We start from the raw sequence: 57,671 nt of genomic DNA, 5'->3' as shown, positions 1-57,671 counted from the left end.
CAGAACATCCCATTCCACCACCGATACAAAGAGTTGCTAATCCAGTTTTTGCATTACGTTTTTGCATTTCATGTAATAGAGTTACTAGAATACGGCATCCTGATGCTCCTACTGGGTGTCCAAGAGCAATAGCTCCTCCATTTACATTTAGTTTTGTTAAATCAAATCCTAAGTCTCTTCCTACTGCAATTGATTGAGCAGCAAAAGCTTCATTTGCTTCTATTAAATCAAAATCTTTTATTTCCATTCCTGTTCTTTCAAGAACTCTTCTTGTTGATTCTACTGGTCCAATTCCCATGATAGATGGTTCTACTCCTCCTAATGCTCCATCTACCCAAGTAGCCATTGGTTTTACTCCTAATTCTTTAGCTTTTTCTTCAGACATAACTATGATTGCAGCAGCTCCATCGTTGATACTTGAAGCATTTCCTGCTGTTACCATTCCATCTTTTTTGAATGCTGGTTTTAATTTTCCAATTCCTTCAGCAGTAGTTCCTGGTCTAGGTCCTTCATCTGTATCTACAATGATATCTCCTTTTTTACCTTTGATTACTACTGGAACAATTTCATCTTTGAATTTTCCTTCTTCTTGAGCTTTTACTGCTTTTTGTTGGCTATCAGCAGCAAATTTATCTAACTCTTCACGAGTTAATCCCCATTGATCACAAATATTTTCAGCTGTAATTCCCATGTGGTAGTTGTTAAATGCATCCCATAGAGCATCATTTACCATAGCGTCTACTAATTCTGCATTTCCTAAACGATATCCATAACGTCCTTTTCTTAATAAATATGGAGCTGAAGACATATTTTCAGTTCCTCCTGCTACTACGATATCAGCTTGTCCTGATTGAATCATTGCAGCAGCCATATTTACTGTATGTAATCCTGAACCACAAACTACGTTTAGAGTAACTGCTGGAGTTTTGATTGATAATCCTGCTTTTAATGAAGCTTGACGGGCAACGTTTTGTCCTAATCCTGCTTGTATTACACATCCAAATAGTACTTGGTCAACTTTTTCAGCTGGGATTCCTGCTCTATTTAAAGCTTCTTTAATAACTACTGCTCCTAACTCTGCTGCTGGAACGTTACTTAAAGCTCCTCCCATTGAACCTATTGCTGTACGACATGCACCTGCTAAAACTACTTTTTTTGCCATAACCTTATCCTCCATTCAATTTAATTTAAATTTAAGGTCCCCTAACAACCTTTATTAAATTCACTTATAATTAGATATTATCATATTGTGATTTTAATTGCAATATATTATTTTATTTTTTTATTTATGGACTGTTTTTCATAAAAAAATGGTAATTTTTTAAACTTAACATTTTTTCATACTCTATTTTTATATTTTTAAAATTTGTAAATATTGAATTATATCCGAATAATTACAAAATAAACAATACAAATTATTATCTTATTTTTTTATTTTGTAATATAACAAAAAGCTTTTTCTTTGAGTTTATTTTTTGCTCAAGAAAAAGCTTTTTATTAAATAAATTATTTTCTTTCTATTTTTGAAAGTATATGATTTCCATTCGGTTTAAATACAAATCCTTCAATATTTCTTTGTAAGCCTATGGTATAATTTTTATATGCAATAGGTAAAAGAGGAACTTCATCATAGATAATTTTTTGAACATCTTGGTAGTATTTTTCTCTTTCTTTCAAGTCTGAAATTTCTCTAGCTCTGTCTAATAAATTATCAACTTGAGAATTTTCATAAAAACTTCTATTTCCCACTGGACCTACAGACTTAGAGTGAAGTAAAGGATAGTATCCATAATCTGCATCCCCTGTACTCACATACCAAAGTCCTATCAAAATATCGTGCTCCCCCATACCTGTATATTGTAAAAATGTAGATACCTCAGCCACTATTATCTCTACATCTATTCCTATTTCTTTTAAATTAGCTTGTATTATCTGAGCCATTTGTTGTCTTGATGGTTCATCATATATCCAAAGTTTTAATGATAAATTTTTTACTCCTGCTTCTTTTAATAACTCTTTTGCTTTTTGAGGATTATACTCTCTCTTCTCTCCATCTCTATCATATCCAAAAACACTAGGAGTCAATATAGAATTGGGAATCTCTCCAAAACCTTCATATACAGTTTTTATTATAGAATTTTTATCAATAGCATATTCTATAGCTTGTCTTATTTTTTTATCTTTAATTTTTCTAGTATTGATAGTTAAAAAATCACTTCCTAGTGATATACTATTTATTACCTTTAAATTAGGATTTTTTTCTATTCCTTTTATATCATTTGCTGAAATATCGTAAGCTATATCTATCTCTTTTGTTTCAAGAGCAATTAATCTATTTGAACTTTCTGGAATAGTTTGAAATATTATCTCTTTAATCTTTGGAGTTTTTTCATAGTATTTATCAAAACTTTCTAAACTAATTCTTTCACTTAAACTCCAATCTTTTATTTTATATGCTCCTGTTCCAATCAAATCTATATCACTATCTGTTTTAATCTCTTTTACTATTGCAGTTGATGAATGTGCTAAATTATGAATCAAAATAGATGGAGAGTTTTTTTGAACAATTTTTAATCTATATTTATCTAATACCTCAATTTTTTCTATTGATTCCACTAAAATTCTAGAAACTGGGATATCTAAATTTCTTTCCAAACTTTTTTTCACATCTTCAGATGTTAATTCATTCCCATCGTGAAAAAAGATACCTTTTCTTAACTGAAGAATTATAGAATTATCTTCCTCTATCTCATAACTTTCCACTAACTCTAATATAATTTCTCCATTTTCTCCAAGAGAAAATAGGTTATTATAAATTTGCTTAGTAACTGCAAGAGTTGAACTATCAGTATTTTTCTGTGGATCAAAAGAACGTGGTTTATTAGCTAAAGCTACCTTTAAAACTTCATCTTTTTTTGTCTCTATATTCCTATCTCCACCACAAGCTGTAAAAATTAACAAAAGTATTCCTAATAGGTATTTCACTTTTTATTTCCTCCCCTAATCTTATATCTATTCTATTCAGAAAATATAAAAATATCAAAAATATCTAAATTTTTATAAGGACTTGGCAATTTCTTCTTTACTTTTTCCCATAAAATATTAAACTCTATTTTTTCCATCTCTCTTATTTGATTTATCATCTGTTTTCTATACAACATATTTACACCACTGCTACTCAAGCCACTGATTATATCTTTTTTTATCTCTTCAAAATTAGTTTCATCAATGGTTACTAATGAGTAATAATTTGCTAATAATCTTTTCTCTAAACAATACTCCATAGTAAAAAGCTTCCTTAAAGAGCTTGCCATAAAATCTAGACTTAGATCCATAGCAAAATTTCCCTTATTCTCTCCATAAGTTACTATAAATGGCAGAAAAACATCTTCAAAATGATGATCTTGAATAGATTTAGTAAAAATCTTAAAATTATTAAAAAAAGAGCTTTTTACACTGTTACGTTTTGAAAAATTTTCATCTACCAAATATGAAGCTCCTAAATGTTTAAATAATGAAAAAGTCAGATCTTGAGAGTGACCAAAGTTAAAAATGTATTCTTCATACACCTTATTATTCCTAACTCTCTCTATAAATCCTTGTGCCTTTTCTAAAAGTTCTCCCATATTAGTCAGTTGAAATATTTTATCGAAGAAATGTTGTTTAAGTATTAAACTTTTTCTTCTAGGTAAAGGTAATTTCATCATACATTTTTCTAAATTTGTTGTCTTTAATAACTGTTTAATAAAACTTTCATCTATATCAAAAAAGACAGTATCATATTTATCTACTAAAGTTGTTCTTGTATCTTTTATAGCTTTTATTTTTTTTAATTCTTTAGATAAAAATTCTAAATATGGTTGTTTAAATGGTAAAAATATATTTCTCTCTTCTACTGTTAAATCAGTTTGCTCTTTTAATATTTTTTCTAAATCAATATAGTCTAATACTGACACTATTCCATCTCTATTTATTCCAACTGCATTCCAAGTATAAGTATAAGGAATAGTTTGAGAATTTTTATCCACAGATAGAGCAACATATTGTGCTATTCCTCCACCTAAAGAGTGCCCTGTTAAACTTATATTTTTAGGCAAGATTTTATGCTTATTTACTAAATTATAATATACCTCTACTCCTTCATAAAATTGAAGTGGTATCTTTCCTAAACCAATAGCCAAATCTGTTTCTATAAAATCTTTGTATGCATCTTCCAGTGGAAATTTTTCACTTCCTCTATATGCTATTACAAACTCCCCATTTTTTTCAAATACAACAGAATAAAATCCTGATGCATTTTTTCCTAGTATATGAGCTGTTCTATTATCTATATGATATATTTTCCATTCTCCCAATACATCTCCAAAATAATCTAAAAATAACTTCCTATTTTGAGGCAATAAAACATCAAAGGTTCCTGTTATAATATGGGTATTTTTAGTAGCTTCAAATATCTCTTTAAGCGTCTTTTTACACTCGTTTTCACTAAAGTTACAATAGGATAAAACACTTAAAAGTATATATTCTCTCACTGTAATCATCTTTTCTATCCTCCATTACAACTCCACTAAAACTAATATCAAATAAGTTATTGCCCAACCTAAAAAAGCCCCTACCATAGTTTCAAAAAATGTATGTATCTTCCCTTCAATTCTAGAATGAATAACAAGTATTGTTAAAATAAGTGTTAAAAAAAATATTTTAGGGTTATCAGTTAAAGAGGTAATTAAAGTTAAGATAGAAGTTGCTAGAGCACTATGTCCACTTGGAAATCCACCTCTTAAAGCTGTCCCTTTTCCTGTTATAGCTTTTATACAAATAACCGTTATCAAAATTAAAATAAAAATTGAAAGTACTGTATGTTGATATGAAGTTTTTAAAACGGAAAAAATATCTCTCATATTTAAAATTATCTTCTTCTCAAAAACTATATATCCTACAAAAAGAGCGTTGAGAGCAGTTATCAAAACTGCTCCTGCTGCTATATCTTTAGCTCTTTTTGCCAAAGGATGATATTTTTCTGTAACCATATCCACACAACTTTCAATAGCTGTATTGAAAAGCTCAGCTACCCATATAAGAGATACACTTACAATTACAGCTAAAGCTTCATATTTTCCAATATCTAAAAATAGTGATAAAATAAATATTACTATTGTACAAAAACAATGAAATTTCATATGCTTCTCTGTACGAATAGTTTCAAATATTCCTTCAAAAGCTACATTAAATTTTTCTGTAACTCCAATATTTTTCCATTTATTTCTCTCTTTCACAACTATCACATCTCTCTAGTGTAACCAAAACTTCCTAATATCTCCTCTTCCTTAGCACGCATCTCTTTTTTATCTTCCTCTTCTATGTGATCATATCCTAATAGATGTAAAATTCCATGGGTTAATACATAAAATAGTTCTCTCTTGTCAGAGTGATTGTACTCTTTTGCTTGCTCTACTACTCTTTCTAAAGAGATTACTATATCTCCAAGTGTATCATATGGTCCTATATCAAAATCCTCCGTTTCATGATAAGCAAATGATATTACATCAGTAGGTTGATCCTTATCTCTATACTCTCTATTTATCACTTGTATCTCATCATTTCCTGTAAATAGTAAAGACATATATACAGGAGCTTCACTCTCATACTCTTTCTCTAATACTTTTTGTACATACTCCCTTATCTCTTCTTCATTAACTAAATCATCAAATCCTTCTATTTCTAATGACATCTCTAATACTAAATCCATTTTCCTTTATACAACAACTTTTTGCTGCATATCCTCCTTCTTATTTTTGTCCTGGGTATTTTATTCTTACATGATGAATACTTACCAAAGTTTTTACAAAAGTTTTTATTATAATCTCTATCTCTTTAAAAGTTAGGTCAGCTTCTGATAGTTGATTATCTTCTATTTTTCCATTAATTATCTTTCTTATCATATTTTCCATAGCCATTGGAGATTTTTCATCTAATGACCTTATAGCTGCCTCTATTGAATCTGCTAACATAATAATAGCTGATTCCTTTGTTTTAGGTTTTGGTCCACTATATCTAAACTCTTCTTTTTCAACATTTGGGTCTATTTTCTTAGCAGCATTATAGAAATAAGCTAAAAATGTTGTTCCTTGGTGCTCATACATAATATCTCTTATCTCTTTAGGTATCTGATACTCTTTTGCCATCTCAGCTCCATCTTTTGTATGAGATGTGATTATCAAGGTACTCATAAAAGGAGATATTTTATTATGAGGATTCTCTCCATTTTGCTGATTTTCTACATAAAATTTAGGACGTTTTGTTTTTCCAAGGTCATGATAGTATGAAGCTACCCTACAAAATACAGCATTAGCCCCTATAGAAGTAGCTGCATTTTCTGAAAGAGTTGCTACCATTACAGAGTGTTGGAAAGTTCCAGGTGCTTCTACTGAAATTTTCTTAAGCAAAGGATGAGATAAATCTCCTAGCTCTAATAATTTAAATATTGTTAATATATTAAATGTTTTTTCAAAGTATGGTAAAAATGCTATTGTCAACATTCCTGAAATAAGTCCAGATAGCAGTATTGCTCCTGAAGTTATTGCTGTTGTAAAACTTCCTATCTCAGAAAAATATGAAAATAGTAGATAAATTACAACTTTCAATACTGAAAGCTGTACTCCTGCAGCAATTATTCCAGAACGAGTAGTTATCTTAGAAACTATTTGAGCTGCAAAAGCAATAGCTATAAAATACATTGTAAAAAACTTCAAGTCATAATTCAGTATTGGCATCAAGAAAAATAACATAAATGAAAACAGTGATGTGGCATAATTTTTCCCTACTAATAGTATCAATAGGAAAAAAGCTGTATCAGCTGGTATCAAATACATCAAATCATTGTTGAAAACTCTAAAAGCAAGCAAAGTCCCAGCAACTATTAAAAGCGATGACCTATAATAATTTTTATTTAGAATTTTTTTCCTATAATTATTAAAGAACAATATATAGAAAAGTGATGAAACAATTCCTAAATATATTACATTTGCAAAAATTAAAGCAAAACTTTTCTTATAAGAAAAAACTCCACAAGCCTCTAAAATTTTTATTCTTCTCTCATTTAAAATCTCTCCTGTTTTTCCTATCAATGTACCAGCCTTTATCTCTATATACTGGTCTTTTATTTGAGAAACTTTTTCTTGAATATTTTTTTTAGTCTTTAACTCATCATAAACATAGTTTGGAGAGGTAAATATATCTGCTATTTCTTTTTCTAAAGTACTTAACTTATTATACTGTTTCTGACTTTTTTCTTTATAAAAAACACCATTTTTTTCCTTTATTATTCCCTCATTATAAGCCTCTACTAAAAACTCCCTCACTCTTCCTTGTAAATTTTTCAGTTGAGAAGTTTTTAAAGCTAATAACTCTTGAATAATTGTATTTGGAATTTTTTTATTGGTATTTCTCTCTATTGTATTGTATTCTAAATCCTCTATATGATTATTTTTACTTGCATAGATACTATTAAAAAATTCATCATAGTACTCTAAATAAACTTTTTCAGCATCAGCTGAATATATATACTCTTTCCCTGATTCCCTTATCATCTCTTCAATTATTTTTTCTTTTGCACTCTGATCTTTAAAAATAATTGTATTAGGAGCATATATATCACTTCGTACTATATCTCCTACCTTGTAGTTATTTTGATTGGAGATAAGAGATATCTTTGATGAAAAAGCTACTATGAACATTATTAAAATAATATATATCAACTTTTCTCTTAAAGAATAATCACTAGAATAGATATTTTCATCACTATATTTATTTCTCTTTATTTCAAACTGAAGTTTCAAACCAAAGAGATTTATAGTTTTCATTATTTTCCTCCTTTCACACTCTTAGAGATATCTTTTAATATCTCACTTTTACTTAAAATATTTATATTCTTAGTAGGTATGGAGTCCATAAAATATTTTCCATATTTTTTTGTAATAACTCTATTATCTAATATAGTTATTGTTCCTGAATCTGTCTTACTTCTAATAAGTCTTCCTATTCCCTGCTTAAATTTAATAACTGCCTCTGGAATTTGATATTCAGTAAAAGAGTTTTTTCCTTGAGCAGTTATATGCTCAATTATTGCCTCTGTAACTGGGTCACTAGGAACTTTGAAAGGTAGCTTTATTAAGATTACATTACTTAATTGATGCCCCTTAATATCTACTCCTTCCCAGAAAGAGTCTGTTCCAAATAATACAGGATTTTTTCCATTGATATACATATTTACAAGTTGACTACGAGGAGCCATTCCGTGAATAAATAACTCTATCCCATTAGCTTCTAACTCATCTCTTATCATATAGTATACATAATTTAATGTTTGATAAGATGTAAAAAGTACAAAGGCTTTTCCTCTTGATACTATCAGCTGAGTTTTTAAATATTCTGAAATCTCATCTATAAAATTTTTATCTGATGGATTTGGAATATCATTTGGTATATATACTTTCATCTGATTATCATAATCAAATGGAGAGTGTATTACCTTGTCTAAAGTATTTTTATCTAAACCAATTGACTCTTTAAAATATGTAAAATCATTTCCTATTGCTATTGTAGCTGAAGTAAAAATTATCTGATTTAAATTTAGATAAAGATTCTTTTGCAACTCTCCATCTATTTTTAAAGGTGTTGCTACTAGTTTTGAATTACTTTTTCTGCTATTTACCTCTATCCAATAGATAAACTCCTCATCTGAAAAATCGTGTATAAATCTAAAATTATTTATAAATCCATCTATCCTATCAATATATTTTGAAAAATCATTGATATACCCAGCCCTATCCTCTTCATCTTTTAACTCTTTTATTAGCTCTCTTACTTTTCTATTATAGGAATTATACTCGCTTAAAAATTTATCCTTAAAATCATTTAGAGTATTTAAAAATGGAGAGTTTTCTATCTCCTCTTTTCTAGCACGGAAAGTAAATGTTCCCATCTCTCCCTTAGAAAACACTTCAATAATATGGTTGAAATACTCTCTTCCTGCTATATAAAGAGATTTATGTTTAAGTTTTATCTCCTCTATCTCTCTTTCTAAAATTCCGTGATTATCTAATTCTTCACTCTTTATATGTTTTAAAACAGAATCTAAGGCTCCTGTATTTTTTTTCTTCCCCTCTGTTATAAAAATCTGGTTCATAGTTTTTGTAAAGCTATATTTAGAAGCTTCATAAGAAAAATAATCCCTAGCTACCTTTTCTATATTGTGAGCCTCATCAAAAACTACTAATCCATATTCTGGTAGAATAGAGTATTCTGTATTAAATCCTATCTCTTTTCTAATAGCCAAATCTGAGAAATACATATGATGATTTGTTATTAGAATATCAGCTTTCTTTTTCTCATCTCTTGATTTTAAAAAGAAACACTCATTTTTATATGGACACTTATTTCCAGAACACATATCTGTCTCACTTTGAAATAACTCCCATATAGTATTATCAGCTTCAAATGTAAGTTCAGCCTTATCTCCAGTTTCTGTTTGATTACCCCATTTTATAATCTCAGCAAACTGATTTTTTTGAGAAGTAGTAAGATCTTCTAAAAGAGATTTATCTCCCATAACTACATTATGATATTTTCTATTACAGAGATAGTTCCCTCTTCCTTTTACAAGAATATATTTAAAATCTCCCTGTATAACTCTTTTTGCTATTGGAATATCTTTATTTAAAAGTTGCTCCTGTAAATTTATAGTATTAGTAGAGATTACAACTCTTTTCTTATTTTTTATTGCCCACTCAATACTTGGAATAAGATAAGCTAATGTTTTTCCTGTTCCTGTCCCTGCTTCTACTATTACAGGAGTTTCACTATTCAATCCTTTTTCTATATGAGTTGCCATATGAAGTTGTTCATCTCTATATTCAAAACCTTTAAAAGCTTGTGATAATAATCCTGTCTTTTCAAAATATGGGGCTATATCTATTTTTATATTCTCATCTTTAAAAAGTTCCACTATTATCCATATATCAGTCAAATCATTATTGACTATATATGAAGCTCCATCCATTCTATTGGAATAGATAGAAGCGACTTCTACATCAGCATCAGAAGGGTATAATATCCCTGAAGGGTGGTTGTGAATTATTACCTCTCCCTTTCTCATAGCTTTTAAAATAGCTGGAACTGAATACTCATTTCCTCTAGCTAGAACCTGTACCTGTGTAACTACTCCGTTTTCATCTGGAATACCTCTAAAAAAAACTTCATTTCCTTGAGCTTTTTTTATCTCTTCACACATAATTTCTCTAGCTTCTAAAGAGATTTTCTCCTTTATATCCATAATTATCCTTTCATAAAAAATTACAATTTTCGATATTATATAATACCTCTTTTTTTAAAAAATAGCAAGCTTGAACTAAAGAGATATTTTAAAAAAATTTCTTTATTTTTTCTAACAAATATGCTATAATAATGTTGGTCCATTGTACAAGAAAAGGTGTCTCTTTTGTAGCTTAACTTAAACAAATTAAAAAGAACTTCTGTCAATTTTCTAATTGACATTTTGTTTAAATTATGTTATCATCTTATGGAAAAAATAAAAAATTTGTTTTTTAAAACTTAGGAGGTTTTTAATTTGGCACATTCAAGATCAGCTAAAAAGAGAGTATTAATAGCAGAAAGAAACAGAGAGAGAAATCAAGCAGTAAAATCTAGAGTTAAAACTATGGTTAAAAAAGTTTTAGCAGCTGTAGAGGTTAAAGAAGTAGAGGCAGCTAACGCAGCTTTATCAGTAGCTTACAAAGAGTTAGACAAAGCAGTTACTAAAGGAATCATCAAGAAAAATACAGCATCTAGAAAGAAAGCTAGATTAGCAGCTAAAGTAAACGCACTTTAATTTGTACTTCAAGGGTATCCGAAAGGATACCCTTTTTTCTTACAAAGACTTAAGGAGGAAAATTATGATAAAATTAATAGTATTAGATGTAGATGGAACTTTAACTGATGGTAGATTATATATGGATGATAAAGATAACTGTCTTAAAGCTTTTGATGTAAAAGATGGATTTGCAATAGCTCAGTGGATAAAATTAGGAGGATTAGTTGCTATTATTACTGGAAAAACTTCTGAAATAGTAAGAAGAAGAAAAGAGGAATTAGGTATCCAAGAGTTAGCTCAAGGAGTTAGTAACAAAGTTGTAGAGTTAAATAAACTTCTAGTTAAGTACTCTCTTTCACTAGATGAAGTAGCATACATTGGAGATGATATCAACGATTTAGGAGTAATGAGTAAAGTTGGATTTTCTGCCTGCCCAAAAGATGCAGTTTCTGAAGTCTTAGAAAGAGTTGATTACATAGCTAGCAAAAATGGAGGAAGAGGAGCAGTTAGAGAGATATTTGAAAAACTTATGAAAGAGAATGGTATGTGGAATAAAGTTTTAGAGAGATATCTAAATGAGAAATAGTTTTATTTTTATAAAAAGTTGACATAATTTAGTTACTTTTAGTTTTTATTGTAAAATAACAACTGTTATAATAATTAATTTTAGAGGGTTTGAAGCCCTCTTTTATTTCACTATTTTATAAGCTCATAGACCTATTTAAAATAGCCATAATAAAATATCAAAGAATATTCTAAAATCATTTTTAGAGATATTTTAGAGCCTCTATTCTATACTAGACTTTTTTAATAAAAAATGCTTGAAAAAATCTATTTTTTATGTAATAATACTATATGTAGTATATTTTAAGAAAGTAAATTAATATATATTGTATTAGGAGGAAAACTTATGATTAAAATTTATGGAAAAACTAATTGTGGAAGATGTCAAAGTTTAAAAAATATATTAGATGAAAAAAAAGTAGCTTATGAATATATAGAAGATTTAAAAACTCTTATGATGGTAGCAAGCAAAGCTAGAATAATGTCTGCCCCTGTAGTAGAAAAAGAGGATAAAATTTATACTATGGAACAATTTTTAGAGGTTCTATAATGAAGTGGGTAGTAAATAGAGCTGGAATAAAAGAAGAATTAGATATAAAAAAAATAAGAGAGAAATTAATCAAAGCTTGTGATAATTTAGAAGTGAATATGATAGAATTAGAAAGTCATATAGATGCTATCTATCAAGAGGGAATCACTACAAAAAAAATTCAAGAAACCCTTATAACACAGGCTGTTGCTATGGTAAGTTTTGAAGAGTCAGATTGGACATATGTAGCTGGAAGACTTCTTATGATGGAAACAGAGAGAGAAGTTTTTCATAAAAGAGGCTTCTCTTATGGAAAGTTTTTACAAACAGTGAGAGAACTAGTAGATAAAAAAATATATGACTCTAGACTTGGAGATTATAGTGATAAAGAGATTGAAGAGTTAGGAAAATATATTGCTCCTGATAGAGATATGATGTATGATTATGCTGGGGCTAATATGTTGGTTAATAGATATCTTATAAAATATCTTGGAAATACCTATGAATTACCTCAAGAGGTTTTTATGTGTATAGCTATGCTTTTAGCTATAAATGAGAAAAATAGAGTAGAGATAGCAAAAAAATTCTACGATGCCCTATCTCTTAAAAAAATCTCTTTAGCTACACCTATCCTTGCAAATTTAAGAATTCCTAAAGGAAATCTTTCATCTTGTTTTATTACAGCTATTGATGATAATATAGAGTCTATCTTCTATAACATAGATACAATAGCAAAGATTAGCAAAAATGGTGGAGGAGTCGGAGTAAATATCTCTCGTATCAGAGCTAAAAACTCTATGGTAAATGGATATTATAATGCCAGTGGAGGAGTTGTTCCTTGGATAAGAATAATAAATGATACAGCTGTAGCTGTAAACCAACAGGGAAGGCGTGCTGGAGCTGTTACAGTAGCACTTGATACTTGGCACTTAGACATTGAAAAGTTTTTAGAGTTACAGACAGAAAATGGAGACCAAAGAACAAAAGCTTATGATATCTATCCTCAAGTAGTGGTATCTGATATCTTTATGAAAAGAGTAGAAAAAGATGAGATGTGGACTTTAGTTGACCCATATGAGATTAGAATGAAGTATAATCTCGAGCTTTGTGAACTCTATGGTGTAGAGTTTGAAAAGATATATCTACAGATAGAAAATGATGAAACTCTTACTCTAAAGAAAAGAATCAGAGCTAGAGAGCTATTTAAAGAGATAATGAAAGTACAGATTGAAACAGGTATGCCATATATTTTCTTTAAAGATAGGGCTAATAGAATGAATCATAATAATCATATTGGGATGATAGGAAATGGAAATCTTTGTATGGAGAGTTTTTCTAACTTTGCTCCTAGTAAAAACTATACTGAAGAGGAAAATAATGGTAGTGGAGTTAGAAAAGTAGATTTAGGTATGGTACATACTTGTAACCTTGTATCTATGAATCTAGCTGAAATAGAAAGAGATGAGCTAGAGGATATCACTGGCATAGCTGTAAGAATACTAGATAATACCATAGATTTAACTGAAACTCCTATTCTTGAATCTGATAGACATAATTCTAATTATAGAACTATAGGAGTAGGAACTATGGGACTTGCTGATTTTATGGCTAAAGAGTTTATGATATATGAAGAGTCTTTAGATGAGATAGATAGACTATATGAAGAGATTGCTCTTTATACAGTTAAAGCTTCTGCCTTACTTGCTAAAGAAAGAGGAGCTTACCCATACTTTAAAAACTCTATGTGGGATAGAGGAGTATTTTTCCAAAAAGATAGAGTTTGGTATGAAGAAAACTCTCAATTTGCTGATAAGTGGAATGAGGTATTTAATTTAGTTAAAGAGTATGGGCTTCGTAATGGAGAGCTTTCTGCTGTTGCTCCTAATACTTCTACATCATTACTTATGGGAGCTACTGCCTCTGTAAATCCAACCTTCTCTAGATTTTTTATAGAAAAAAATCAAAAGGGAGCTGTCCCTAGAGTTGTAAAATATTTAAAAGATAGAGCTTGGTTCTATCCAGAGTTTAAAAATGTAGATGCTCAAACCTATGTAAAGATGATGAGTAGAATTGGTAAGTGGATTACTCAAGGAGTCTCTATGGAGCTTCTATTTGATTTGAATAAAAATATTCGTGCAAAGGATATATATGATACATTCCTTACAGCTTGGAAAGAGGGATGTAAATCTGTTTACTATATTAGAACTATTCAGAAAAATACAAATATAGCTAAGGATAAAGAGGAGTGTGAAAGTTGTAGTGGATAGAAAAAAACTTTTTAATCCATCAGGTATTGACTCACTTAATGAGAGAAAGATTATCAAAGGAAATAGTACAAATATTTTTAATCTTAACAATGTAAAATATGGTTGGGCTAACCACCTTTATAGAACTATGATGGGAAATTTCTGGATACCAGAAAAAATTGATTTAACTCAAGATAGAGTTGATTACAACAATCTTACTAATTATGAAAAGGAAGCTTATGATGGAATACTATCTTTTCTAATCTTCTTAGATAGTATCCAAACAAATAATATTCCTAATATCTCTGACTACATTACAGCTCCAGAGATAAATCTTATACTATCTATACAAACTTTCCAAGAGGCTATACACTCACAATCTTATCAATATATTATAGAGTCTATTCTCCCTAAGGAAACTAGAAACTATATTTATGATAAGTGGAGAGAGGATAAGATTTTATTTGAAAGAAACAGATATATAGCTGAAATTTATCAAAACTTTTTAGATAATCCAGATGACAAAAATTTTGCTAGAGTAATAGTAGCTGACTATCTATTAGAATCTATCTACTTTTACAATGGATTTAATTTTTTCTACCTTTTAGCTAGTAGAAATAGAATGATGGGAACTTCTGATATAATCAGACTTATCAATAGAGATGAGTTATCTCACGTTGTTATCTTTCAACAGATGATAAAAGAGGTACAAAATGAAAATCCTAATTTCTTTGATGAAAATATTATTTATGAGATGTTTGAAAAAGCTGTTGAACAGGAGATATCTTGGACTAATCATATAATCGGTGGAAATATTTTAGGAATTACTGAAAAAACTACTGAAAGTTACACTAAGTGGCTTGCTAATGAGAGATTAAAAAGTATAGGATTACAACCTCTATATGAAGGATATGAAAAAAATCCTTATAAACATTTAGAGAGATTTGCTGATACAGAAGGAGAGGGGAATGTAAAAGCTAACTTCTTTGAAGGAACTGTTACAAGTTATAATATGAGTTCTTCAGTTGAAGGTTGGGACGAATTCTAGTTATTACCTTCCTTGACTTTTTAAAAAATTTAATATATAATTAGGGCATTACTTTGGAATTTTTCCAATAATACCTAAAAATTAATAGCTACCTTTTATGGTAGCTTTTTTTCTAAATAGAAGGAGTTGACTCTATGTTTTTAATTGAAAAATTTATATCGCTTTCTCTACTTTCGCCTCTCCCTATAATTATTATCTTACTGTTTGTAGGAGTAGGAAATCTCTTTAAAAAAAGAAAAAAATCGGGATTAGTTTTAATTCTTATTAGTATATTTTTATATCTTGCATCTAGTGAAGTGTTTATTGATAAAAAACTTTATGACCTTGAAAATAGTTATTCTATTATTTCAGAAAAGAATCTTGAAAAAGGAGAAGTCTATGTTTTACTTGGTGGTGGAATAATCACTACTACTGGAGAGGGAAATATTCCTGGCATTATGCCAGCTGTAAGAATTATGAAGACTGCTGAATATTATAAAAAATACCCTAAAAAAATCTATATCTCTGGTGGAAGTCCACTACAAAATCAAGAGAGTGAAAGCTCTGTCTATGCTAGAGAGTTAATCTCATTAGGAGTCAATTCTGAAGATATTATTGTTGAAGAAAATAGCAAAAATACAAATGAAAATGCTCTTTTTATAAAACAAGAATTGGAAAAGAATGGGATAAAAAATATTATTCTAATTACTTCAGCTTTTCATATGAAAAGAAGTATGTTTATCTTTGAAAAAAATTTAGATGGGGTAGAAATTGTTCCTGCTCCTTGTAATTTTTTAGCTTCTAAAGAAAAAGAGAATTTTTTCTATTACATACCTAAATATTATAATCTTTTAAAATTTCAACTTTGGTTTTGGGAAACTATTGGAAATATTTATTATAAAATTAGATATTAAAATTGTTTAATAATAGAAAAAAGAGAAAATCTCTTTTCTCTTAATAAGATTAAAGTAATTTTCTCTTTTTAAATTCAAATATTAGTAGTTTTCTTTTCTAATTTCAAAGTAGCTTTGTGAGTAATTACATACTGGACAAACTTCTGGAGCCTTAGGTCCTACTACTAAGTGTCCACAAATACGGCATTCCCACATTACTTGTACTCCTTTATCAAATACTTTTTGCATCTCTACATTCTTTAATAGAGCACGATAACGCTCTTCGTGAGATTTTTCTATAGCAGCTACTTTACGGAATTTTTCTGCTAATTCAGGGAATCCCTCGTCTTCAGCATCTTTAGCAAATCTATCATACATATCTGTCCACTCATAATTTTCTCCCTCAGCAGCAGCTAATAAGTTTTCAGCTGTATTTCCAATATGTCCTAAAGCATCAAACCAAAGTCTTGCATGCTCTTGCTCATTTCTAGCTGTTGATAAGAAGATCTCTGCTAGTTGCTCATATCCTTCTCTTTTTGCTATTTCAGCAAAATAAGTATATTTATTTCTAGCTTGGCTCTCTCCAGCAAAAGCTTCCATTAGATTTTTTTCAGTTTTTGTTCCAGCATATTTATTTTCAGATTTTTTCTCCTCTTTTACTTCTTCAAATACAGAAGCTGGTTGCTTACAAATAGGACATTTAAAATCCTCAGTTAACTCTCCTTCATGGATATATCCACATACTGTACAACGATATTTTTTCATATTATTACCTCCTAAATCCTTTCTTCTATCTATATAATCTGTATGTAACATACTTTTTGCCAATTCACTTAATGGCTCTCCATAAAATTTTTCATAAAGTTCCATTAACTCTTTGTTTTCATCACTTCTTCTTCTTTTCAACTCTCTATCTCTTGAATATAATCCTTCTATTCTCTTTTCACGAAGAGCATCTCCCTTTTCTAAAGTTCCTTTAGGTTGACCTCCTCCACCTATACATCCACCTGGACAAGTCATCACTTCTATAAAATGATACTCTTCATTTTCTCTTTTTATTTTTTCTATAAAATCTTTTGCTGACTTAGTTCCATAGATTACAGCTACTTTTAATTCTAAATCTTTTACTTTTACAATGGCTGTTTTAACATCTTTCATTCCACGTACTAGTTCAAAATTTAATAGTACCTCTGGGGCATCTTCACCAGTTATATATTTATAAGCTGTTCTTAAAGCCGCCTCCATAACTCCACCAGTATTTCCAAATATTACTCCAGCTCCAGAAGCTTCTCCCATAAGAGAATCATACTTGCTATCTTCTAAGGAAGAAAAATCAATTCCCTCTTCTTTTGCCCATTTAGCTAATTCTCTTGTAGTGATAACATAATCCATATCTCTCATACCTGGTATATCCAAATATCTTCCAGCAGCATTCATCTCTTCTCTACGAATTTCAAATTTCTTTGCTGTACAAGGTGTTACAGCTACATTTACAATTTTTTTAGGATCTATATTTTTCATCTTAGCAAAATATGTCTTTATAGTTGGACCTTGCATCCCTATTGGGCTTTTTGCTGACGATAAATTTTCTCTCATATCTGGCAGATATGTTTCTAAATATTTTACCCAAGATGGACAACAGCTTGTAAATTGTGGAAGTGGAGCAGTTTTTTTACTAACTCTCTCTATCAATTCCGAAGCTTCCTCTAATATTGTCATATCAGCAGCAAAGTTTGTATCTAATATATAATCTCCACCTAGTTTTCTAAGTAAAGATATCATCTTTCCTTCTAAAAATTTTCCATCCTCTTCTCCAAATTCCTCTCCTAAAGCTACTCTTACAGATGGAGATGTAGAGAATATTACAATTTTATCTGAATCTAAAATAGCTTTCTTTATGTCTTGATATTCATGTTTCTCTGTTATACTAGATGTTGGACAAACATTAGCACATTGACCACAGTTTATACATACAGCAATATTATTTGTATCTACTAACTTATATGTATTATGTACTCCAATATATTTTTCACATACTTCTTTACATTGACCACACTTAATACATAGAGACTCATTTCTCATTATTGATGGATTATCCAATTCTATTGGAACCCTTATATTTTCAGACAAATGCTTCATATTTTCTCCTTTTCTTTCTAAAAATAACCTTTACTTAATTTATAACAACTTTGTAATTAATACAATTATATAACTTTTTTTATATTTTTGCAAGTTTTTTCTTTTTTTTTATTTAAATATAATTTTATAGATATTATTTTATATATAATTTTTTATTATAAAATTCTTTCATTTCACTCCATTTATAAAAAGGAGCAATATCAGTTTTTATTGGAAGTGATACAGGTTCTTCATTATGGAGAATTTTCACAATTATATCATTAGTTTCATTTTTATAAAATATCCATTGGATATTAGCTGCCATACATGAAATTTTGCTTCCATCCCAAGTTTGATAAACTTTTGACATATCATTTTGTTTTTCTGACATTCCCTCTATTTCCATAATACTAATAAATGGTATTATTGTTTCAGCATGAGCAAATCTTAAATTGGCAGAAATATTTTTATTCTCTATTGCCTTATCACTTGTTTCTATAAACTCTTTTAATAATGGTATTGCTATATCAGTAGCTATATTTTCTCCTGTCATCCCTGGACCTTTTTCATAAAAAGTTTTTATATTATCTAATTCTTCATACCATTTTAACTCTTCTTCTGTAAAATATTTCCCAATATCAAAATCTTTTCCAATATCAGCTTGAAGAACATATAAGTCATAGAGATTAGATACAGCATCATCCCCACTTTTTAAAATAACTTTTCCCTCTTCAGATTTTAACTGTATCTCTCCTCTATTTAATTTCTCTATAAATTCCTTAGCAAAAAATTGTTCTAATATCCTATTAGTATAGTCTTTAGTCTTAGAATATTTTTTATACTCTGTTTTCCAAGGTTCTTTTTTCTCATACTCTAAATATGCTGAAGAAATATCAAAAAATCTCAATTCAATATCTTCTTTCCCATTTGTTGATACTTTAAACTTAATATTTGGTGTATATTCTGAAAGTTCTTCTAAAAATGCATCTCTACTTTCCTGAGCTCTTTTTACATAAGTAGCAACTGCTTCTACTTCTTTTTCAAAAACCTCTTTATTATTTTCATACATTCTTTTAGCTATACCTTTCTGTTCCTCAACCCCTATTGAAGTAAGCAAACCATAATTCCCTTTTTCTATTTTTAATATTTCTTCTACTTTGCCTTTTAATTTTTTACCTTCAAAAGTTAATTTTTTCTCCTTTTCTGCTAAATCTAAAAGTTCATATATACTTTTATCATATTTTGATGAAGAAAGATGCCTTGATCCATGTCTACTTATATGGTTAATATAAAATGGAACATAACCTTCAGGTGTTTTAACTGTTATTTCTTTGTAAATATATGGTTGTTTTGTTCCTAAATATTTTAAGTCATTTGTTTCTGCTAATATTACTCCATTTACAAGTAAAAAAAATAGTATTTTATTTATTTTTTTCATAATCATACTCCTTTAAAATTATTTTTTTATTTTTTAATTAATATTACTATTTTATTTTTCAAAAGTCAATTTATATATAAAAAAAGAGCTTAACTTCTATCTTTTCTAGGTAAAAATTAAACTCTTCAATTAAAAAATTTTATTTCATATTCTCTTTATTAAACTTTTTAACAATAGCTAAAACTTCATCTGGAGTTTTTTGAGCCATTACTTCTTCAACTAAAGCCTCACATTTAGCTTTCTCTAAAGACATAATATTTTTCTTAATTCTAGGTACAGAGATAGCTGACATTGAGAAAGCATCTAATCCCATTCCAAATAGAATAGCTGTTGCATTTTCATCTCCAGCAAACTCTCCACACATAGAAATTGTAATTCCAGCTTCATGAGCTCCTTTTATAGCCATTCTTATAGCTTCTAATACGCAAGGGTTATAAGTATTGTATAGATGAGAAATATTTTCATTTCCTCTATCAACAGCTAGTGTATATTGAGTTAAGTCATTTGTTCCTATTGAGAAGAAATCTACTTCTTCAGCAAAACTTCTAGCTCTAAAAGCAACTGCTGGAGTTTCAACCATTATTCCAAGAGCTATATTCTCATCAAATTTAGCTCCTTCTTCTCTTAACTCAGCTTTACACTCTTCTAATATTGCTCTTGCTCTTCTAATTTCTGTTATATCCATAATCATAGGAAGCATGATTTTTATATATCCAAAAGCTGATGCTCTTAATAGTGCTCTAAATTGAGTTTTTAATATTTCAGGTCTATCTAAGCAAACTCTGATTGCTCTCCATCCAAGGAATGGATTTTCCTCTTTTGGTAATTGCATATAAGGAAGAGATTTATCTCCACCTATATCCATAGTTCTTATAGTTACAGGTTTTCCTTCCATTTTTTCAGCAACTATTTTATAAGCTTCAAATTGCTCATCTTCAGTAGGGAATCTATCATTATTCATGAATAAGAACTCTGTTCTATAAAGTCCTATTCCTTTTGCTCCATTTCTTAATACTCCCTCTATATCTTTTGGTGAACCTATATTAGCCCAAGCTCCTACTTTTACACCATCTTTTGATATAGCTTCTTTATCTTTTAATTGTTTTAATAACTCTTTTTCAGCGAAGAAAGCTTCTTTTTTCTCTTGATATTTAGCAACTTCTTCTTCAGTAGGATTTATTATTATATCTCCTTTAAGAGCATCAACTATAACATCATCTCCACTCTTAACTAATGAGCATATATTTCCAGTTCCTACTACTGCTGGTAACTCTAATGATCTAGCCATAATAGATGAGTGAGCTGTCTTTCCTTCTATTTCAGTTATGAAAGCAACTACATTTTGTAAATCTATTTGAGCAGTATCTGATGGAGTTAAGTCTTTAGCAGCTATTATAGTATTTGGAGGTAATGCACCTAAATCTAATATCTCTACCCCTGCTACATTATATAACCATCTCTTACCAATATCTCTTAAATCTGCTGCTCTTTCTCTTAAATACTCATCCTCTAGATTAGCAAGCATTTCACAATAATCATCTATTCCTCTTTGAAGAGCTGCCTCAGCACAAGTCTCTTCATCTTCAATAATATCTACAACTTCATCAAATAAGTCTTCATCTTCTAGTAAAGTGATATGTCCATCAAATATAGCAGCTTTATCCTCACCTAATTTTTGTGCAGTTTTTTCTCTGATTCTTAATAGTTGTTCTTTTGCTTTTTCTCTACCACTTAATAATCTCTCTTTTTCACAATCAGAATCACATTTCTTTTTTTCATCGATTACTAATTCATTCTCTTGATATAGAAATATTTTTCCTATTGCAATTCCAGGAGATGCTTCAATACCCTTAACTATCTTACTCATATTTTTCCCTCACAATCATTATTCAAAAAATTTTTCAAAAAAAAGAAGGTACTTAAATAAGTACCTTCCATCATAAAATTAGTCCTTTAAGTTTGCTAGAAGGTCTCCTAATTTTTCTACTGCTTCAGCTTCGTCAGCACCTTCAGCATATACAGTTACTTTAGTACCTTTTTTTATTCCTAATGAAAGTAGCTTTAATAAAGATGTTCCTTTAACTTTTTTTCCTGCTTCATTTTCAACTTCTATTTGAGAAGCAAAAGTCTTAGCTAAGCTAACGAACTCATTTCCTAGTCTAGTGTGTAATCCAGTTTCATTTGTAATTTCAACAGTTTTACTTGTCATGTTTCTTCCACCCTCTCTTAACTTTATAAAAATTCTCTCATTATCTATAGGTTACTTCATTTTCCAAAATTTGTCAATTTTTTTTTAAATAAGTTATCAAGTTGTCATTAATTTGTTCTGTTTTAATTGACATTGTAATTATAATGGTATATTATAAAAATAGGTAATTTATCACTATTTTTAAAGGAGAGGGATTGAATTGGATATTAAAACTTTAAAAGAAAATGCTAGAGAAAAAATGAAAGGATTCTGCAATCTTTGCAAAACTTGTGATGGTGTATGGTGTGCTGGAAAAGTTCCAGGTATGGGTGGAACTGGTAGTGGTTCATCATTTAAAGTTAATTATGAAAGTTTAAAAAATATAAAACTTGTTCTAAGAACAATACATAATGCTACTGAACCAAAATTATCTTGCACTTTATTAGGTAGAGAACTATCTTTTCCAGTACTTGGTGCTCCTATTACTGGAACAAAGTTCAATATGGGTGGAGGAGTAACTGAAGAAGAATATTGTAATGATATTATTGAAGGATGCTTAGAAGCGGGAAGTATAGGTATGATTGGAGATACTGGAGACCCTACTTGTTATGAATTTGGACTTCAAGCTATAAAAAAAGTTGGAGGTTTAGGTGTTGCTATTATAAAACCAAGAAGTAACGAAGAGATTATTAAAAGAATTAGAATGGCTGAAGAAGCTGGAGCTATTGCTGTTGGTGTTGATTTAGATGGAGCTGGTCTTGTTACAATGAAACTTTTCGGACAACCAGTAGGTCCAAAAACTGTTGAGGATTTAAAAGAGTTAGTTGCTTCTACAAAACTTCCTTTTATAGCTAAGGGAATTATGAGTGTAGATGAAGCTCTTGCTTGTGTAGAAGCTGGAGTAAATACTATTGTTGTATCAAACCATGGAGGTAGAGTACTAGATTATTGCCAAGCAAGCTGTAATGTATTGGAAGATATTGTTAAAGCTGTTGGAGATAAAATCACTGTCTTAGCAGATGGCTCTGTTAGAGAAGGAGTAGATGTTTTAAAATATTTAGCACTAGGAGCTAAAGGAGTTTTAGTTGGAAGACCTCTTATCTGGGGTTCTATTGGTGGAAGAAAAGAGGGAGTTACTACTATAATGAATACTCTAAAATCTCAGCTTTCACAAGCTATGATTTTAACTGGAACTGATGATGTAAAATCTGTTTCTAATAAAATTATAACTAAATAGTGGAGGAATTAATGTTAGATAAGATTATGATAATTAATACTGGTGGAACTATTGGTATGGTTCACAGCGATGAAAATGATCCAAATAGTCCACTTAGACCTGCTAATGATTGGCATGAAATAACTAAAGAGCATCCTATCCTCAACAAATATTCTACAGATTACTATCAATTTAATCCATTAATAGATTCCTCTGATATGTCTCCAGAGATTTGGAAGGATATAGCAAAGTTCATCTCTAAAAACTATGAAAAATATAGAGGATTTGTAGTTTTACATGGAACAGATACTATGGCTTTTACTGCTTCAGCTCTATCTTTTATGTTAAAAAATTTAGATAAGCCAGTAGTTTTAACAGGTTCTCAAGTTCCGCTACAATTTCCTAGAAGTGATGCTTTACAAAATCTTATTACAGCTATACATATTGCTGGAAATGAGCTATATGGAGTAAAATTAATTCCAGAAGTTTGTATCTTCTTTAGAGATACTCTTCTTAGAGGAAATCGTTCTAGAAAGATAGATGCTACTAACTATTTTGGTTTCTCTTCTCCAAATTATCCAGCTATTGCAGAAGTCGGAGCAGATATTAGAGTAATCAAAGATAGAATACTTCCTCCGGCTAAAGAAAAATTTTATGTAGATGCTGTTATTGATAGTGAAGTAGTAGTTTTAGAACTATTCCCAGGATTAAAACCAAGCTACCTAAAAAGTATTTTTGAAAATAACAATATAAAAGGGGTAATACTTAAAACTTTTGGAAATGGTAATGCTCCTACTAATAAAGAGTTTTTAGATGTTCTTGAGTATATTTCATCAAAGGGAATAATCATAGTAGATATCACTCAATGTACTAGAGGATTTGTAAAGATGGGTCTATATGAAGCAAGTGCTAAGCTTACAGATGTTGGAGTAATAAGTGGAGTAGATTTAACTCCAGAAGCTGCTGTTACAAAACTTATGTATCTACTAGGAAAAAATCTTCCTATCCAAGAAGTTAAAAGACTTATGCAAATAGATATGTGTGGGGAACAAACTATCAGTCAATATGATTTTATTACAGAAGAATTTAAAGAAATATTTTCTAATTCTTTTGAATATGAATTAGAAATTCCAACTACACTGAAAAAAGAGGATTTAATAGAAGCAGTTGTAAGGATAAAAAATATTGATAAAAGAGAAAATTATAGTGATGATTTAAATATCTCTATAACTATAGAGGGAGAAAATTCTATCTCAACTGAACAACTGAAAATAAACAATGTTATCAATAAACTTCTTCCTAATAATAAGAAAAACTTCCATGCTATCTTCAATCATACTATAAAATCTATAATAGATAAAAACAGTATTTTAAAAATAAAAATACAAAGTAATATGAAGATTTCAATGGAAGCAATTAAATTTTCTATTTTCTCTGAATATTTAAGATAAAAATATTTTTTTACAAAAGATAAGAAATGTTATTTTATATCCATTTCTTATCTTTTTTCATTTAAACAACTCTTATTTATGATTATTTTTTTATCTTTTTTATTTTTCAAACATAGTTATTTTAAAAATTTTATTTCATCTTCATATATTTATTATTTTCAATTTTATCTTTTCTAAAAAATTATTTTATTTTTACTTTTTTAACTAATTTCAGTAAATATTCTATGAAAAATATACACTTTATCTAATATTTTTTATAATAATTTATTTTTATTTTCTTATTTTTTATTTTTATTTTTTTAAAAATATTTATTTTATATATAATTATTTAACAAATATATATTTTTTATAATAATTAATATATTTTTTGAAATTATTTTTTATTTTTTTGGTTGAAAAAAGATCAAAATAAAAGTATCATAATAGTATAAGATATATTTCTAAAAAGTTGGAGGAAAAGATAATGGAAAAATTTAGATTAGAAAGTGATTCAATTGGTACTTTAGAAGTTCCTGCTGGAGCTTATTATGGAGTACAATCTTTAAGAGGAAAAAATAATTTCCATATTACTGGATATGGACTTAGCGATACATTTATTACTGCACTTGCTTATGTAAAAAAAGCTACTTCAAGAGCAAACTACGAAGCTGGAGTAATTTCTAAAGAAGTAGAAGAAGCTATGATTCAAGCTGCTGATGAAATAATTGCAGGTAAATTTAGAGACCAATTTATAACTGACGTTATTCAAGGTGGAGCTGGAACTTCAATGAATATGAATATGAATGAAGTTATAGCTAATAGAGCTAATGAAATTTTAGGTGGAGAATTAGGAAAATATGATAGATGTCACCCTAATGACCATGTTAACTATGGACAATCTACTAATGATGTTGTCCCAACAGCTGGAAAACTAACTGTCCAATTATTAATAAAAGATTTATTAACAGATTTACAATATCTATATGATACTTTACAAGCTAAAGGGAATGAATTTGACCATGTCATAAAAATGGGTAGAACACACTTACAAGATGCTGTACCTATTAGACTTGGGCAAGAGTTTAGAGCTTTCTCTCAACCTGTACTTAGAGATATAAAAAGAATCTCTGCTGCTGTGGAAGAATTAACTTATGTTAATATGGGAGCTACTGCTGTAGGAACAGGAATTAATGCTGATGTTGAATATGTAAAAAATGTTGTAAGAATTTTATCAGAAGTTACTGGATTTGAATTTAAACAATCTCCAGATTTAGTTGACGGAACTAGAAACTTAGATAGCTTTGTATGGTTATCTTCAGCTTTAAAAACTTGTGCTGTAAATTTATCTAAGACTGCTAATGATATTAGACTTATGGCTTCTGGACCAAAAGCAGGACTTGCTGAAATATTACTTCCTCAACAACAACCAGGTTCATCAATTATGCCAGGAAAAGTAAATCCAGTTATACCAGAAGTTTTAAACCAAGTTTGTTTCCAAATCTTTGGTAATGATATAACTATAACTAAAGCTGCTGAAGCTGGGCAATTAGAATTAAATGTTTTTGAGCCTGTTTTATTCTTTAACCTATTCCAATCTATTGAGATTTTAAAGAATGGTATTATAACATTTATTGAAAACTGTTTAAAAGGAATTACAGCTCAAGAAGAAAACTGTAAATATTGGGTAGATAGAAGTGTAGGAATAATTACAGCTCTAAACCCTCATATTGGATATAAAAATGCTGCTGAAATAGCAAAAGAATCTATAAAAACTGGTGTACCTGTTGCACAAATAGTTCTTCAGAGAGGATTACTATCTAAAGAGGATTTAGATGTTATCTTAAATCCATTTGAGATGACAAAACCTGGTATCCCTGGAAAAGCATTATTAAAGAAAAATAAATAGTTTTTAATATAAAGACCAAGGTGTTTATGCCTTGGTCTTTTTGTAAATACTCATCTAGTAAAAATAATTTAAAGAAAAAGGAGAGTTTTTACACTCTCCAAACTATATAGAACTATTTTTTAATTCTTTCTACATATTCGTTAGTTCTAGTATCGATTTTTATCCATTCTCCTTGCTCTACAAATAGAGGAACTTGAATTTCAAATCCTGTATTGATTTTAGCTGGTTTTAATACTTTACCAGTAGTATCTCCTCTTAATCCTGGCTCAGTATAGATGATTTCTCTCTCTACGAAAGTAGGTAACTCTACTGCAACTGGAGTAGACTCATAATAAACTACTTCTAATTCCATTTCTTCTTCTAAGTAGTATAGAGCATCTCCTAAATCTTCCTCTTTAAGTTCGATTTGGTCCCAAGTTTCTGGGTTAGAGAAAACATAGAATGCTCCATCGTGGTATGAGTAAACTGCTTTTACTTTATCAAGTCTGATATCGTCCATTTTGTCATCTGCTTTATAAACAGCGTCAGAAATGTTTCCTGATATTAAGTTTTTCATTTTGAATTTTACAACAGCGGCGTTTCTTCCTGATTTGTTGTACTCAGCTTTTAAAATTACAAATGGATCGTTTCCAATCTTGATTGTGCTTCCTGCTCTTAATTCTTGAGCTATTTTCATTTGTAAACCTCCTCAATATTTTTCTATAAAATCTTTTAATTTATTTATAAGATTACATTTTTGTATAAGAAAATCTCTAAAGATAGAATTATTTTTCTCTATCTCTGTGAGGTTCTCAAAAAAGTAAAGATAACTTTCCTTTCCAAGCTCCAAACTGTTTTCCTTTCTAAAATTATAATCTTTAAAAAACTTTTCCATATTGACTAAAAACTCTTCAGTAGCAAAGCCTTTAATCACTCTCTTATATTTATCTAAGAATCCCTCAATCTTATCCATATGAGCATAATCCTCTTGACAGTAGATATGCCACATACATGGCTTACCTGTAAGAACAGCTCTTATAAAAGAATCCTCTCCTCTTACAAAATTAAAATCTACTACATTGATTAATTCTTCATATTCTTCCTGATTAAGAAACTCTAAAAATCTTACCTCTATTTTACCATATTTTAAAGAATTTCTAAAGTCTTCTATTAAATTTTTTCAAAAATTTTTTTTAGACTCTCCTGTGTCTTTTCTCCCATAGCTAAAATAACTACTTCTCTGTCAAGTTTTTTCACTTCTTCAAAGAGAGTTGTAAAATTTTTCTCATAGGAAAAAAGAGTTCCTACTATTTTTTTATCTCTATTCTCAATATTACCAAGATATTTTTTAGTATAAAAGTCTCTATTTTTTATAACCTTTTCTATTCTCTCTAGATAATTAGAATCGGCTATTATTCCCCCAGATTTTTCTGTAAATCCAGGCATAAAAAAAACTTTTTTTAATTTTTCCTTTCCTAGTGGAGAACTTTGTAAATGAAAATCCTCTATCCAATCCTCTGCTGAAAGATATTCTAGATTAATTAATAACTCTGAATTTCCATAAGCTATTTCCATATACTCATCTGGTATCTTACAACCAAAAGCCTCTATAATAACTTGAGATGTAGAAAGCTCTTTTGCTTTTTTCTGTACATAATCAAAAGTTATATACTCTATCCCATCTATTATTTGACACGGAGTATCTTTCACTTGAGAGTTTATTTTCTTAAATTCTTCTAATCTATTAAGAAACACTCTTATTTTTGAGTTGGGAAAAATTTTATCCAACTCCTTAGCAATACGATAAACTACTCCAATATCTCCATAGTTATCTATAATCTCACAAAATATATCAAGAGTTTTTAATTCCATTTCTAGCAATATACTCCTTTCTAGCTACATTTACCCAATTTGGACGAGCTATCATAGCTCTTCCAACAGCTACAAGGTCAAGAAGATTATTTTCAACAAGCCAACTTGCTTGTTTTTCTTTTTTTATATTTCTAACTCCAATAACAGGAATATTTATATGTTTTTTTATCTCTGTCCCCATATAAATTACCCAATCAAGTGGAAAATCTTTAGGTACATCAATTTTTTCTTTTCTTGTATATTTAGGAGCTGGAACTCCAGAAGAAACATGGATTAAATCTATTCCTAAACTCTCTAAATACTTAGCTATCTCTATTCCATCTGAAAGCTCTGGTTCATTTCCTCCCATTCTATATCCCAATATAAAATTATCATCAAATAATTCTCTTGTTTCTTCAATTAATCTTCTTGAAAAATACATTCTTTTTTCAAAGCTTCCTCCATACTCATCATCTCTAGTATTCCAAAGTCTTGAATTAAGTTGAGAGATAAGATAGGTATGGGCTCCATGTATCTCTATCCCATCAAAACCTGCAAGTTTTGCTCTTTTAAAAGCTGATTTAAATTTTTCTAAAATCTCATCAAGGATAGACTTATCTACATCTTTTATTCCTTCTTTAAATCCTGCATGATGTATCTGTATAAGTACTGGAACATTATATTCATGGCATTTGTCTGCTATTCTTTTAAGTCCAGAGATAAAGGAGTCATTCCATATTCCAAGTTGATTTTCTCTAAGTTTTCCATCTTCACTAACAGCAGTAGCTTCAACTATTACAAATCCTACTCCTCCACGAAGAACATCTTCATACCAATCTACTAACTCATCTGTAACATATCCATCTAAACCTACAATAGAAAATCTTACAAGTGGTGGAAGAACTATTCTATTTCTCAACTCTATATTTTTTATTTTTAGACTATCAAATATAGATGCCATTTTCATCTCCTTTTCTTAAAAACATTCAGGTTATATTATATGATAAAATTTAAAAAAACTCAATATATTTTTTTAATTGTAAAAGTTCAAAATAAATGATATAATATTATGGAATTTTTTGAGAGTAAATAAGGAGGAATTATTTAAATGATAGCAACTAGTAATCTAGGTATGAGATTTTCTGGTAGAAAACTTTTCGAAGATGTAAATATCAAATTTACACCTGGAAACTGTTATGGACTTATAGGAGCTAATGGTGCTGGTAAGTCTACATTTGTAAAAATCCTTTCAGGAGTATTAGAACCTACTGAGGGAGAGGTAATTTTTGACAAAAATAAAAGAATGGCTGTTTTAAACCAAAACCACTTTGCACATGAAGAGGATAAAGTTTTAGATGTTGTTCTTATGGGACATAAAAAATTATGGGATATCATTGTTGAAAAAAATGCTATATATGCTAAAGAAGAATTTACTGATGAAGATGGTATTAGAGCTGGAGAGTTAGAAGGGGAGTTTGCTGAACTTAATGGTTGGGAAGCTGAAACAGAAGCTGAAACTCTACTTATGGGATTAGGAATTGGTACTGATTTACATCATAAATATATGAAAGAGTTAGGAGAGCCAGAAAAAGTTAAGGTATTACTTGCTCAAGCTCTATTTGGACATCCTGATGTACTACTATTAGACGAGCCTACAAACGGACTTGATATCAAAGCTATAACTTGGCTTGAAAATTTCTTAATGGATTTAGATAATACTACTGTAATAGTTGTATCTCATGATAGACACTTCTTAAATAAAGTATGTACACATATCACAGATATAGACTATGGAAAAATTAAAATGTATGTTGGAAACTATGATTTCTGGTATGAGTCAAACCAACTTATGACAAAACTTATCTCTGCTAAAAATAAAAAGCTTGAGCAAAAAAGACAAGAGTTACAAGAGTTTATTGCTAGATTCAGTGCTAATGCATCTAAGTCTAAGCAAGCTACTTCAAGAAAGAAACTACTTGATAAATTACAACTTGAAGATATGCAAATCTCTAATAGAAAATATCCATTTGTTGAGTTTAAGCAAGAGAGAGAAGCTGGAAACAACATGCTTAAAGTTGAAAACCTAACTAAAACAGTAGATGGAGTAAAGGTATTAGATAACGTTTCATTCACTATCTATACTGGAGATAAAGTTGTATTCTTAGCTAAAAACGATATTGTTAAAACTACTTTATTAAATATATTAAGTGGAGAAATGGAACCAGATTCTGGAAGTTACACTTGGGGAGTTACTACTAGTCAAGCATATATGCCAAAGGATAATACTAAATTCTTTGAAAATAAAGATTTAAATCTAATCGAGTGGTTAAGACCATATTCTCCTGACCAACATGAAGCTTTTGTAAGAGGATTCTTAGGTAGAATGCTATTTACTGGAGAGGAAACATTAAAGAGCTGTTCAGTTCTATCTGGAGGGGAAAAAGTAAGATGTATGATAGCTAGAATGATGCTTACTAATGCTAACGTACTTATGTTTGATAACCCTAATGACCACTTAGACCTTGAGTCAATTACATCATTAAACAAAGCTTTAATCAACTTCAAGGGAACAATACTATTTGGAGCTCATGACCACGAATTTATTCAAACAGTAGCTAATAGAATTATCGAAATCACTCCTAAAGGAATTTTAGATAAAACTATGACTTACGACGAATATTTAGAAGATGAAAGAGTTCAAGCTAGACTTGAAGAGCTTTATGCTGAATAATTAAAATAATAAAAAGAAGAAAATTTTACTAATAGTTATAAGTAAGATTTTCTTCTTTATTTTTAATTCTAGAAATTTTTTTTAGCTATATATATTCCTATTAAAATTATTCCCATTCCAAAAAATTCTTGTAAACTCAATACTTCACTAAATAAAAAATATGAATATAGAGTAGCAATAATTGGTTGAGCTAAAACTATAATTGATGATAAATTTACATCTACTTTTCCTACTGTATAACTTAATAAACCTTGTCCAAAAATTTGAGAAATTAGTGCTAATCCTAATAGAGGGTATAACTCACTTAATGAGTGTGGATATTGTACTCCTTCTTTTAGTAACATTGTTAGAAAAAGAGTAATTCCTCCTCCAAACCCACTTATAAAGATAATGCTTAAGGCACTTACTTTTTCTCTTATTTTTGAAACTGTCAATAAAAATAACCCATAAAATATAGAAGTTATAAAAGCTAATATATCTCCCTTATAATTTTCTAAAGTTGGATTTATCTTTCCACTCATTAAAACTATTAATCCTACAATTGTAATAATTCCTCCTAGTATAAAAGAAATGGAAAATTTCTTTTTGTAAATAAATAAGAAAGAGGAATAATTGTAAATGGAACTAAATTTGCTAATAAATTTGCATTAGCTACTGTTGTAAATGAGAAAGAGATATTCCAAAAAATTAAATCTAATGCTAAAAATATTCCTGCTAATATTATTAAAATTATATTTTTAAATTCAATTTTCTTCATTTCATCTTTTACAAATGGATAAAGTAATGGTATAGAAAATAATATCCTATAAAAACCTGTTGCAATAGGAGGTAAGGAACTTAATTTAACAAATATTCCTCCAGTTGCTAAAAAACAAATTGCTAAAATAGTATAAAATATATATTTATTTATAGATTCATTATTCATTATCTTCACCATATAACTTAAAAAATTCTTCTATTTCATTTAATTCAATAATCAATCTTTCAGAAGTTTTTCCTATATTTTTTCTTTTCACTTTCATTTTTCCCAAATATTTTGTATTATCACAATGAGTCCCTCCACAAGGAACACTATAATCTAAACATTTCCAGTAAATAGCTTCATTTTCAACTGTATGATGATAACTAGAAATTTCTAATTTTTCTTGTATAAGTTCATTACATTTATCTTCGATTTTTTGAAGTTCTTCTTTTGAAAATTTTTCTTCTGTGGAGAAATCTAATCTACCATAAGTATCAGTTATTTTAGCTCCAACTATTTTTTTATCAATTCCCTCTCTCATATTTGCTAAAATCATTAATGCTAGATGTAACCCTGAATGATGTAATGTAGTTTTAGCTCTTTTTTCAACATTCAATTTAATTATAAATTCCTCTCCTAGTTCTAAATTATTTAATAAAGATATATTTATATGATGAATAATTACTCCTTCAACTTTTATTACTGGAAAATCTTCTAAATAAATATTTCTTCCTTTAATTTTTGTAGTATCTAAAAATTCTATCTCTTCTTTTGTTTTTTCTCTAATTAATATTCCACTATCTCCAATTTGTCCTCCTCCTTCAGGATAAGCAATTGTTTTATCAAAAACTAGTCCCCTTTCATTTACCTCAATAAGTTTAGCCTTACAAGTAGTTAAAAATTGATTCTTATAATATAACTTTTCTGTTCTCATTTTTCCTCCTAAATCTCTTTACAAATCATTAGAAAGATAGTACTATCTATATAACACTTAATTTACTGTTATATTACCTATACTATATATTTTTATATAGAGTCAATCTTATATATAAAAAGTGTTGTATAACACTAAGGAGTAAATATGAAAAATACTTTTAAATACTTAGAAATATATAACTATTTTAAAGAAAAAATAGAGAAAAATGAATTTCCTGAAAATAGTAAGTTACCTTCAATTAGGTTTCTTGCACAAAAATTTAATGTAAATCACTTAACTATTTTAAAAGTTTATAATCTATTAGAGAGTGATGGATATATTATAAAAAAACAAGGCGCTGGAGTTTTTGTTAAACCTAAAGAATATATATTTTATAATAATCCTAAAGATAGTTCTGTTGAAACTTTTAATAAAGGATTTAGAAATATCAATACTCATAACAATGCTATTATTAACTTTGTTAGTGGAAGCCAAGATTATGATGAAAATATCTTTATAAAGTTAAAAGAAATATTATTAGATATTCCATCTAATATAATGAATTATGCTAACACTCAAGGAGATGAAGAGCTTAGAAAAGTTATTAAACTTACATTATTACAGAAAAAAATGGATATTTCTATTAAAAATATTCAAATAATTAATGGAGCTCAACAAGGATTAGATTTAATTATGAAATCTATTATATCAAAAACTAAAAATAAAATAATTGTAGGTTCTCCTACTTACCATGGAGCTTTGAATATTTTTAAAAACAATTGTAAAATTTTTACAGTAACTATGGAAAATGATGGATTTAATATGCTTGAATTAGAAGAACTTTTACAAAAAGAGAAAATTAGTTTTATCTATACAATGATGGATTTTAACTGTCCAACTGGAATTTCTTGGAGTAATGAAAAGAAAAAACAATTAATTCATCTAGCTCAAAAATATAAAACATACATTTTAGAAGATGATTTTGCTTCTGATTTATATTATAAAGAAAAAAGAAGAATTTTTTTAAAAAATTTAGATAAAGAAAATAAGTATGTTATTTATATGAAATCATATTCAAAAATTTTAGCTCCAGGGCTAAGACTAGCCTTTATGATTTTACCTAATGAACTTATTGAAAAAATAAAAACTTCTAAATTTCTTTCAGATATTTCAAGTTCTAGTTTAGACCAATATATTTTAAAAGAATTTCTTAAAAGAAAAATACTAGAAAAAAATATTAAAACTTTAAGAGAAAAATATGAAAAACGGTATCTCTTCTTAAAAGAAAAGTTAGAGAAAATTAAATTTTTAAATTTAGAATATGAGATAGAGGGAGGATTTTATATTTGGGTTAAACTTGATGAAAGAATAGATTATAATAAGTTTTATATTGAAGCTCAAAATAAAGGAGTATATCTTCTACCCGCTTTTTCATTTTATTTAGACAATAAAAATAGACCATATTTTAGAATAAGTTTTGCTTCAACTGATATTAAAGATATTAATTTAGCATTTGAAAAATTGAACCATATCATCTAAATTTATCTTTTATATTTTTTTAAAATAAAAGGAAAAGTTTTTTAATTTTTAAATATATTTAAAATAAAACTTTTCCTTTTTCTACTTAATTATTTTTTATATCATAAATATTTATTTTATTTAAAATTATTTAATTTGTTCAACACCATCGATATAAGTACAATCTTTTAATAAATTTCCAGCTGCATCAAACTCTCTATATCTTCCATGTAATTTCCCATGATCTGTATAGTGGCACTCTATATGAAGAGTTCCATTTGAATAGTACTCTTTATATAATCCAAACATAGCTCCATTTTTTAAATTTACACTAAGCTTTAACTGTCCATTTGGATAATATTTTAAATTTTTACTTGTAGTAGAAGTAGTTTCATAAAAAGCTGTCCTTTTTATTTTTCCATTTGGATAATATTCCTCACAAAGTCCTTTAGCCTCTCCATCTACAAGATGACGAACTGAACTTAATTTACCATCACTATAAAATGTTTCATATACTCCATCAATATTTCCATTTTTATAGAATTTTCTAGTTTCTATCTGTCCATTCATATAGTAAGATTTATATTCTCCCTCTCTTACACCATTAACATAGTTTTTTTCTTCTTGTATTGCACCATTATCATAAGTTTTTACCCATAGCCCCTCTTTTTTACCATCTTTATTGTACTGATTAGTCATTGTTAACTCCCCCTCTGTCAATGATATTGAATAAACTATCTGTCTAATACAAGTATACTCTATAAAAGGAAATAAATAAAGAGGAAAAATAATTATTTTTTAAAACTTTCTACTGCTAACTTTAATCTCGATAATCCATCCTTTACTTTTTCCCTTGGACATCCTATATTTAAACGAAGGTAATTTTTTCCCTCTTCTCCATAGGTAACTCCTGGCATAATTGCTACTTTTCCTATATCTATTAGAGCTTTTTGAAAACTTTCACTAGATATATTTAATTTTGAAAAATCTATCCAAGCAAAATAACATCCATCAGAAATATCACAAGTTAATTCAGGAATATTTTCTTTTAAATATTCCCTTACATATTCTATATTTTCTTTTGTATATTTTAAAAGTCCATCTACCCAATATCCACACTGATTATAAGCCACAATAGTAGCTATTACTCCTAATATACTTGGAGATGATAGAGCTTCTTTATTTTTTAATATTCTTAAATACTCATCTCTATCTAAATTTGTAGTACATAGTATATATGCTCCACCTAATGCTGGAATATTAAATGTTTTAGAAGCTGCTGTACAGATAGCTATACTTTCTATATAATCTCCAGCTACCTCAAGAATAGGAGTATGTTTTCCTTTATATACTATATCCATATGTATCTCATCAGAGATTATAAAAATATTATATTTTTTACAAATAGATATAATTTTTTTTAATTCCTCTCTACTCCATACTTTTCCCACTGGATTATGAGGACTACACATTAAAAAGATTTTTGCTTCTTTACATTTCTTTTCAAAATCTTCAAAATCTACCTCATAATTATTTCCATTTTTTATTAGAGGAGAAGAGATAATTTTTCTATCGTTATCTCCTATCACTTTAAAAAATCCATCATAGGCAGGGGTAAAAATAAGTACCCCATCGCCCTTTCCTGATTTCATCTCTATAAATTTTGCTACTGAATAAATTACACTAGGTGCATATAATATCCACTCTTTATCTATTTGATAATTAAATCTTGATTTATACCAAAACTCTATTGAATTTTTGAAATCCTCATGATTCCATCTACTATACCCAAATACCCCGTGATTGACCCTTTTTATTAGTGCTTCTATTATCTCTTTTGGAGCTTGAAAATCCATATCAGAGATAGTGAATGGTAGAAGCCCATCTTTCCCAAATCTATCTTTTACATAATCCCACTGTGTGCAGTATGTTCCTTTTCTATCAATGACAGTATCAAAATTCATATACCTCACCTACTACTTCATCAATTTATCTAATTTATTTTTAACAACATGCACTTGTGGACCAATTATTACTTGTAAGTTTGTAGCATCTAGTTTTACTACAGCTATTGCCCCTGTTGCTTTTATCTCATCTTCATTTACAACGCTCATATCATTAACTACTAATCTAAGTCTTGTAATACAGTTATCAAGTGATACTATATTTTCTTTTCCTCCTAGAGCTTTCAGTAGTTTCTCTGCATCATATCCACCTAATTTTATATCAGAGTCATTAGTTACTAACTCTCTTCCAGGAGTTTTTAAATCATATTTTAAAATAGCATATTTAAATACAAAGTAATATATAGTAAACCAAACTATTCCTCCAGGAATTACTAAATACCATTTTGTTCTAAATCCTTGTAAAATACCAAATACTACAAAGTCAATTAGGTTACCATCTGTATTACCTATTGCAACTTTTAAAATTCCCATTGTCATAAATCCTAGTCCAACCATTATACAGTGGAATAGATATAATACTGGAGATAGGAAAAGGAATATAAATTCTAGTGGCTCAGTGATTCCTCCTATTACACAGGCTACAAGTCCAGAAGCAAGAAGTCCTTTTACTTTCTTTCTATTTTCTGGTCTAGCTGTATGATAGATAGCTAACGCCACTGCTGGTAAACCAAACATATATGATGGCATCTTACCTTGAGATAAAAATCTTGTAACATTAGGATCTAAAATACCATTAGCAAACTCTTTATAGAAAATATTTAAAGCTCCATATACAGGCTCTCCATTAATAATAGCCTCTCCTCCAGCTGAAGTAAATCTTATCATAGCAACTAAGATATGGTGTAATCCAAATGGTCTTAATACTCCCTCTCCAGCTCCAAATAGTAATGGTCCAAAAACTCCAGCTTTACCTATAAGCTCTCCAATTTTTATAATAATTCCATTAAAGAAAGGCCAAATTAGAGGAATTACAAGTCCTACTATACCAACTATAACAGCAGTAGCAATAGGAACAAATCTAGCTCCACCAAAGAAAGCAAGAGCATCTGGAAGTTTTATTTCACAAAATTTATCATGAATTTTATAAACTATAACCCCTATTATTACTCCGCCAAGAACTCCAATATCAACACTTTGAATACCAAATACCATAGCTTGTCCAGCTGCTTTCATATTCTCTGGAGTAGCAAGTGTACCAGTAACTTTTAAGAAAAAGTTTGCTGTCATACTTGACATTACAAATCCTACATATCCAGAAAAAGCTGCAACTCCCTTATCTTGTCTTGCAAGTCCAAGAGGGATAGCCATAGCAAACATTATTGGTAAATTTGAAAAAGCAAAAGAACCAATAGTAGACATAAATTCAAAAAATAGTTTTATTACAGGTACCTTTAAAAATGGAAGTACCTCTGCTGTTACAGAACTAGCAAACGAACTACCTATCCCCAACATAATACCACAAGCTGCTAGTAATGATACTGGCAACATAAATGTTTTTCCTAATCCCTGAAAAAATTCCCAGAAACCAACTTTTTTACTCATATTTGAGAACCTCCTATATTATATTAATACATTTATTATATATTTAAGATATTTTTTTGTTAATATCAAATATATTTCAAAATTTTTTGAAATAAAATTTAAGGAGGTTTTTAATTTTCTATCTTATTTTTAAAAGCTTTCATAATCTCTTCTTCTAATTTTTTCTCATCATAAATATCTGCATTTTTTTTAATAAGTTCCATCAGTTTAGCCAATGAAATTTTTCCTTCTTCCTCTCTTTTTATATATTTCTCACTTATCTCTGTAAGATACTCTATCTCATCTTCTCTAAAGGGCTCTTTCATTATTGAATTGCAAACTATAACTGCTTCTCTTATTTTTTCATAAATATTTTTATTAATCTCTACTTTTCTTTCAGTTTTTATAAGGAAAAAATTATTTTTTATTCTATAAACTGCTGGTAGAAGATACTTTAAAATTTCCTCTCTATATTCTAAATTATTGTAAAATTCAAAATTTAAAGATTGTGATATAATTTCAGAAAATTTTTCAACAAACTCCTTTACTAATGAAATATTTTCTGAAAAATCATCGGAGTAATATCCACTTATAAAATATTCTGTGAGATGTAGAAATTCAAACTCTAAATCTTCTGGAATAATCTCCTTTAAAATATTTTTTATCACTTTATAATCAGTTAGATTTTTTAAAAATTCACTATTATCTTTCTTTTTAATTATAAAATTTTTCTCTATTCTCTCCACTGTAGGAATAAGATAGATATATATTAATTTTTCAAATTGTTTATCAAATTTTACACTTAAAGCTTTCTCTATTTTAAAAAGCAAATTGTAAAAAAGAGTTGTATCTATTTTTCCTACATATTTTTTTATTACTTCTAACTCCTCTTTTTCTGTAAGATATATCTTAGATAAGAATATTATTTTATTATCTTTTATATCCAAATACTCTAAAAGTTTTAAAAGTTTGAGATGACGTAATTTCTTCTCTTTTCCCTTTATATTTATTCCATTTTCCTCTCTTACAAACTCTAACTCAAACTCTTTAAGGTACTCATTAAGAGAGATTATATCCTTTTTTATTGTAGGACGGCTTACTTTTAGATATTTTTCTATCTCTGTTATAGTAGTATTTTCACTGAATAAATACTTTATTAAAATATAATTTTCTCTCTCTTCTTTCGAGAAAATATAGTTATCTATATCAATGCTTTGTATAAACTCCTCTAACCTCTCTCTACTACTTCGCCAGTTTAATTCCCCTTTTTTTATTCCTATCTCTTGAAAAGAAAACTTTGTTAAATAATAATTTAAGTTATCAATACTATATCTTATATTTCTCTCACTTACTTCATATTTTTCAGAAAGATATCCCAATGTCAATTTTTCTTCTCTACTTAACTCTTCAAGAATATCTAACTCTTTTCTATTTAAACTCATTATATCCCCCCACTACTATTAAATCATTTTTTTGAAGGACAATCAAGTTATTGTTGACACAGAGATATTATTATGATAAAATTGACAAAATAAATCCATAGAGAGAGATTGAAGGACAGGCCTTGTGATATCTCAGCAACCTACCTTATGGTGTGGTGCTAATTCCTGATAGATGGTAATAGTATAAAGTTTTTAACTTCTTTTATCTATCAGATAAAGGAAGTTTTTTTATTATAAAACACTTGGAGGAAAATATGAAAATAAAAGAACTATTTAAACAGAAACAACCTACTATCTCTTTTGAGGTATTTCCACCTAACAAAATATATACTCTTGAAAAAGTTTATGAAGTTATAGATGAGCTTTCTCTTTTAAAACCAGACTTTATGAGTGTTACTTATGGAGCTGGTGGAAGTACTAGAAGAAACACTGTAGATATTGCTTCTAAAATAAAAAATATAAATAATATAGAAGCTCTTGCTCATTTGACTTGTATAGGAGCAACAAAAAAAGAGATTGATGAGATATTGAAAGATTTAAATAAAAATAATATAGAAAATATTATGGCTTTAAGAGGAGATATTCCACAAGAGTGTGAAAATAAAATAGGTGAGTTTTCTCATGCTAATGATTTGATAAAATACATTAAAGAATATGGAGATTTTTCTATTGGAGGAGCTTTTTATCCAGAAGGTCACCAAGAAACAAATGATTTATTAGATCTATTCAATTTAAAGACTAAAGTAGATAGTGGAACTGACTTCCTTATCTCACAGATATTTTTTGAAAATGAAAAGTTTTATGAATTTAAAGAAAAATTGGGAAAGCTTAATATAAAAACTCCACTGATAGCAGGAGTTATGCCCATAACAAATGGTAAACAAATCAGAAGAATTACCTCTATGTGTGGTTGTAGTATCCCTGAAAAATTGAAAAGGATATTAGATAGATATGAAGATAATCCAATAGCTATGAGAGAAGCAGGAATTGCTTATGCTATGGAACAGATAATAGAGCTTATCTCTGATGATATAGCAGGAATACACATATACACAATGAACAGAGTGGAAGCTTCTAAAAAAATAATGGAAAATATTGGAAATATTTTAAGAAAGAGAGATGAAAATTATGGATATTAAAAAAGAGTTACAGAAAAGAATTTTAGTATTAGATGGAGCTATGGGAACTGCTATTCAAAAATATAACTTAAACTCTGATGATTATCTCGGTAAAAAAGGTTGTAACGAGATTTTAAATATCACTCGTCCTGATATAATAAAAGATATTCATTTAAAATATATTGAAGCTGGAGCTGATATTATTGAAACAAACTCTTTTAACTGTAATAAAATCTCTCTAAATGAGTATGGGTTTTCAGAGAGAGCATATGAGATAGCTAAAAGAAGTGCCGAACTTGCCAAAGAGGTAACCACTACTAGTGAGAAAAAAATCTATATAGCTGGTTCAATAGGTCCTACAAATAAAACTCTTACTATTCCTAGTGGAAAAAATCCCTATGATAGAGATTTAGAATTTGATTATCTCAAGGAAGCATACAGTGAACAAATTGAAGGATTGATAGATGGTGGAGTAGATATACTACTTATTGAAACTATATTTGATGGTTTAAATGCTAAGTGTGCTGTTATAAGTGCTGAAGAGGTAATGAAAAGAAAAAATATAAATCTTCCTATTATGATTTCTGCCACTGTTAATAAAGAGGGAAAAATCTTTACTGGGCAAAGTATAGAATCCCTTATAGTTGCCTTAGATAGAGAGAGTATTATCTCCTATGGATTTAACTGCTCTTTTGGTGCTAAAGAACTTATTCCTCTTACTAAAAAGCTTGGTAAATTTACAAAAAAACCTATCTCTCTATATCCAAATGCTGGTCTTCCAAATGAAGATGGAGAGTATCTTGAATCTCCAGATATCACAGCTAACTATTTAAAAGAGTTAGTGGATAACCAAGAGGTTAATATCTTAGGTGGGTGCTGTGGAACTACCTTTGAACATATAAAAAGTATAGCTAATTTAGTTAAAAATAGAGCTCCAAGAAAATTTGAGGAAAATTTTAAATTAGAGGGTTTTCTTTCAGGAAATGAAATCCTTTATTTTAATGATAAATTTGTTGATGTTGGAGAGAAAAATAATGTAGCTGGTTCTAAAATTTTCAAAAATCTAATAGCTGATAAAAATTACATCAAAGCTTTAGAGATAGCTAAAAAACAGATAGAAAATGGAGCAAAAGTTATAGATATCAATATGGACGACGGATTATTTGAATCTAAAATTGAGATGAAAAATTTTCTAATAGTTATACAAAATGATAGATTTGTATCTAAAATTCCAATAATGATTGACTCTTCAGATTTTGAAGTAATAGAAACTGGGCTTAAAAATATAGCTGGAAAATCTATTGTTAATTCTATTAGCTTAAAAGAGGGAGAAGAGGAGTTTAGAAAAAAAGCTCAGGTAATAAAAAAATATGGAGCCTCTGTGGTAGTTATGGCTTTTGATGAGAAAGGGCAAGGAGTTAGTTACGAGAGAAAAATAGAGATATGCAGTAGAGCTTACTCTATTCTGAAAGAGATAGGGTATAGCAACTCAGATATTATATTTGACTTAAATATCTTAACTATTGGAACAGGAATGGAAAGTGATAGATATAATGGTCTAAATTTCTTAAAAGCTTGTGAATGGATTAGAAAAAATTTTAAAGGTGTAGGTATCATTGGGGGGCTTAGTAATCTTTCCTTTGCTTTTAGAGGAAATAATGATTTAAGAGCAGGGTTACACTCTATCTTTTTAGAAGAGGGTAAAAATAGGGGATTAAATTTTGCCATCTTAAATCCAAATGAAAATCCACCTATTCTCTCTTTAGAAGATAAGAAGATTTTGAGAGATTTAATATTTGGAGAAGAGAGTAGCCTAGAACAGATATTAAATCTACATATCCAAAGAAAAAAAGAGGTAGTTATAAAAGAGGAGCTCACTTTAGAACAGTGTATTGAGAATGCTCTAATATTTGGAGAAACTCCTGAATTTATAAATGATATAAACTCTGCTCTTAAAATTTACTCTCCTCTAGATATTATCCAAAATATCTTAATGGAAGGTATGAAAAAATTAGGAGTACTTTTTGAGAAGGGAGAGGTTTACCTTCCTCAGCTTATTCGTTCATCAGAAACAATGAATAAAGCTGTAAATATAATTACCCCTCATTTAAAAAGTGATGAGAAAGTTAAAGCTAAAGGAAAAATCTTAATGGCAACTGTTGAGGGAGATGTGCATGATATTGGGAAAAATATTGTAGGAACAGTTCTTAAGTGCAATGGCTATGAAATAATAGATTTAGGTGTTATGGTTCCTAAGGAAACTATACTTTCAACTGCTAAAGAACAAAATGTAGATATAATCACTTTAAGTGGGCTTATTACTCCATCTTTAAAAGAGATGGAAAAAGTCTTAAAATATTTTCAAGAAAACAGTATGAAAACTCTTATACTTATAGCTGGTGCTACTACCTCTCCTCTCCATACAGCTCTAAGATTAGAACCTCTATACAGTGGAAAAGTTTTACATGTATCAGAAGCTTTAGATACCTTACAATCAATTAATAAACTTTGTTCTGATGAAAGAGAAGAGTTTTTAAGTGAAAAATTACAAAACTTTAAAACTTTAAGAAAACTATATGAAAAAAATAAAAAAGAAAATATTGAAGACACTCAAGAGATTTTATCTCCAGTTATAATTCCAAAAGAGATTGGAAAAAAATATTTAGAAATCTCTTTAGAAGATATAGAAAAATACATAAATTTAGATATACTGTTACACACTCTGAAAGTTAAAAATAGTAATGAAGAATTAAAAATAAAAGAGGATTTAAGTTTTATCTTCAATAAGATGAAAGAAAATAATTTAAAAGTTAGAGGAAGCTATGGAATTTTTTCTAGTAAAAAAATTGATGGAAAACTTATTATTGAAGATAATATAATTTCTACTAAAGAGGATTTTATCTATAAATTTATCAACAATGATGATTATATTGGAGCTTTTGCTCTCTCTTATAAAAGTGAGATTTTTAAAGAAAAAGAGTATTTAAAAATATTAGAAGAGTTATTAAATAATAGAATTGTTGAAGCTGGAGCTGAATATTTAGAAGATTTTGTTTCAAAAAATATTTGGAAAATAAATATCAGACCTGCTATCGGTTATCCATCTCTTCCCAATCATCAATTAAAAGAAACAGTTCTAAAAATTTTAGATGAGGATAAATTAGATATAAAACTTACTTCTAGTTATGCAATGTTGCCTCTTAGTAGTGTATGTGGACTATATATCTCAAATCCTAAAAGTTTTTATAAAAAATAATTTACTTACTTTTGTAACTCTATTGACATAATCTAAGTGTATACTTAAGACATACTAAATCTTTCCCCAAGATATTTTATATAGATATAGCAAATAAAAAGGACTTGTGATTGCAAGTCCTTTTTATTTTATAATTTTATAATTATATATCTCTTTCCTTTAACTGTAATATATTCCTCTTTCTTTTTATGAATTTTTTCAAATTTTCTATGAGTATATCTCTTTAGTTGTTTAGGTGGATAGTCCTTATGAAAAGCTCTAAATTCCATGAGCTGAATAGTAGCTGTTATCTCATCTTTATCATCAGTTACTAAATAATCATCTGTTCCAAATGTAAATAAAATATTATAATATATTGGATCATTTTTTATCTGTTTAAAATTAAAATTTCTCTTAGTTTGTTCAATTATATATTGTCCCAAAGTATTTAATCTATCTGACATTATTTTCTTCCTTTCTTTTTAGTTTTTTCTTTTATTTTATCTTTTTTCTTTTTAGTGCTTGAGTTTGTCTTTGCTATTGCTTTTTTTCTTTCAATGGTAGCTTGTTTTGCTACTGAGTAACCAAAACTTCCAATAGCTGTTTTTGGTACTGGAAAATATTCACCATGAGAATAAGTTATAAGATTTGCCCATTCAAAATGTATTTTTCCATTTTCATCTATAAGTTTCTCATCTATATGTGAACACAATACTTCAGCTAAAAATAGATCGTGTGTTCCCAATGGAATTATAGATTTTACTTTACACTCTATATTTACAGGACATTCATCAATATATGGACTACTTACCTCTTTCCCCTCCTTCATGGTAAACTTCATCTCAGATATTTTATCTACTACTCTTCCTGAACGAACTCCGCAAAAATCTGTTTCTCTTGTTAGCTTTCTAGTAGGAAGATTTATGGTAAACTCCATACTCTCTTTAATATACTCATAAGATAATCTTTCTGGTCTAATTGAAATAGATAACATAGGTGGCTTTGTACATACTGTTCCCGTCCATGCAACAGTAAAAACATTGTCTTTCCCTTCATTGTTTCTACTTGTTACCATTACTACTGGAACTGGATTTAATACAACACTTCCTTTAAAAATATTTTTACTCATATAATTAGCTCCTTCTTATAATTTCATTTAAAATTATAACATTTTTTCACAATTCTTACAATAATAATAAGCTCTAGTATTGATTAAATGTTGAACATGTGGTATACTCACTGTATAAGGACAGAAAAAAGGTGAGACTTATGAATAATTATGTTATTTTAAAAGGAAAAAAAGATAGATTATCCATTCACCTAAATAATGAAGTAGATTTTTTAGCTTTAAGAGATAGTCTTGTAGAAAAAGTAAAAGAAGCTAGAAGCTTTATTGGACAAGGACAAATGGCTATTGAATTTACCAATAGAAAATTAAGTGAACTGGAAGAAAATGTATTAATTGATTTAATAAAATCTAACAGTGATTTAAATATAACCTATGTATTTTCTGAAAACAGTGGAGATAGTGAAAAAATAAAATTTGTAAAAGCTGTTACAGAAGAGGGATTTACAAAATTTTACAGAGGAACTCTTCGTTCTGGAAACAAATTAGAATATGATGGAAATATTGTAGTTATTGGTGATGTCAATCCTGGAGCTGTAATAAGAGCTAAGGGAAATGTCATTGTATTAGGATTTTTAAATGGAACTGTATATGCTGGTCAAGATGGTGACAGAGATGCTTTTGTAGGAGCTACTCACATGAACCCTGTTCAATTAGTAATAGGTCATCTTATAGCTGAGCCTATGCAGAAAAAAATCTTAGACACCAATAAGGTTGATAGAAAAAGTGGATTTAAAATAGCTTTTATAAGTGGAAAAGAGATTAGAGTCGAAGATTTTAGTACTCGTTTAGCAAATGATTATTAAGTTAGGAGTGAATAGTATGGCAAAAGTAATAGTTATAACTTCTGGAAAAGGTGGAGTTGGAAAAACTACTACTACATCTAATATAGGAGTAGGTTTAGCCTTAAAAGGAAAAAAAGTTTTAATGATAGATACAGATATTGGCCTTAGAAATCTTGATGTAGTTATGGGATTAGAAAATAGAATTGTATATGACTTAGTTGATGTAGTAGAAGAGAGATGTAGAATAGCTCAAGCTCTTATAAAAGATAAGAGATGTTCAAACCTTTGTCTTTTACCAGCTGCCCAAATTAGAGATAAAAATGATGTCAATCCTGAGCAAATGAAAAATCTTATAGAAAAGTTAAGAAAAGATTTTGACTACATACTTATAGATTGCCCAGCTGGAATAGAGCAAGGATTTAAAAATGCTATAGCAGCTGCTGATGAAGCTATAGTTGTTACTACTCCAGAAATATCTGCAGCAAGAGATGCTGATAGAATAATTGGATTATTAGAAGCAAATGATATTAGAAGTCCAAAATTAATAGTTAATCGTATTAAAATGGATATGGTTAAAGCTGGAAATATGCTAAGTGTTGATGATATGCTTGATATATTAGCAATTGAGCTAATTGGTGTTGTTCCTGATGATGAAAATATTGTAATCTCTACTAATAGAGGAGAACCTCTAATCTATAAAGGGGAATCACTAGCTGCTCAAGCATATAAAAATATTGTTGAAAGAATTGAAGGAAAAGAAGTTCCTTTCTTGAATTTAGATGTAAAATTAGGATTTTTTGATAAATTAAAAATGGTATTTAGTAAGTAGGTGAACAGATGGGATTATTTAGTTTTTTTAATAAAGAAGAAAAAAAATCTAAAAATGTAGCTAAAGATAGATTAAAACTTGTCTTAATTCATGATAGAGCTATGCTTTCTTCTGGTATGTTAGAGCAGATGAAAGATGATATTATTGCTGTCATATCTAAATATGTAGAAATTGATAAAGAAAGCTTAAATATAGATATTGCTGAAAATCCAGATAATACTAGAAGAACTACTTTAGTGGCTAATATACCACTAAAACCTAAAAAAATATAAAAAAGGTTCAGTCATAAGGCTGAACCTTTTTTAGAGTTATTCACTCCCCTGCCAAGGAATTATATTATATCTCTTTTTGCTTAAATAGTAAAGGCAAAATTCCCATCTTTCATAATAAGAGTTTCAATTCCTTCAGAATCAACTCCAATTATCTCCATATCTGCTGTTCCTATCATAAAATCCTCATGTATTAAAGAGTTATTCATACCTCTATTTTTTAACTCCTCTTCACTTTGGTTTTCGCTTCCAGATATACAAGTTGGATAAGCTCCACCTAGTGCTAAATGACAAGAAGCATTTTCATCGTAAAGATTATTATAAAAAACTTTTTCTGATTTAGAGATTGGAGAGTTGTATTCCACAAGAGCTACCTCTCCTAAATATCTAGCTCCCTCATCCATATCCAAAAGTTTTCCTAGTATCTCCTCTCCAGTTTGAGCAGAATACTCCACTACTTTTCCTTCAACAAATCTTAAAGTAAAGTGTATTATCGTACTACCACCATATATAAATGGCTTACTACTAACTAAAGTTCCATTTACTTTTTCTCTATGTGGCATAGTAAAAATCTCTTCTGTTGGAATATTGGCTATAAAGTCTATTCCTGATTTAGATTTTTCTCCTCCACTTATCCATTTATGTCCCTCTGGTAATCCTATCTCAAGATTCGTTCCCAAAGAGTTTTTATAGATAAGTTTTTTAAAGTTTTTATTATTTAGGTAATCCATTCTTCCTTTTAAAATAGCTAAATGTTTTTCCCACTCTAATATAGGATTTTCTTTATCAGCTCTTACTATTTTTAAGATAAGTTTCCACATCTCAGCAATAGCAAACTCTTCTCTTAACTCTGGAAAAACTCTCATTGCCCAAGCTTTTGTTGGAACAGATACTACACTCCATTGATTACTATTTCCCATAAGATTTTCATAAAACTCCTTTAAAGCCAAACTTTTACACTTCTCTGCTCTAGCAACTTTATCCTTATCTACCTCTTTTAAGATATCTGGGTCAGAAGCATAGACACTTAAAAATGCTGCTCCTTTTTTTACATAATAATCAAGAGATTCTTTTTGCCAATTTGGAAAAATATCAAATATCTCCTCTGCTCCATAGAGATATCTATATTTTCCACATACCTCATCACTCCAATGTACTACAACTTCACTAGCTCCAAACTCATAAGCTTTCTCTACAAGCTTTCTCGTAAAATCATAAGTTTCCACTGGAGAGTTAATTACTAAAATCTGTCCTTTTTGAATATTAACCCCTTTTCTAATAGTAAGTTCCACATAATTTTCAATTTGTTTTTCCATAGTTGCCTCCTATTACGTTCTAAATACTCCCTTTGATATGAAATTGTTTATATATTTTGCTGTTCCCATTTTTTTATGTATTTCATTATGTACAAGAGGAATTTTTAAAGTCTCTTTAGCCCCTTCATAAAGACACTCTTTATAATTTACAATTCCATCATTAAACTCCCCTAGCCATCTTGAAAATATTCCACAAGTTTCTGTTCCTATTATAATTCCTACTTCAATATTATCATCTAGCTTAAAGGTACTATTTTTCTTTAAAACTCTCAATGGTTTAAAAATATTATCTAAAATTGGAAAAGCTCTCTTTAATCTTCTATGAATAACTGAATCTCTAAGTGGAGCAGAGATGAGAATAACTTTATCTACAATTCCCTTTACCTCTTCATCTCTTAAGGTTCTCTCTATAAGTTTTCCTCCCAATCCATATCCTATTAAAATTATCTCTTCCTTTTCATTAAGTCCACCATATTTTAAATCTAAAAGAAACTCTTTCAACATACTTTCAGAAAATTTTATATCTGGAAAGGTTAATGGAAAATTTAGATTTTCTACTCTATACCCTAATAATTCAAGATTTTCTTGAAGAGCTCCCATATCTCTGTAACTTTTATTAAATCCGTGAATTAACACAACTCTAAAACTCATCTTTTTCTCTCCCCTCCTTTCCAAAAATTTCTCTTAGTTTTATTTCATCGAGTTTAAATATCCTTTTAAATTACTAACTACCATATCAATAGCTACTTTATTCTCTCCACCTCTTGGGATAATTATATCAGCATAACGTTTACTTGGTTCACAAAATTCTAGGTACATAGGTTTTACAGTAGTAAGATATTGAGTTTTTACAGATTCAAAGCTTCTTCCTCTCTCATTCATATCTCTTTCTATTCTTCTTAATATCATCTCATCAGCATCTGTATCTACAAATATTTTTACATCTAGTAACTCTCTTATCTCTGGTACAGCAAAGATTAAAATTCCCTCTACAATTACTATTTTTGAAGGATTAATCTTTACAGCTCCCTCTTTTCTTGAGTGAGTTGTAAAATCATATATAGGTCTTTCTATTGCTACTCCATTTTTTAAGTTTTCTAAATGTTTTCTTAATAGTTCAAATTCAATTGAATCTGGATGGTCAAAATTTACCTTTGCTCTCTCCTCTAAGCTCATATTTGTAAGCTCTCTATAATAAGCATCTTGCTCTACTAATACAGCATCTTCAGCTTTGAAAGCCTTTACTAAATTGCTAGCAACAGTTGTCTTTCCACTTCCACTTCCTCCTGCTACTCCAATTAAAATACAATTTTTCATTCTCTTATTTCCTCCTATATCTACATACTTCCCCTATTTACTATATATTATAACATATTATTTAAAAATTTAAAATTTTCTCTATTATTTTATAAAATAATCATAGTATTGTAAATAGAAATATAGTAAAATAAATTATTAATACATAAGGAGGGATACAATGAAAATTTTAAAGAAAATACTGTTTCTATTCCTGTTTTCTATTTTTTCAATTTTAATCTTTGCTGAAAATTTTAAAAACAGTGAAAATCTAATTACAGGAAAGTTAGAAAATGGAATTCATTACTATATCTATAGAAATAAAAAGCCAGAAAATAAAGCTATGCTCAATTTAGTAGTAAAAACTGGTTCTCTTATGGAAGAGGATAACGAGCAGGGGATAGCTCATTTTATGGAGCATATGGCTTTCAATGGTACTACTAAATTTGAAAAAAATGAGATGATAAAATATCTTCAATCTATTGGACTTAGTTTTGGTGGAGATCTGAATGCCTATACCTCTTTTGATAGAACTGTATATAAACTTCTTGTTCCTACTACCCCTAAGGAGTTAGAAGATGGTGTTGAAGTTTTAAGAGAGTGGGCAAGTGAAGCTACTCTAAATCCTCAAGAGATAGAGAGTGAGAAAAAAGTTGTAATAGAGGAGTGGAGATTAAGACAGGGATTAGCTCAAAGGCTAGGAGATGTACAAAAGAAAGCTTTGTTTGAAGGCTCAAGATACTATGATAGATTTCCTATTGGGTTACCTGAAACTATTAACGGAGCTACTCAAGAAATAGTGAGAGGATTTTATGAGAAATGGTACCAACCTGAAAATATCTCTGTTATAGCTGTTGGAGATTTTGATACAAACCAAGTAGAAAGCTATATTCATAAATATTTCAACTACTCTGGAAGTAGAAAAGGAGAGAGTCCTAAAGAGTATAAATTAAAAGATTTAAAAAATAAGTATATAACTTTCTCTGATGATGAGATTAGATACAATACCTTTACAATTACAAAAATTTTAGATAGGGATATTGTAAAAGATGAAAAATCTATGAAAAAATATATTATTGACCAATTACTTTTTAATATTTTAAATACAAGACTTGCTAATTTACAAAAAAATGGGGACACACCTTTTTTACAATCTCTTGTATATAAATACGATATGAGTAATTCAAGAGATATTTTTACCTCTGCAACTGTTATAAAAAATGATAGGCTAGAAGAGGGAATAACTCTTTTCAATCAATTTTTTAAATCATCATTAAAAAATGGTATCAGTGAATATGAATTAGAATTGGAAAAAGAAAATTTAATAAACAACTATAAAAATATGGTGGCAAATAAAGAGAGTATTACCCACGATACCTATGCTGATTCACTAGTAGAGTATGTGATGTCTAAAGAGAGTTTTATGGACATAGAGCAGGAGTTTGCTATCTATTTAAAACTTATAAATGATATTACTACAAAAGATTTAGAAAAGAGATTTAAAAAAATTTTTAAAGAAGATTCACTTTATTTCCTAACAACTAGTACAGAACAAAGTAAAATCGATAATAAACAATTAGAAAAAATAATAAAAAATAGCAATAAACTTAAAGAGGAGTTTGATTTTTCTATTAAACCTGTTACTCTTCCACCTCTTAAAGTAAGTGAAGGGAATTTTATTAAAGAAGGAAATGGAAACTATACTCTTTCTAATGGAATAAAAGTTTATACTAAAAAAACTGACTTTGATAAGGATAAGATATATATAAAATTTTTCAAACAAGAGGGAAGCTCAGATGATAACTATGAATCATTTATTAACTCTTCAATAGCTACCTCAGTAGTAGAGCAATCTGGAGCTAGTATATTACAACCTAAAGATATAGAAACTTTTATGAAGGGGAAAAATTTCTCTATCTCATCATATATTGAAGATTATGAGCAAGGATTTTTAATTTCCACAGATAAGAAAAATTTAGAAACAGCTTTAGAGTATATGAACTACCTTATCTATGAACCTAAGGTTGATAAAGTAATCTTTGATAATACTATTACAGAGCTAAGAGAGAGTGTAATCAATAAAAATAACTCTCCAAGAGCTGTCTATAGTGATGAGATAAATAAAATATACAGTGGAAATCATCCTAGAAGAAATCCCCTTACTTTAGAAGATATACAACTAATCTCTCCAGAAAAAATTATGAAAGAGTACAAAAATAAGTTTGATAATTTTTCAAAATTTAATTTAGTTGTAGTTGGTTCTTTTGAAGAAAAGGATTTAGAAAATTATTTAAAAAAATATATTGCCTCTCTACCTAGCCAAGAGGACAATAGTAATGTGAAACCATTAAATCTAAATGTTCCTAAGAATATCATAAAAAAAGATGTTATAAAAGGAGTAGATAAGAAAGCTACAATAACTCTTATCTTCCCATATAACTCTCAGTACGGATATGAAGAAAAGACCCTTTATAATGGATTTTCTCAAATCTTAGATATTGCACTGATAGAAGATATTAGAGAAAAAATTGGTGGTGTCTACTCTATCTCTTCAAGAATTTCTCTATCTCCTAACAATTATGGAGAAGATAAATTGATTATCTCATATAGTTGTGATGTAGCAAGAGTTGAAGAGATTAAAAAAGCTGTCTTAAAAACTTTGGAAAAACTTCTATACGGTGATATTGAAAAAGAAAAAATTAATAGTGTTGTAAAAAATTATGAATTATCGTATAATACAGAGGTAAAAGAAAATAGTTTTTGGCTTAATTATCTATATCAAAAAATTACTGTTCCTGATTATAAATTAGCTACTCCAAAGGAGTATAGAGAGCTTATGACAAAGGAAAATCTATGGAAGATAAATAGAAAAGCAATTAATCTTAAAAACTATATTGATGTTACTTTAATCCCAGAAAAAGAAAAAATCTAAAAGGAGGAATCATATGCCACATTTAAAAATTAGAGGAATGGCTAAACAACCAATTATTGAAAATAGTAAGGAACTTATAGATGGACTTACTGAAATAGTAAAATGCGACAGAACTTGGTTTACTATTGAGCACATTGACACTGAATATATTTTTGATGGAAAGATTGTAGAAGGGTACACTTTTGTTGAACTTTTCTGGTTTGAAAGAACTCCAGAGGTTAAAAAACAAGTTGCTGACTTCATTACAAAATTTATTAAAAAAATCAATGGAAACAAAGATTGTTGTGTAATCTTCTTCCCACTTCAAGGGGAAAACTACTGCGACAATGGAGAGTTTTTCTAAGATTAATATATTAAATACAAGAGGGAATTTTTCCCTCTTGTATTTAATTCATCTTTAAACTTATTCATTTTTGAAAAATACTTTTAAAATATAAATTCATAATACTTCTACTTTTTTTAATTTTTTGGAAATTCTATAATTATTCCTCTATATTTTAGATTTTAATTGTTTTTCTATCCATTTTTTTACGTCTTCTTTAGTCATCTTTTCTTCTAGCATATCAACTAAAAATACAGCTAATACTCCTCTGAAAAATTCATTATCAAAATTATACAAACCAAATTCTTCAATAAAAAACATTGTAGTAAGTAATGTTGTTCTCTTATTTCCATCTAAGAAACAATGACCTTTATTTAAATAATAAATAGTATATGTCAGATAATCTTCTATTGTTTCACAATATTTTTCATCACTAAAAGGTCTAGTAGAAAAAATTGTATTACAATAATTTAAAAGACTACTTTCATTTATTAAAGAAAATTTATGAATAGATTCTTGAGTTAAATCTTCCATAATTGATTGATTAAAGCTTATAACCAAATTATATAAATATTCTGCCTCTTCTGAATAAAATTTACTATTCATAAATACCACTACTTATCTTGTAAGTATCTCATAGCAGTTATATTTTTTTTCATCAACTCTTCTGCTTTCAATTTTATTTTTTTATTATCTAAAGCTTTATTTTTAAAAATACTTTTTATGTCAACTATTTTTTTTTCACTCATAATCATTACTCCTCAATATTAATCTGTGTTAATCTTCAATTTTCTCTTCTATTTTATCTAAGGTCGGAAGAGCAAAACCAATACGTCTAGCTGGTTTATCCTTATCTATCTTTTCTACTGAAGTAATCAAAAAATTAAGTTGGCTCATATGCTGAATAAGTTGAGCTGGCTGTCCATCTACAAATCCATAAAAATAAAGCATATCAGGATTTTGATAGCCTATTGTCATCACATACATAACTACAGCAGAACCAAAAGAAGCTAATTTTAAAGCTACCTCATGGTCATCATCTAAATCTTCTTCAAAAGTTTTTATCTGCTCTATTAATTTTTCAAATTTCCAATCTGCCATATTATAATCTCTTGGAGCTTCTATTGGAAAATTTTCTATTTGCTCAAGAACCTCTTTTCTCAATTTTTTTCTTGTTAATATTTTAGGTTTACTCATCATTATCACCTTACTTTGTATAATCCTAGTTTGTTAATATGAGTATACCTCATAAAAAAGATTTTAGCAATTTTCTTACAATATTTATTTTTTTCTAAATAGTCCTATTCCATCTCCAAATGGTTGCTGGTTTAATAAAAAAATAAATATATCTATGCCCCCAGCATTTCTCCTTTATTACTAATTATAGCATTTCTAATTTTAATAAACAATATTTTTCTAATTTCCCTAGAAATGACTTGTAATTAAAAGAATAGTAAGGTAATATACACACAACCTAAGAAATACAAGGCTAGAGAGCCAATAAGGAGGATTATAATGGAATATAAAGATTATAGGGATTATATGTATGATGATTTAGAAAAAAGAGAAGAAAATTTAAAAGTAATAGCTGAAATTGCAGGAGATATGTTTGATGATTTCCTAGAAAAAACACAAAGGCAATATGAAAGAGGAAGCTTATATCTTGTGGCTGAACTAGAAGTGAATGATGAACTAGAAAATTATATTGAAATGGACAAAGAAGAATTAAAAGTTTTCTATGCTACTACATTAAGAACTTTAAAAAAGTTTTTAGGTGATGACCTAAATGGAATGGGAATTTTTGAAAGTTATTCAATAACTGAAAAGGTTAAATATTCATATACAGGTAAAGTAAAAAAGATTATTTTAACTGTAGAAACAATTGTAAAAAGTTAGTGGAAATCCACTAACTTTTATTTTACTTTTCATAAATAACTTGCAATTAATTGAATAGTAAGGTAATATACACACAACCTAAGAAATACAAGGCTAGAGAGCCAATAAGGAGGATTTTATGTATAAAAATTTAGAATTAAGAAATAAAAATTTAAATGTATTAAAAGAAAATGTTAATATCATTTTTAATGAGTTTGTAGCAAAAACTCAAGAACAATATGAGAATGGAAGCTTGTATCTTTCTGCTGAAGTAGAAATGAATTATAACTTAGAAAAATATACAAAAATGTCTTGTGAAGAGTTCGAGATATTTTGTGATACTACTTTAAAAACTATTATAGAATTATTAAACGACAAGTTATGTGAAGAAGAGATTTTTAAAAGTTATACAGTAACTGAAAATTTTGAATATAATTATCGTGGAGAAATAGAAAAAATAATTTTAATGATAAAGGCAACTTTAAGAAGTTAGTGGGTGTCCACTAACTTTTATTTTTTTATAAATAACTTGCAATTAAACGAATAGTAAGGTAATATACACACAACCTAAGAAATATAGAGGAGTGATGGAAATGGAAATTAAAAAATTAAAATTTATTTCAAAAGTTAAAGATTTAAAGGAGTACCTGGAAAGAGTCCAAGAACCAAAGTATGTTGAAGAGGAAGAGGTAGCTATTATAAAAACTATAACACTTTCAATTAAAGAATTCAAAAAATTTACTAGTGATTTTTTTGAAGCTCAAGATTTTTTAATAAATACTTGTTATTGGTTAGAACAAGAAAAAGTTTTCACGGCAGTAAGAGTAACTGATGGAGCTACTAAAATCGTAGTTTATACTTATGGAAATAAGTATGCTAGATATGTGGCTGTTGAAGAAGAATCAAAAATTGAAATAAAAACCTTATCCTTTGCTAGTAAACCTTCTGATATTGTAGAAGCCAAAAGTACTAAATATAGAGAAAGAAGTACTGTGGCAATTGTAAAAACAATTATTTTATCTAAAAAAGAGTTTCTGGCTTTTATAAATGACTTTTTCCATGAATGGAGTTTTTTAAAAGAAACTTGTATAGAATTAGAGGATGGTATTTTTACAGCTGTAAGAATAACTGATGGGATTACAAAAATTGTAGTAGATACTCAAGGATTCAATTATGCTAGATATGTAGCACTAGAATAGGAAAAGCCTAGCTGAGCTAGGCTTTTTTTACTTTTTCTTATATTCTTGATATTGCACCAGAACTTTTTTTAACTTTTCTGGAATAGGTAACCCACATAATGAGGCATTTTCTAATATTGATAAGCCTTCATTAGAGATAAAAACTCCTATTGCTAAAGTTTTAATAGCAAGTTTCCCATTGAAAAGAATATCTAATTGATAAGCTAAAACTATAACTAATATTATCATAACTTTTTTCAAAATTCCTATTACTCCAGCTTTAGAATTAGCTGTACAAGTAACAAATGCTTTAATAACTCCCGATAGATAGTCTACAGTCATAAGAATTAGAAGAATTCTCATTGCTTCATCTTGCCCCCCTGTAACAAGAAAAATAAAAGCTACTAGACTTCCAAACCCTATTGTTATACCATTACCTAATATTTTAATAACATCAACTATAAGAAGAATAAAATTCCCAAATATTTCTCCTATTGTTTTAATAATTTCTCCCATACTTCCCTCTCTTCTTTAATTGCTAAGTGCATAATTTATTAATTTATCTAATACTTCAAACCAATAAGGTGTAATAGCTAGTTTAGGGAATAACGAAGCTAATACACACATTAAAAATGTTCCTACGAAAATAAAAATCAATCCTTTAGAAAAAGCATTTATTTTTTTTATTTCAATGTCTTGAGCTTTTTCTCCACTCTTTGCTTTTTTAGAAAATAAGTCAATTAATTTATTAGCACAAAATCCCATAAAAGCTATTATTTTAGACATAACTCTCTCCTTCCATCTATTTTTTATTTATTTATCCAATTCATACCTCTTTCTTGAGCTTTATCTAGCTTAAATCCAAAGTGGACAAAATTCTGTCTTGGATAGTAAATCAGCTGGTCAAATTGGATTTTACCTTCTTGTTTTAATTCTAAAGCTTTCTCATAAATTTCTTTTGAAGCCATTTTTTTACTATGAACATCTACTGCTAATCCAAATCTATGAGCTGAAGTCTTAGAGCCATCAACAGCTTTATTCAACTCTTCACATCTAAACCAACTAGTTACAATTAGCGGTACTCCTAAAAGTTCTCTAATGTAATCCATTCTAGTAGCTGTATATTGGATATAGTTTTTCTCTTGTTCATTAGGTATATTTTTAATTTGTAAAGCTTTTCCTGTTGCTGATACTGTTGTTTCTGCTTCTGTAAAATATTTACTATTTAGCATCTTCATCTTCTCCTTTTTTTGTTTTTAATTTAAAACTATCTAAATAATCTTTAGCCCCTTCTTTAAATGGTCTTTTAAAAAAGTTGGCTCTTATATGTAGTACTTCAAGTGCACTTAAAATTACTAAAAATATTGTTATTATTATCCATACTTTTGTCATTTATCTTCACTCCTTATAAACTTTTTACTATGTCTGCTATCTTATTGATTTCAACTTCTAGTTCTTGCATCTTTTCTATAATTAGTTGTATTTCCTCTTGAGTACTAAATTTAGAATTTTCCAAAGCTTTTTTATTCTCCTCAAGCTTTGAATATTCCAGTATCTTATCAGCTCTCATTTTAACAAACTCATCATGTGTAGTTCCTTCATACCAGATATGATTTTCTTTATCCCAAGCCTTTTTGTAATATCCTAATTTCTCATCATACTCAACTTTAATAAGCTTTCCATTTTCTATATATTCTCCATCATCAAGAACTATAATTCCCTCTATTTTTAGTTCTTCTTGAGTTTTTTCTCTAATCAAATTAGTTTCTTTATCTATAATAGGATATTGTAATTTATCTTTAGAAGCATACATTCCCTCTTCATTCCAAATTGGATAAAACTCTTGAGGATTCTCTATAAACTCTTCATAATTAGTAACATATGGTTGCCCTATTAGTTCAAGTTCTTTGTTGTAAATGTAAACTATTATATTCTCCATTTTCCTCTCCTTTTTTCTTATTTTTTATGTGTAAATTATTGAATTTCATCAAAATTTAATAAGATTTAAAATATAAAAAGCTTTATAAAATATAGATTTCTAAACTTTCGAAATAAATTAGTAAATACTCTTTGAAGTAAGAGCAATTTTTATCAAAAATTATAGAAAGTTAAATAAAATAAGACTTCTTAATCTTTAAAAAATTTTAGTTTATGCATAAATTCAATAATTTATTCAATTTTTTAGGCTTAAATTAGACCTTTTTCTCTCTTTAATTGTCTGATTTTTTCTCTATTTTCTGCTCCAGTTCTTGCTTTAATATAATGTTCTCTAGTAGTATTTATATTATTATGATTAGC

55 protein-coding genes, 2 pseudogenes and 1 riboswitch (1 of these 58 cut by a window edge) are annotated in these 57,671 nt (G+C 28.5%); of the genes and pseudogenes, 21 read left to right on the top strand and 36 right to left on the bottom strand.

What is annotated here, in order from left to right:
- The 7 genes from FMAG_RS05025 to FMAG_RS04995 all read right to left on the bottom strand — a co-directional run.
- Window positions 1-1,162, bottom strand: partial view of an acetyl-CoA C-acetyltransferase gene (locus FMAG_RS05025; RefSeq protein WP_005884643.1) — the 5' portion only. 23 nt of this gene lie to the left of the window's left edge; only the first 1,162 of its 1,185 coding nucleotides appear in the window; it begins with the start codon at window positions 1,160-1,162; the stop codon falls past the left edge of the window.
- A 344-nt stretch (window positions 1,163-1,506) separates the two neighbouring features.
- Window positions 1,507-2,985: an ABC transporter substrate-binding protein gene (locus tag FMAG_RS05020; protein ID WP_005884642.1), complete on the bottom strand. Its 1,479-nt coding sequence runs from the start codon at window positions 2,983-2,985 to the stop codon at window positions 1,507-1,509.
- Between the two features lie 32 nt (window positions 2,986-3,017).
- Window positions 3,018-4,541, bottom strand: coding sequence for a hypothetical protein (locus FMAG_RS05015; RefSeq protein ID WP_005884641.1), 1,524 nt, complete (start codon window positions 4,539-4,541; stop codon window positions 3,018-3,020).
- Window positions 4,542-4,556: 15 nt separating this feature from the next.
- The gene (locus tag FMAG_RS05010) at window positions 4,557-5,276 is read right to left on the bottom strand and encodes a diacylglycerol kinase (protein WP_261660724.1); all 720 of its coding nucleotides are present in this window, start codon (window positions 5,274-5,276) and stop codon (window positions 4,557-4,559) included.
- 5 nt (window positions 5,277-5,281) lie between these two features.
- Entirely contained in the window at window positions 5,282-5,731 is a 450-nt protein-coding gene (gene ybeY / locus FMAG_RS05005) for an rRNA maturation RNase YbeY (protein WP_235259794.1), read from the bottom strand.
- A gap of 58 nt (window positions 5,732-5,789) precedes the next feature.
- A complete protein-coding gene (locus FMAG_RS05000; RefSeq protein WP_005884638.1) occupies window positions 5,790-7,862 on the bottom strand; it encodes an HD family phosphohydrolase in 2,073 nt (690 codons plus the stop codon).
- Window positions 7,862-10,333 carry an ATP-dependent DNA helicase gene (locus FMAG_RS04995; RefSeq protein WP_005884636.1) on the bottom strand — a complete coding sequence of 824 codons (2,472 nt, stop codon included), beginning with the start codon at window positions 10,331-10,333 and terminating at the stop codon, window positions 7,862-7,864. The genes FMAG_RS05000 and FMAG_RS04995 overlap by 1 nt, the downstream gene beginning before the upstream one ends.
- Before the next feature lie 294 nt (window positions 10,334-10,627).
- On the opposite strand from FMAG_RS04995, the gene rpsT reads away from it, so the two are divergent.
- The 6 genes from rpsT to FMAG_RS04965 all read left to right on the top strand — a co-directional run bounded on the left by rpsT (window position 10,628) and on the right by FMAG_RS04965 (window position 16,150).
- Window positions 10,628-10,888 (top strand): 30S ribosomal protein S20, encoded by a 261-nt coding sequence (gene rpsT / locus FMAG_RS04990; protein ID WP_005884634.1) that lies wholly within the window; start codon window positions 10,628-10,630, stop codon window positions 10,886-10,888.
- A gap of 64 nt (window positions 10,889-10,952) precedes the next feature.
- Window positions 10,953-11,456, top strand: coding sequence for a KdsC family phosphatase (locus FMAG_RS04985; RefSeq protein WP_005884632.1), 504 nt, complete (start codon window positions 10,953-10,955; stop codon window positions 11,454-11,456).
- 324 nt (window positions 11,457-11,780) lie between these two features.
- A complete protein-coding gene (locus tag FMAG_RS04980) occupies window positions 11,781-11,984 on the top strand; it encodes a glutaredoxin family protein (protein ID WP_005884630.1) in 204 nt (67 codons plus the stop codon).
- On the top strand, window positions 11,984-14,230 hold the full coding sequence (locus tag FMAG_RS04975) for a ribonucleoside-diphosphate reductase subunit alpha (RefSeq protein ID WP_005884629.1): 2,247 nt from the start codon (window positions 11,984-11,986) through the stop codon (window positions 14,228-14,230). The genes FMAG_RS04980 and FMAG_RS04975 overlap by 1 nt, the downstream gene beginning before the upstream one ends.
- Window positions 14,223-15,257, top strand: a complete 1,035-nt coding sequence (locus FMAG_RS04970; RefSeq protein ID WP_005884628.1) for a ribonucleotide-diphosphate reductase subunit beta — start codon at window positions 14,223-14,225, stop codon at window positions 15,255-15,257. The genes FMAG_RS04975 and FMAG_RS04970 overlap by 8 nt, the downstream gene beginning before the upstream one ends.
- Before the next feature lie 134 nt (window positions 15,258-15,391).
- Window positions 15,392-16,150: a YdcF family protein gene (locus tag FMAG_RS04965; RefSeq protein ID WP_005884627.1), complete on the top strand. Its 759-nt coding sequence runs from the start codon at window positions 15,392-15,394 to the stop codon at window positions 16,148-16,150.
- An 81-nt stretch (window positions 16,151-16,231) separates the two neighbouring features.
- On the opposite strand, the gene rbr is transcribed toward FMAG_RS04965, so the two are convergent.
- The 5 genes and pseudogenes from rbr to FMAG_RS04945 all read right to left on the bottom strand — a co-directional run bounded on the left by rbr (window position 16,232) and on the right by FMAG_RS04945 (window position 21,894).
- The gene (gene rbr / locus FMAG_RS14035; protein WP_342354090.1) at window positions 16,232-16,822 is read right to left on the bottom strand and encodes a rubrerythrin; all 591 of its coding nucleotides are present in this window, start codon (window positions 16,820-16,822) and stop codon (window positions 16,232-16,234) included.
- Window positions 16,805-18,211 (bottom strand): annotated as a pseudogene (locus FMAG_RS14030) ([FeFe] hydrogenase, group A); the annotation flags it as partial. The gene rbr and the pseudogene FMAG_RS14030, both read right to left, overlap by 18 nt.
- Window positions 18,212-18,401: 190 nt before the next feature.
- Window positions 18,402-19,685, bottom strand: coding sequence for a histidine-type phosphatase (locus FMAG_RS04955; RefSeq protein WP_005884625.1), 1,284 nt, complete (start codon window positions 19,683-19,685; stop codon window positions 18,402-18,404).
- 139 nt (window positions 19,686-19,824) lie between these two features.
- Window positions 19,825-21,552 carry a phosphoenolpyruvate--protein phosphotransferase gene (gene ptsP / locus FMAG_RS04950; RefSeq protein WP_005884624.1) on the bottom strand — a complete coding sequence of 576 codons (1,728 nt, stop codon included), beginning with the start codon at window positions 21,550-21,552 and terminating at the stop codon, window positions 19,825-19,827.
- A 78-nt stretch (window positions 21,553-21,630) separates the two neighbouring features.
- Window positions 21,631-21,894 (bottom strand): HPr family phosphocarrier protein, encoded by a 264-nt coding sequence (locus FMAG_RS04945; RefSeq protein WP_005884623.1) that lies wholly within the window; start codon window positions 21,892-21,894, stop codon window positions 21,631-21,633.
- A gap of 199 nt (window positions 21,895-22,093) precedes the next feature.
- Between FMAG_RS04945 and FMAG_RS04940 the strand changes: the two genes are divergently transcribed.
- The 3 genes and pseudogenes from FMAG_RS04940 (at window position 22,094) to FMAG_RS04930 (ending at window position 26,425) form a co-directional block, all read left to right on the top strand.
- Window positions 22,094-23,110: an alpha-hydroxy-acid oxidizing protein gene (locus FMAG_RS04940; protein ID WP_005884622.1), complete on the top strand. Its 1,017-nt coding sequence runs from the start codon at window positions 22,094-22,096 to the stop codon at window positions 23,108-23,110.
- A gap of 11 nt (window positions 23,111-23,121) precedes the next feature.
- Window positions 23,122-24,147, top strand: a pseudogene (locus tag FMAG_RS04935) (asparaginase); the annotation flags it as partial.
- 856 nt (window positions 24,148-25,003) lie between these two features.
- Window positions 25,004-26,425 carry an aspartate ammonia-lyase gene (locus FMAG_RS04930; protein ID WP_005884620.1) on the top strand — a complete coding sequence of 474 codons (1,422 nt, stop codon included), beginning with the start codon at window positions 25,004-25,006 and terminating at the stop codon, window positions 26,423-26,425.
- Window positions 26,426-26,537: 112 nt separating this feature from the next.
- On the opposite strand, the gene efp is transcribed toward FMAG_RS04930, so the two are convergent.
- From efp to FMAG_RS04915, 4 genes are read right to left on the bottom strand one after another with little or no spacing between them, the layout of a single operon-like run.
- On the bottom strand, window positions 26,538-27,101 hold the full coding sequence (gene efp, locus FMAG_RS04925) for an elongation factor P (RefSeq protein ID WP_005884618.1): 564 nt from the start codon (window positions 27,099-27,101) through the stop codon (window positions 26,538-26,540).
- Between the two features lie 12 nt (window positions 27,102-27,113).
- On the bottom strand, window positions 27,114-27,539 hold the full coding sequence (gene earP / locus FMAG_RS14025; protein WP_261660748.1) for an elongation factor P maturation arginine rhamnosyltransferase EarP: 426 nt from the start codon (window positions 27,537-27,539) through the stop codon (window positions 27,114-27,116).
- 35 nt (window positions 27,540-27,574) lie between these two features.
- Window positions 27,575-28,276 (bottom strand): elongation factor P maturation arginine rhamnosyltransferase EarP, encoded by a 702-nt coding sequence (gene earP / locus FMAG_RS14020; RefSeq protein ID WP_261660723.1) that lies wholly within the window; start codon window positions 28,274-28,276, stop codon window positions 27,575-27,577.
- A complete protein-coding gene (locus tag FMAG_RS04915) occupies window positions 28,257-29,222 on the bottom strand; it encodes an NADH:flavin oxidoreductase (RefSeq protein ID WP_040493618.1) in 966 nt (321 codons plus the stop codon). Before FMAG_RS04915 ends, earP (FMAG_RS14020) begins: the two co-directional genes overlap by 20 nt.
- 141 nt (window positions 29,223-29,363) lie before the next feature.
- Here FMAG_RS04915 and FMAG_RS04910 point away from each other — a divergent pair, with 141 nt between their 5' ends.
- On the top strand, window positions 29,364-30,986 hold the full coding sequence (locus FMAG_RS04910; RefSeq protein ID WP_005884614.1) for an ABC-F family ATP-binding cassette domain-containing protein: 1,623 nt from the start codon (window positions 29,364-29,366) through the stop codon (window positions 30,984-30,986).
- A 68-nt stretch (window positions 30,987-31,054) separates the two neighbouring features.
- On the opposite strand, the gene FMAG_RS13910 is transcribed toward FMAG_RS04910, so the two are convergent.
- From FMAG_RS13910 to FMAG_RS04900, 3 genes are read right to left on the bottom strand one after another with little or no spacing between them, the layout of a single operon-like run.
- Window positions 31,055-31,507 (bottom strand): DMT family transporter, encoded by a 453-nt coding sequence (locus FMAG_RS13910; RefSeq protein ID WP_222609692.1) that lies wholly within the window; start codon window positions 31,505-31,507, stop codon window positions 31,055-31,057.
- 35 nt (window positions 31,508-31,542) lie between these two features.
- Entirely contained in the window at window positions 31,543-31,911 is a 369-nt protein-coding gene (locus FMAG_RS13905) for an EamA family transporter (protein ID WP_222609691.1), read from the bottom strand.
- Window positions 31,904-32,662, bottom strand: coding sequence for an alanine--tRNA ligase-related protein (locus FMAG_RS04900; protein WP_005884612.1), 759 nt, complete (start codon window positions 32,660-32,662; stop codon window positions 31,904-31,906). Before FMAG_RS04900 ends, FMAG_RS13905 begins: the two co-directional genes overlap by 8 nt.
- A gap of 147 nt (window positions 32,663-32,809) precedes the next feature.
- Between FMAG_RS04900 and FMAG_RS04895 the strand changes: the two genes are divergently transcribed.
- Window positions 32,810-34,183 carry an aminotransferase-like domain-containing protein gene (locus FMAG_RS04895; protein WP_005884610.1) on the top strand — a complete coding sequence of 458 codons (1,374 nt, stop codon included), beginning with the start codon at window positions 32,810-32,812 and terminating at the stop codon, window positions 34,181-34,183.
- Between the two features lie 126 nt (window positions 34,184-34,309).
- Here the strand turns inward: FMAG_RS04895 and FMAG_RS04890 are convergent, their stop codons facing one another.
- From FMAG_RS04890 to FMAG_RS04875, 4 genes are all read right to left on the bottom strand, one after another.
- Window positions 34,310-34,861 carry a toxin-antitoxin system YwqK family antitoxin gene (locus tag FMAG_RS04890; protein ID WP_005884608.1) on the bottom strand — a complete coding sequence of 184 codons (552 nt, stop codon included), beginning with the start codon at window positions 34,859-34,861 and terminating at the stop codon, window positions 34,310-34,312.
- Window positions 34,862-34,953: 92 nt separating this feature from the next.
- Complete coding sequence (locus FMAG_RS04885) at window positions 34,954-36,126, bottom strand: MalY/PatB family protein (RefSeq protein WP_005884606.1); 1,173 nt, start codon at window positions 36,124-36,126, stop codon at window positions 34,954-34,956.
- A 12-nt stretch (window positions 36,127-36,138) separates the two neighbouring features.
- On the bottom strand, window positions 36,139-37,671 hold the full coding sequence (malX, locus tag FMAG_RS04880) for a maltose/glucose-specific PTS transporter subunit IIBC (protein ID WP_005884604.1): 1,533 nt from the start codon (window positions 37,669-37,671) through the stop codon (window positions 36,139-36,141).
- A gap of 110 nt (window positions 37,672-37,781) precedes the next feature.
- On the bottom strand, window positions 37,782-39,092 hold the full coding sequence (locus FMAG_RS04875) for a helix-turn-helix domain-containing protein (RefSeq protein ID WP_005884603.1): 1,311 nt from the start codon (window positions 39,090-39,092) through the stop codon (window positions 37,782-37,784).
- 92 nt (window positions 39,093-39,184) lie between these two features.
- Window positions 39,185-39,271: riboswitch (SAM riboswitch) on the top strand.
- Window positions 39,272-39,346: 75 nt separating this feature from the next.
- On the opposite strand from FMAG_RS04875, the gene metF reads away from it, so the two are divergent.
- Together metF and FMAG_RS04865 are read left to right on the top strand one after the other, a co-directional pair.
- A complete protein-coding gene (gene metF, locus FMAG_RS04870) occupies window positions 39,347-40,231 on the top strand; it encodes a methylenetetrahydrofolate reductase [NAD(P)H] (RefSeq protein WP_005884601.1) in 885 nt (294 codons plus the stop codon).
- Window positions 40,221-43,466, top strand: coding sequence for a homocysteine S-methyltransferase family protein (locus FMAG_RS04865; RefSeq protein WP_005884599.1), 3,246 nt, complete (start codon window positions 40,221-40,223; stop codon window positions 43,464-43,466). The genes metF and FMAG_RS04865 overlap by 11 nt, the downstream gene beginning before the upstream one ends.
- Window positions 43,467-43,594: 128 nt before the next feature.
- Here the strand turns inward: FMAG_RS04865 and FMAG_RS04860 are convergent, their stop codons facing one another.
- Entirely contained in the window at window positions 43,595-43,909 is a 315-nt protein-coding gene (locus tag FMAG_RS04860; protein ID WP_005884597.1) for a hypothetical protein, read from the bottom strand.
- A complete protein-coding gene (locus FMAG_RS04855) occupies window positions 43,909-44,574 on the bottom strand; it encodes a flavin reductase family protein (RefSeq protein ID WP_005884595.1) in 666 nt (221 codons plus the stop codon). The genes FMAG_RS04860 and FMAG_RS04855 overlap by 1 nt, the downstream gene beginning before the upstream one ends.
- 140 nt (window positions 44,575-44,714) lie before the next feature.
- On the opposite strand from FMAG_RS04855, the gene FMAG_RS04850 reads away from it, so the two are divergent.
- From FMAG_RS04850 to minE, 3 genes are read left to right on the top strand one after another with little or no spacing between them, the layout of a single operon-like run.
- Window positions 44,715-45,377: a septum site-determining protein MinC gene (locus tag FMAG_RS04850; RefSeq protein WP_005884593.1), complete on the top strand. Its 663-nt coding sequence runs from the start codon at window positions 44,715-44,717 to the stop codon at window positions 45,375-45,377.
- A gap of 16 nt (window positions 45,378-45,393) precedes the next feature.
- Entirely contained in the window at window positions 45,394-46,185 is a 792-nt protein-coding gene (gene minD / locus FMAG_RS04845; RefSeq protein ID WP_005884591.1) for a septum site-determining protein MinD, read from the top strand.
- An 8-nt stretch (window positions 46,186-46,193) separates the two neighbouring features.
- Window positions 46,194-46,457 carry a cell division topological specificity factor MinE gene (minE, locus tag FMAG_RS04840; protein ID WP_005884589.1) on the top strand — a complete coding sequence of 88 codons (264 nt, stop codon included), beginning with the start codon at window positions 46,194-46,196 and terminating at the stop codon, window positions 46,455-46,457.
- A gap of 80 nt (window positions 46,458-46,537) precedes the next feature.
- On the opposite strand, the gene FMAG_RS04835 is transcribed toward minE, so the two are convergent.
- Genes FMAG_RS04835 through udk form a run of 3 tightly spaced genes read right to left on the bottom strand, consistent with a single transcriptional unit; the run spans window position 46,538 to window position 49,087 of the window.
- Window positions 46,538-47,770 (bottom strand): aminopeptidase, encoded by a 1,233-nt coding sequence (locus FMAG_RS04835; protein WP_005884587.1) that lies wholly within the window; start codon window positions 47,768-47,770, stop codon window positions 46,538-46,540.
- Window positions 47,771-47,782: 12 nt separating this feature from the next.
- Complete coding sequence (locus FMAG_RS04830; protein WP_005884585.1) at window positions 47,783-48,421, bottom strand: esterase/lipase family protein; 639 nt, start codon at window positions 48,419-48,421, stop codon at window positions 47,783-47,785.
- Window positions 48,422-48,460: 39 nt separating this feature from the next.
- Entirely contained in the window at window positions 48,461-49,087 is a 627-nt protein-coding gene (gene udk, locus FMAG_RS04825; protein WP_005884583.1) for a uridine kinase, read from the bottom strand.
- A 160-nt stretch (window positions 49,088-49,247) separates the two neighbouring features.
- On the opposite strand from udk, the gene FMAG_RS04820 reads away from it, so the two are divergent.
- Both FMAG_RS04820 and FMAG_RS04815 read left to right on the top strand, forming a co-directional pair.
- Window positions 49,248-51,998 (top strand): M16 family metallopeptidase, encoded by a 2,751-nt coding sequence (locus FMAG_RS04820; protein WP_005884581.1) that lies wholly within the window; start codon window positions 49,248-49,250, stop codon window positions 51,996-51,998.
- Window positions 51,999-52,011: 13 nt separating this feature from the next.
- Window positions 52,012-52,341 (top strand): DUF1904 domain-containing protein, encoded by a 330-nt coding sequence (locus FMAG_RS04815; protein ID WP_005884579.1) that lies wholly within the window; start codon window positions 52,012-52,014, stop codon window positions 52,339-52,341.
- Between the two features lie 147 nt (window positions 52,342-52,488).
- On the opposite strand, the gene FMAG_RS04810 is transcribed toward FMAG_RS04815, so the two are convergent.
- Genes FMAG_RS04810 through FMAG_RS04805 form a run of 3 tightly spaced genes read right to left on the bottom strand, consistent with a single transcriptional unit; the run spans window position 52,489 to window position 53,517 of the window.
- Window positions 52,489-52,926, bottom strand: a complete 438-nt coding sequence (locus FMAG_RS04810) for a Fic family protein (RefSeq protein ID WP_040493612.1) — start codon at window positions 52,924-52,926, stop codon at window positions 52,489-52,491.
- Window positions 52,927-52,934: 8 nt separating this feature from the next.
- Entirely contained in the window at window positions 52,935-53,069 is a 135-nt protein-coding gene (locus tag FMAG_RS14015) for a hypothetical protein (protein ID WP_005884575.1), read from the bottom strand.
- Window positions 53,070-53,097: 28 nt separating this feature from the next.
- Window positions 53,098-53,517: a DUF6173 family protein gene (locus tag FMAG_RS04805; RefSeq protein WP_005884573.1), complete on the bottom strand. Its 420-nt coding sequence runs from the start codon at window positions 53,515-53,517 to the stop codon at window positions 53,098-53,100.
- A gap of 318 nt (window positions 53,518-53,835) precedes the next feature.
- Here FMAG_RS04805 and FMAG_RS04800 point away from each other — a divergent pair, with 318 nt between their 5' ends.
- The 3 genes from FMAG_RS04800 (at window position 53,836) to FMAG_RS04790 (ending at window position 55,394) form a co-directional block, all read left to right on the top strand.
- Window positions 53,836-54,216: a hypothetical protein gene (locus tag FMAG_RS04800; RefSeq protein ID WP_005884571.1), complete on the top strand. Its 381-nt coding sequence runs from the start codon at window positions 53,836-53,838 to the stop codon at window positions 54,214-54,216.
- Window positions 54,217-54,334: 118 nt separating this feature from the next.
- Complete coding sequence (locus tag FMAG_RS04795; protein ID WP_005884569.1) at window positions 54,335-54,688, top strand: hypothetical protein; 354 nt, start codon at window positions 54,335-54,337, stop codon at window positions 54,686-54,688.
- Between the two features lie 100 nt (window positions 54,689-54,788).
- Entirely contained in the window at window positions 54,789-55,394 is a 606-nt protein-coding gene (locus FMAG_RS04790) for a hypothetical protein (RefSeq protein ID WP_005884568.1), read from the top strand.
- Window positions 55,395-55,421: 27 nt separating this feature from the next.
- On the opposite strand, the gene FMAG_RS04785 is transcribed toward FMAG_RS04790, so the two are convergent.
- The 5 genes from FMAG_RS04785 to FMAG_RS04770 are packed head-to-tail and all read right to left on the bottom strand — an operon-like array spanning window position 55,422 to window position 57,312.
- Complete coding sequence (locus FMAG_RS04785) at window positions 55,422-55,889, bottom strand: phage holin family protein (RefSeq protein WP_005884566.1); 468 nt, start codon at window positions 55,887-55,889, stop codon at window positions 55,422-55,424.
- Window positions 55,890-55,904: 15 nt separating this feature from the next.
- Window positions 55,905-56,159, bottom strand: a complete 255-nt coding sequence (locus FMAG_RS04780) for a hypothetical protein (RefSeq protein WP_005884564.1) — start codon at window positions 56,157-56,159, stop codon at window positions 55,905-55,907.
- Between the two features lie 23 nt (window positions 56,160-56,182).
- On the bottom strand, window positions 56,183-56,605 hold the full coding sequence (locus FMAG_RS04775; protein WP_005884562.1) for a D-Ala-D-Ala carboxypeptidase family metallohydrolase: 423 nt from the start codon (window positions 56,603-56,605) through the stop codon (window positions 56,183-56,185).
- A complete protein-coding gene (locus tag FMAG_RS13775) occupies window positions 56,595-56,765 on the bottom strand; it encodes a hypothetical protein (protein ID WP_005884560.1) in 171 nt (56 codons plus the stop codon). Before FMAG_RS13775 ends, FMAG_RS04775 begins: the two co-directional genes overlap by 11 nt.
- A 13-nt stretch (window positions 56,766-56,778) precedes the next feature.
- Window positions 56,779-57,312 (bottom strand): hypothetical protein, encoded by a 534-nt coding sequence (locus FMAG_RS04770; RefSeq protein WP_005884558.1) that lies wholly within the window; start codon window positions 57,310-57,312, stop codon window positions 56,779-56,781.
- Window positions 57,313-57,671 lie beyond the last annotated feature (359 nt).

Source organism: Fusobacterium mortiferum ATCC 9817 (assembly GCF_000158195.2).
GTDB lineage: Bacteria > Fusobacteriota > Fusobacteriia > Fusobacteriales > Fusobacteriaceae > Fusobacterium_A > Fusobacterium_A mortiferum.
This window is presented reverse-complemented; position numbering and strand designations above follow the sequence as displayed.

Bases quoted from the DNA above. Each gene is read 5' to 3' on its own strand.
- FMAG_RS04890 (WP_005884608.1), bottom strand. From the start codon at position 34,861: ATGACTAATCAGTACAATAAAGATGGTAAAAAAGAGGGGCTATGGGTA.
- FMAG_RS04875 (WP_005884603.1), bottom strand. From the start codon at position 39,092: ATGAGTTTAAATAGAAAAGAGTTAGATATTCTTGAAGAGTTAAGTAGA.
- FMAG_RS04785 (WP_005884566.1), bottom strand. From the start codon at position 55,889: ATGGGAGAAATTATTAAAACAATAGGAGAAATATTTGGGAATTTTATT.
- FMAG_RS04795 (WP_005884569.1), top strand. From the start codon at position 54,335: ATGTATAAAAATTTAGAATTAAGAAATAAAAATTTAAATGTATTAAAA.
- efp (WP_005884618.1), bottom strand. From the start codon at position 27,101: ATGAAAATAGCTCAAGAATTAAGAGCAGGAAGCACAATCAAGATTGGA.
- FMAG_RS04775 (WP_005884562.1), bottom strand. From the start codon at position 56,605: ATGCTAAATAGTAAATATTTTACAGAAGCAGAAACAACAGTATCAGCA.
- FMAG_RS04915 (WP_040493618.1), bottom strand. From the start codon at position 29,222: ATGAAAATGGCATCTATATTTGATAGTCTAAAAATAAAAAATATAGAG.
- FMAG_RS04865 (WP_005884599.1), top strand. From the start codon at position 40,221: ATGGATATTAAAAAAGAGTTACAGAAAAGAATTTTAGTATTAGATGGA.
- udk (WP_005884583.1), bottom strand. From the start codon at position 49,087: ATGAAAAATTGTATTTTAATTGGAGTAGCAGGAGGAAGTGGAAGTGGA.
- ptsP (WP_005884624.1), bottom strand. From the start codon at position 21,552: ATGAGTAAGATAGTTAAGGGTATTGAAGCATCTCCTGGAATTGCAATA.
- FMAG_RS14015 (WP_005884575.1), bottom strand. From the start codon at position 53,069: ATGAGTGAAAAAAAAATAGTTGACATAAAAAGTATTTTTAAAAATAAA.
- FMAG_RS04895 (WP_005884610.1), top strand. From the start codon at position 32,810: ATGAAAAATACTTTTAAATACTTAGAAATATATAACTATTTTAAAGAA.
- FMAG_RS05015 (WP_005884641.1), bottom strand. From the start codon at position 4,541: ATGATTACAGTGAGAGAATATATACTTTTAAGTGTTTTATCCTATTGT.
- FMAG_RS04980 (WP_005884630.1), top strand. From the start codon at position 11,781: ATGATTAAAATTTATGGAAAAACTAATTGTGGAAGATGTCAAAGTTTA.
- FMAG_RS04790 (WP_005884568.1), top strand. From the start codon at position 54,789: ATGGAAATTAAAAAATTAAAATTTATTTCAAAAGTTAAAGATTTAAAG.
- FMAG_RS04805 (WP_005884573.1), bottom strand. From the start codon at position 53,517: ATGAGTAAACCTAAAATATTAACAAGAAAAAAATTGAGAAAAGAGGTT.
- minD (WP_005884591.1), top strand. From the start codon at position 45,394: ATGGCAAAAGTAATAGTTATAACTTCTGGAAAAGGTGGAGTTGGAAAA.
- FMAG_RS04975 (WP_005884629.1), top strand. From the start codon at position 11,984: ATGAAGTGGGTAGTAAATAGAGCTGGAATAAAAGAAGAATTAGATATA.
- FMAG_RS04800 (WP_005884571.1), top strand. From the start codon at position 53,836: ATGGAATATAAAGATTATAGGGATTATATGTATGATGATTTAGAAAAA.
- FMAG_RS13905 (WP_222609691.1), bottom strand. From the start codon at position 31,911: ATGAATAATGAATCTATAAATAAATATATATTTTATACTATTTTAGCA.
- FMAG_RS04995 (WP_005884636.1), bottom strand. From the start codon at position 10,333: ATGGATATAAAGGAGAAAATCTCTTTAGAAGCTAGAGAAATTATGTGT.
- FMAG_RS04820 (WP_005884581.1), top strand. From the start codon at position 49,248: ATGAAAATTTTAAAGAAAATACTGTTTCTATTCCTGTTTTCTATTTTT.
- FMAG_RS04835 (WP_005884587.1), bottom strand. From the start codon at position 47,770: ATGGAAAAACAAATTGAAAATTATGTGGAACTTACTATTAGAAAAGGG.
- FMAG_RS04985 (WP_005884632.1), top strand. From the start codon at position 10,953: ATGATAAAATTAATAGTATTAGATGTAGATGGAACTTTAACTGATGGT.
- FMAG_RS04945 (WP_005884623.1), bottom strand. From the start codon at position 21,894: ATGACAAGTAAAACTGTTGAAATTACAAATGAAACTGGATTACACACT.
- FMAG_RS04830 (WP_005884585.1), bottom strand. From the start codon at position 48,421: ATGAGTTTTAGAGTTGTGTTAATTCACGGATTTAATAAAAGTTACAGA.
- FMAG_RS05000 (WP_005884638.1), bottom strand. From the start codon at position 7,862: ATGAAAACTATAAATCTCTTTGGTTTGAAACTTCAGTTTGAAATAAAG.
- FMAG_RS04850 (WP_005884593.1), top strand. From the start codon at position 44,715: ATGAATAATTATGTTATTTTAAAAGGAAAAAAAGATAGATTATCCATT.
- FMAG_RS13910 (WP_222609692.1), bottom strand. From the start codon at position 31,507: ATGAGTGGAAAGATAAATCCAACTTTAGAAAATTATAAGGGAGATATA.
- FMAG_RS04955 (WP_005884625.1), bottom strand. From the start codon at position 19,685: ATGAAAAAAATAAATAAAATACTATTTTTTTTACTTGTAAATGGAGTA.
- FMAG_RS04930 (WP_005884620.1), top strand. From the start codon at position 25,004: ATGGAAAAATTTAGATTAGAAAGTGATTCAATTGGTACTTTAGAAGTT.
- FMAG_RS04965 (WP_005884627.1), top strand. From the start codon at position 15,392: ATGTTTTTAATTGAAAAATTTATATCGCTTTCTCTACTTTCGCCTCTC.
- FMAG_RS13775 (WP_005884560.1), bottom strand. From the start codon at position 56,765: ATGACAAAAGTATGGATAATAATAACAATATTTTTAGTAATTTTAAGT.
- FMAG_RS04900 (WP_005884612.1), bottom strand. From the start codon at position 32,662: ATGAGAACAGAAAAGTTATATTATAAGAATCAATTTTTAACTACTTGT.
- FMAG_RS04815 (WP_005884579.1), top strand. From the start codon at position 52,012: ATGCCACATTTAAAAATTAGAGGAATGGCTAAACAACCAATTATTGAA.
- malX (WP_005884604.1), bottom strand. From the start codon at position 37,671: ATGAGTAAAAAAGTTGGTTTCTGGGAATTTTTTCAGGGATTAGGAAAA.
- FMAG_RS04885 (WP_005884606.1), bottom strand. From the start codon at position 36,126: ATGAATTTTGATACTGTCATTGATAGAAAAGGAACATACTGCACACAG.
- FMAG_RS04860 (WP_005884597.1), bottom strand. From the start codon at position 43,909: ATGTCAGATAGATTAAATACTTTGGGACAATATATAATTGAACAAACT.
- earP (WP_261660723.1), bottom strand. From the start codon at position 28,276: ATGGAATTAAAAACTCTTGATATATTTTGTGAGATTATAGATAACTAT.
- FMAG_RS04770 (WP_005884558.1), bottom strand. From the start codon at position 57,312: ATGGAGAATATAATAGTTTACATTTACAACAAAGAACTTGAACTAATA.
- FMAG_RS04855 (WP_005884595.1), bottom strand. From the start codon at position 44,574: ATGAGTAAAAATATTTTTAAAGGAAGTGTTGTATTAAATCCAGTTCCA.
- minE (WP_005884589.1), top strand. From the start codon at position 46,194: ATGGGATTATTTAGTTTTTTTAATAAAGAAGAAAAAAAATCTAAAAAT.
- FMAG_RS04910 (WP_005884614.1), top strand. From the start codon at position 29,364: ATGATAGCAACTAGTAATCTAGGTATGAGATTTTCTGGTAGAAAACTT.
- FMAG_RS04780 (WP_005884564.1), bottom strand. From the start codon at position 56,159: ATGTCTAAAATAATAGCTTTTATGGGATTTTGTGCTAATAAATTAATT.
- FMAG_RS04810 (WP_040493612.1), bottom strand. From the start codon at position 52,926: ATGAATAGTAAATTTTATTCAGAAGAGGCAGAATATTTATATAATTTG.
- ybeY (WP_235259794.1), bottom strand. From the start codon at position 5,731: ATGTCATTAGAAATAGAAGGATTTGATGATTTAGTTAATGAAGAAGAG.
- metF (WP_005884601.1), top strand. From the start codon at position 39,347: ATGAAAATAAAAGAACTATTTAAACAGAAACAACCTACTATCTCTTTT.